Source organism: Primorskyibacter sedentarius (assembly GCF_004342065.1).
GTDB lineage: Bacteria > Pseudomonadota > Alphaproteobacteria > Rhodobacterales > Rhodobacteraceae > Primorskyibacter > Primorskyibacter sedentarius.
Genome location: NZ_SLZU01000009.1, coordinates 113,663 through 169,919, shown reverse-complemented (window position 1 = coordinate 169,919; position 56,257 = coordinate 113,663). Strand labels below are relative to the sequence as shown.

The window sequence follows — 56,257 nt, the reverse complement described above, 5'->3', positions numbered from 1 at the left end:
TTCGCGCGAGATATGGCTGCGGAACCGCCCCCAGGGGCGCGTCAGCCGGACAAACAGGTTCCCAAGAGGCGTGTCATGGTTGCCCGGAACTGCAAGAACCTGCGGCGATAGCCTGTCGATAAAGGCCCGCGCTTCGCGAAACTGGCCATGGCGCGCCCGCTGAGTCAGGTCGCCCGAGATCAGGACCAATGCCGCACCCGACCCGTTGATGAACTTCACCAACGGGTCCAGCAGCGCGGGGTTATCCCTGCCGAAATGCAGGTCCGAAATGTGAACGATCCGGGTCATTCCGGCGCAATCACACGCAGCGCGTCGTCCCGCAGACGGAAATGGAAAGGCCCGGTCATCGGAAAGGTTTCGCCATCCATCGCGATGACATGGCTGGGGCTGAGCGTTTCAATCACGATTTCACGTCCGCAGATCAGTTCGAAATCACGTTTGCTGGTCATGCCCCCGCTTGCAAGCCTCAGCGCACCCGACAAAAGCTGCATCCGGCTGCTGTCGGGCGCCAGGAACAGGGCAAACCCCCCTTCCCTGATGCAATCGCCGCCATCCAGTCCGAAATGTTCCAGTTGGAAAGCGCTGCGGGCGACGAAGGCCAGCGGCGTCTTGGCGCGCATGACCTTCCCGTCCACCGTGACCTTCATCCGCAAAGGCGAGCTGAAACTGGCAAAGGTCCGCAGCACGGACCAATGCGCCGCAAGCCGCGACCGCCCCCACCGCCTGTAGGTTCCTTCACGCTCCTTAAGCACCTGCGGATAGATCCCGAGGCTGGCATTGTTGACGAAGGTCGCGCCGTTGACCTCGCCAAGCGAAAAGCTGCGCGCGGTGCCCTTTGCGATCAGATCAATCGCCTCATCAATCTGTTCGGGGATGCCCAGGCCGCGCGCGACGAAGTTGAATGTGCCCTGCGGAATGATGCCCATGGTGCGCCCGGACCCGGCGAGTTGGCCGGCGATGCCGGAAATGGTCCCGTCTCCACCGGCGGCGACGATGGTCCGGTACCCGTCCTTCATGGCGCGGCGGCAGGTGTCGGCCAGCATATTGCCCCCCTCCATTACGCGCAGTTCGAACATGCCGGGGTAGCGGGCAAAGGCATTGTGCAATGCATCCGTCTGGGCCTCATTCTCGGCATTGCCGGACGACGCATTCAGCAGGACGCAGACCTCCGCCGGGGGCGATGCCTCCGGTACGGGGGTGTAAAACTTCTCCTGCTTTGCCACGTCTGCTCTCCTGCTCAATGCAATCATCAACGCGAGGGGCCGCTGCGGGTTCCTTTTCGGGACGCCGTTCAATAAGAGTTGATCGGCATTGGACACAGGCCGCACAGGCGGGACACAGAATATGGTCGAGTGGATCACGACAGACGGGCTGACAGATTACGAAGAGGCCGTGGCCTTCATGGAGGCGCGCGTCGCACAGATTGCCGCGGGGACTGCGGATGAGTGCATCTGGCTGCTGGAACACCCGCCGCTATATACTGCGGGCACCTCGGCAAAGCCTGCGGATCTGACCGATCCGGACCGCTTTCCGGTCTACACGTCAAAGCGCGGTGGGCAGTATACCTATCACGGCCCCGGGCAGCGGGTGGCCTATGTCATGCTGGATGTGGGCAGGCGTGGCCGCGATGTGCGCCAATTCGTCAAGACGCTGGAGGAATGGGTCATCGCCACGCTGGATGAATTCAATCTGCGCGGCCACATCCGCGACGGCCGCGTCGGCGTCTGGATCGAACGGGACGACAAGCCGCTGACCGCGACCGGCGCGAAACAGGAAGACAAGATCGCGGCGATCGGCATTCGCCTGCGCAAATGGATCAGCTTTCACGGCATCTCCATTAATGTCGAACCGGATCTGGAGCATTTCTCGGGCATCGTCCCGTGCGGGATCACCGAACACGGGGTGACAAGCCTTGTCGATCTGGGCCTGCCCGTCACGATGACCGACCTTGACGTCGCCCTGAGGCACAGTTTCGACAATGTCGTGGGCGAAATCCCGGCCCCATAACCCGCCAGCCCCGCGACCAAAAAGAAAAGGCGCATTCCGCGATGCGCCTTTTGTCTTCATTTGAAAAGTCTGGTCTTAAAGGTTGGTCAAAAAAGGTCTTGGTTGTAAATTCGCGTCGACGGAAGAATTTTCCGTCAGAGTTTCTTGCAGGAAAACACGTGCCAAAGGATGTCCTGCCGCTTGATACCCAGCCGGGCGAGCGCTTCGTCATCCAGCGCCCGAAGCCTGTCCACCTCGGCCGTCAAAGCGTCGTGGCGCTCGTCAAAGGGCGTCCGGAGCGCAACGCGCATCCCCTTCAAAGCCCGGATCAATCTTGGAAACGACGTGTTCGTTGAATACTGGCTCATGCTTATCTGAAACGACATTGCTGTTTTTCCCCCTTGACGCAGGCCCCCTGGCCCGGCCCCGAAGGTTCCTGCAGCAACCTTCGATACCCTCACGTTAGGTATTGCAGTGATTCTGTAACAGTCAGGTATTCCTGACGTTCCTCTTGTTGATGGGTAGGGATTTCCATACTCCCAGCTATGCATCGGCCTGCGACAAAATTGTTTGATCTGCGTCAAAGTCGGACATTGCCCATGGTGGCCCCGCATTCTAAAACAAGCATAGATTATCGGGGCGGGCGTTACCTTGCGCGCGCCCCTGTCACCATACCAGCAGGAGGCGAGACATGGCTGACGCCGCCGTTCACGGCCACGAACATGAAGACGAGCGCGGATTCTTTACGCGCTGGTTCATGTCCACGAACCACAAGGATATCGGGATTCTCTATCTGGTCGTTGCCGGCCTGACAGGGTTCATCTCGGTAGCTTTCACCGTCTACATGCGGCTCGAGCTCATGGATCCCGGTGTACAATACATGTGCATGGAGGGCGCGCGCCTGTTTGCCGCGGCTGCCGGGGAATGTACCCCCAACGGGCACTTGTGGAACGTGCTGATCACCGGCCACGGCATCCTGATGATGTTCTTCGTGGTGATTCCCGCCCTTTTCGGCGGCTTCGGCAACTACCTGATGCCGTTGCAGATCGGCGCGCCGGACATGGCGTTCCCGCGTCTGAACAACCTGTCCTTCTGGCTTTACGTTGCGGGCACCACGCTCGCGGTCTGCTCGGTCCTGGCACCTGGCGGCAACGGTCAGGCCGGTTCCGGGGTTGGCTGGGTGCTCTACCCGCCGCTATCCGTCCGTGAAGGCGGCATGTCCATGGACCTTGCGATCTTCGCGGTGCACGTCTCGGGTGCCTCGTCGATCCTGGGCGCGATCAACATGATCACCACCTTCCTGAACATGCGCGCACCGGGCATGACGCTCTTCAAGGTGCCGCTGTTCTCCTGGTCGATCTTCGTGACCTCTTGGCTGATCCTGCTGTCCCTGCCCGTTCTGGCCGGCGCCATCACCATGCTGCTGACCGACCGTAACTTCGGCACGACCTTCTTCGATCCAGCCGGTGGCGGCGACCCGGTCCTGTACCAGCACATCCTGTGGTTCTTCGGCCACCCAGAGGTTTACATCGTGATCCTGCCGGGCTTTGGCATCATCAGCCATGTCATCGCCACGTTCAGCCGCAAGCCGGTCTTCGGTTACCTGCCGATGGTCTGGGCCCTGATCGCGATTGGTGCACTGGGTTTCGTCGTCTGGGCGCACCACATGTACACCGTCGGCATGTCGCTGACCCAGCAGAGCTACTTCATGATGGCCACGATGGTTATCGCGGTCCCCACGGGCGTTAAGATCTTCTCGTGGATCGCGACCATGTGGGGCGGCTCGATCGAGTTCAAGACACCGATGCTCTGGGCCTTTGGCTTCCTGTTCCTGTTCACCGTTGGCGGCGTGACCGGCATCGTGCTCAGCCAGGCGGGCGTGGACCGTGCCTATCACGACACCTACTACGTTGTGGCACATTTCCACTACGTAATGAGCCTTGGCGCCGTGTTCGCGATCTTCGCGGGGATCTATTTCTACTTCCCCAAGTTCACCGGCAAGATGTACCCTGAATGGGCGGGCAAGCTGCACTTCTGGGCATTCTTCATCGGCGCGAACCTGACATTCTTCCCGCAGCACTTCCTGGGTCGTCAGGGCATGCCACGTCGCTATATCGACTACCCCGACGCCTTCTCGATGTGGAACGAAGTATCAAGCTGGGGCGCCTTCCTGTCCTTCGCATCCTTCCTGTTCTTCATCGGCGTCATGGTCTACGCGCTGCGTTCCGGTCCCAAATGCACCGAAGCGAACCCGTGGAACGAATATGCGGATACGCTGGAATGGACCCTGCCCAGCCCGCCGCCCGAGCACACGTTCGAGATTCTTCCCAAGCAGGAAGACTGGGACAAGGGCCACGCCCACTAAGGGCAAGGCACCACATCAGACAGACAAGAGGCCCCGGACATGTTCCGGGGCCTTTTTCGTTTCGAGGGTAGAGTTTTCGCTGTCATACGCGTCCCGACAAAGGGCGGCTCTGGCATCACCGCTCTGCCGTCGCGCCTCACCAGCAACCGCCTGCTGCCACCTTGAGAGGTTGCTATGACCCGTCGGCCCCCAAAACCGCACGGTGCGGCACAATGCCCATCGGCGCGCCAAGGCTTAACATCCGCTGCGAAGGCATTATCCTTTCAGACATGCCCTATGCATGGTCCGAACCCCCATCTTCCGACGCTGTGGTCGAGCTGCGCCTCTGGCCACACAATTCGCTGCCCGCCAAGGGGTTCGCGGCGTTCATTCTCGCCACGTTCACGCTGATCTGTATTCCCTTGCTTGGGCTTCTGGGAACGGTGCTCTTGTGGGGGCTTCTGCCCTTCGCGATGATCGCACTTGGCGGCATGTGGTACGCGCTGCGCCGCAACGAGGCTGACCGTAAAATCCTCGAAGTGCTGACACTTGGACGCGATCACATGCATCTGGTGCGCCATAATCCGCAGGGACCAGAGCAGGAATGGCAGTGCAACCCTTATTGGGCGAAGCTGATCATGCACCAGAAAGACGGCCCGGTCCCGCATTACGTCACCCTGTCCGGCGCCGGGCGCGAGGTTGAAATCGGCGCGTTTCTGAGCGAAGACGAAAGAAAGTCGCTTTACGCCGAGCTTTCGGACCGGATGCGGCGCATCACTCCTCCGTAGGAAACCCAATCATGGCGCAGGCCCCCGCCTCTCCGAAACTGAAACGCGCAGCCCTTTTGGCGGCGGCAGCGCTTGTCGGCCCCCGGATCGCAGGCGGCGGAGAGGCACAGGCCCCATCCGAGAAAGCTGCCTTGCGTCTTCGCGCAGAGGCCCGCGGTCACGAATGGGCCATGGCGGGCACGGTGGTTTTCCTGATCCCGCTGGTGGGGCAGCATCACGTGGGCGACTGGCAGGCCGTGCAGGAGCGGCTTCAAGTAACGCTTGCCAGCCTGACGGCGCAGGACAATCCCAACTGGCATGCGGTGATTTGCTGTCAGGACCAACCCGCCCTGCCCGACGATCCGCGCATTACCTACCTGCCCTTCGACGACCCGACGCCGGGCAATGACAAATGGCGCAAACTTGCTGCGCTCTACAACCATCTGCCAAAGCTCGGGATCCGTGCGGGCTATGCCATGAGCTTCGATGCCGATGACCTGCTGCGGCAGGGCAGCGTGGCAGAGATGCTTGACCGTCAGGCACCGGGTTACCTTGTCGAAGCGGGTTACGTCTTGGATGCGGCCACCAGCACCGTGGCGCTGGCCGACGCACCGTCGCTGACGCAGCCGCTGCGCAAACCATTCTGGAAGCTATGCGGCTCCTGCGCGGCGCTGCGTTTTGATCTGTCACTTCCGGGAACGGTGGATTTCCTGCGCGAGATGACCCAGCACGAACACCGGATGTTTCCCTACCTGGCGCGGCTTGCTGGTCAGCGGCTGAAACCACTGTCCCGACCTTCCGTTCTTTATATCCTGAACCATGGCGAGAATTTCGGCGCCCGCCGGGGGCGCGTGGGCTTCAAGACCCGCTTTGTCGCCCGTTTCCGCATCGAAGATCCGCAAGAATTGCAGGCCATCGCGCGCGATTTCCCGTCCCCGCAAGCGTAGAGGCCGCGCGCCGCGCCAACCTGACCGATCAGGCGGAAAGGCGTTTCTTCACCATCGGGCCGACCGCGCCAAAATCCATCTGACCGGTATATTTGCCCTTCAGCACCGCCATGACCCGTCCCATATCGCGGATCGAATCTGCGCCAACCTCGGCCAGGGCATCGTCCACGGCCTTTTCGACATCCTTGTCTGACAGCTTGCGCGGCAGGAATTCCTCGATCACCTCGATCTCGGCCAGTTCCCGCTCTGCCAGGTCCACCCGGCCACCCTCTTCATAGGTGCGCGCGCTTTCCTGGCGCTGCTTGACCATTTTGCCAAGAATGGCAAGCACTTCGCTGTCGGGCACCCCGTCGTCATTGCCCTCGCCCCGGGCTGCGATGTCCTTATCCTTGATCGCGGCATTGATAAGCCGCAGCGTGGAAAGCCGTGCGGTGGCCTTGTCCCGCATCGCTTGTTTCATGGCGGAATTGACCCGCGTGCGAAGTTCCATTGTCGATCCCATCCCCATGGTTGACGCGAAAGCAGAAGATAGCCAATCGCGCCACGCGACGCAACCGCCGAACGGACAGGCTAAGGCATTGAAAACAAACAATATCGCATTCTACGATATGACTTGACCCCCGCCGCAAGCCCCCGTAGGTTCGGCCAAATTCACGCCAGAGAAAGAGTCGCGCCATGGCCTCCTCGCCCCATGCAAAGCCCACCGCCTGCCTTGCGCTTGCGGATGGATCGATCTTCTACGGCCAAGGCTTTGGTGCCACGGGCGTCACGGTCGCGGAGCTGTGCTTCAACACCGCCATGACCGGATACCAGGAGATCATGACTGACCCGTCCTATGCCGGGCAGATCGTCACCTTCACCTTCCCACATGTCGGCAATGTCGGGGTGAACCCCGATGATGACGAAACCGCCGAACCCGTTGCGGCTGGCATGGTGGTGAAGTGGATGCCGACGCAGGCATCGAACTGGCGCGCCGCGCAAGAGCTGGGCGACTGGCTCTCTGCCCGCGGCCGGATCGCCATCGGCGGCGTCGACACGCGCCGCCTGACCCGCGCCATCCGCCAGCAGGGCGCGCCGCATGTGGCACTTGCCCACGATCCCGAAGGCAATTTCGATATTGGCGAGCTTGTCGCCAAGGCGCGCGCCTTTTCAGGGCTTGAAGGGCTGGATCTTGCCCGCGAAGTGACCTGCGCCCAATCCTATCGTTGGGACGAAATGCGGTGGGCCTGGCCCGATGGCTACACCCGGCAAGAGGCACCGAAGCACAAGGTTGTGGCCCTGGATTACGGTGCAAAGCGCAACATCCTGCGCTGCCTGGCCTCTGCGGGCTGCGACGTGACGGTCCTGCCTGCCACGGCCACGGCCGAGGAAGTGCTGGCCCATGAGCCTGACGGTGTCTTCCTGTCCAACGGTCCCGGTGATCCTGCGGCGACCGGCGAATATGCCGTGCCGATGATCAAGACGCTGCTGGAGAAAGACAATCTGCCGATCTTCGGCATTTGCCTTGGTCACCAGATGCTGGCGCTGGCGCTTGGCGCGCGCACGGTAAAGATGAACCACGGGCATCACGGCGCCAACCACCCGGTCAAGGACTACACCACCGGCAAGGTCGAGATCACCTCGATGAACCATGGCTTCGCCGTGGACAGCCAGACATTCCCCGACACTGTCGAGGAAACGCATGTCTCCTTGTTTGACGGGTCGAATTGCGGTCTGCGTCTGAAGGACCGTCCGGTGTTTTCCGTCCAGCATCACCCCGAAGCCAGCCCCGGCCCGCAGGACAGCTTTTACCTGTTCGAACGCTTCGCAGACTATATGTCGGCCCGATAATCCGCACTCGCTAAGGGTCTGTTAATCCGTCCTTAAGTTTCTACCCCCAAGTCTTGGGCGGTAGAAACCAGGGCGGCGACTCTGTGATGAGTGAACCAAAGCTAGACTTGTCGCGCGCGGCGTCTGCCGTACAGCGCGGTCGGCCCGGCCCATCGGGCAGCTTTTGCTTGAGGAAGGCGTGCTGGAAAGCAGCGACCTTCTCAAGGCGCTCGCTGAACAGGGGCGCAGCCGGGCCACCATGGCCCGGATTTGCGAGGCCGATGCACTGGCCGATCCGTCGCAAATCGTGGCGGCGCAGGCACGTCATTACGGCGTCATGGCGCTGGAACGCGACGATCACCCCGCTGACCCCGAGCTGAAGGATCTTCTCAGCCCGGAATTCTGCCTTGAACATCTGGTCATGCCGTGGCGCCGCATCGGGCGCACCCTGCTGATCGCGACCGCGAGGCCAGACGCGTTCGAGGCCCTGCGCCCGCAGCTGCCGGTGGATATCGGTGCGGTGAAAATGGCCGTTATTCACGAGGCGGATATACATGCAGAGATCGCCGAGCATCACGCCCCTGCCCTGATGCTTGCCGCCGAAACTCGCGTGCGCGCGGACGAAAGCTGTCGGGATCTGGGGATGATGACGCCCCGTCGTGGAATCATGGCCGGGCTATGTGGTATTGCAGCACTTGGCTTGCTTGCCGCGATGCCAGAGATTTTCTTCGCCGTTCTGGCAAGCTGGGCCATTCTTGCGCTGGTCCTCTCGACTCTGCTGAAAGGGGCGGCCTTCGTGCCGCAATTCGGGCAGCGACCTCGCAAGGTGATGGCCTCGCCACCGCAGCCATGGCCCACCGTTTCGGTCATGGTCCCGCTGTTTCACGAAGATGACATCGCTGGCACTTTGGTCAAGCGGCTGTCGCAGCTTACCTATCCGCGCGCGCTGCTGGACGTGGTATTGGTGCTGGAGGCCGAGGATGCGCGCACCCGCAAAGCCCTGATACCCGCGCTGCTGCCGCCATGGATGCGGGTGGTCGAGGTGCCCAAGGGCAGCATCACCACCAAGCCGAGGGCACTGAATTACGCGCTTGGCTTTTGCCGTGGCGAAATCATTGGCATCTATGATGCCGAGGATGCTCCTGCACCCGACCAGATCGACCGCGTGGTGGCCCATTTCAGCCGCGCCCCGCCGGATACGGCCTGCCTGCAAGGCATTCTGGACTTCTACAACCCGCGCGCCAACTGGCTGTCGCGCTGCTTTGCCATTGAATATGCAAGCTGGTTCCGCATCCTTCTACCGGGTTTTGCGCGGCTTGGCTTTGCCATCCCCTTGGGCGGCACGACGGTCTTTTTCCGCCGCAAGGCGCTGGAGGAGGTGGGCGCATGGGACGCCCATAACGTGACCGAGGATGCGTATCTGGGCTTTCGCCTCGCGCGATATGGTTACCGGACAGAGCTCTTGTCTTCTGTCACCCGGGAAGAGGCGAACAACAGGTTTTGGCCATGGGTCAAGCAACGCTCGCGCTGGCTCAAGGGCTACATGATCACATATCTTACCCATATGCGCGCACCGCGAAAGCTCTGGCAGACGCTGGGCCCATGGAAATTCACCGGATTTCAGGTGTTCTTTCTGACCACGATCAGCCAGTTCATTCTTGCACCCGTTCTCTGGGCGTTCTGGCTGGTGATGCTTGGCATGCGTCACCCGATGTCTGCATTTCTGGATGCGGCGGGGCTGCGTCAGCTGATCGGCGTCTTTCTCGTGTCCGAAGCGTTGGCGATCGTCATCGGCCTGGCAGCCGTTGCCCGGACGCGTCATCGCGGGCTTTGGGCTTGGGTCCCCACGCTGTTTTTCTATTTCATGATGGGCTGGCTTGCCGCGACCAAGGCAGCCTATGAGGTGCTCGTGCGTCCATTTTACTGGGACAAGACGGAACATGGCCATTCGCTGCCCGATGCAGGACAGGACAATTCGAAACGACAGGCGAAGCGGAAAAACATCAGTGACCTGGGCAGCGCCTTGTAGGTAACGTCTGTGGCCCCAGCGCCACGTGACAAGCCGCCTGCGCAGACCGGCATCACTCGTCGGCCAGCGCCTTGCTGTCCTGTTTCAGCCGCGTCACGAAGGCCACGGAGATATGATCGCGCAAGGCGGCATAGGCTGCTTCTTCGTCGCGCCGGGCAATCGCATCGACAATCGCCAGGTGCTCTTCCAAGGCGTTGGCGCCCCGCCCCTCCGCCGCCAGAGAGGTGGTCGCCATCAACGCCATCGACCGATAGACAAGGTCCAGTTGCTGGACCAGATACCTGTTGTGCGAGGTCAGGTGAATCTGCTTGTGAAACCGGCGGTTTGACCGCGCAAGTGCGGCCGGATCTCCCAGAAGGGCGCGATCCTCGGTGACCATATCGCGCAGCACCTGCACCTCTTCATCCGTGGCATGCCTTGCAGCCAGCCGTGCGGCCAGACCTTCCAGCTCTGTGCGCACGACATACAGCTCTGCCATCTGGTTGTGATCCAGCGAGGCCACAATCAGGCTGCGCCCGTCCCGCGCCAGCAGCGATTGCGTCTCCAGCCGCTGCAAAGCCTCCCGGATCGGTGTGCGCGACACCCCGAACCGCTCTGCAAGATCGCTTTCGACCAAACGATCGCCGGGACGGAACACGCCCACGTCGATCGCTTCGAGGATCAACGAATAGGCATCCTTCTGTGCTGGCTTGATCTGGTTCATGGCGCGGTCTGGTCCTCCCGGAATGACCGGCAGGATAGACGCTTGCCCCGCAAGCAATCAAGGCCAGCCATTGCGCGTATCAGCGCAGGCCATTAGGTATCGCCCATGACGCGCGCTTCGTTCTCTCATATCCGCCAATGGGTGTTCGACCTCGACAACACCCTGTACCCCCCTGCCGCCCGGCTGTTCGACCAGATCGAAACCCGGATGACAGACTACGTCATGTCCGCGCTTGGTGTCGAACAGGACCGCGCGAACCACCTGCGCAAGCATTACTGGGCCACTTATGGCACGACGCTGGCCGGGTTGATGCGCGAACACGATGTCGATCCGGGGCCCTACCTGACCCATGTGCATGATATCTCGCTCGACCATCTCGACGCTGATCCCTACCTTTTTGAGACGATTTCGCGCCTGCCGGGCCGCAAGATCGTCTACACGAACGGCACCGCGCCCTATGCAGCCCGCGTGCTGAAAGCGCGGGGTTTGGAGGCCGCCTTCGATGCCATCTACGGCGTTGAAGAAGCTGGATTTTTGCCGAAACCGGAAAGGGCCGCCTTTGAAAAGGTCTTTGCCACGGACGGGATCACACCGGACGCCGCCGCGATGTTCGAGGATGATCCGCGCAATCTGGCCGAACCACACGCGATGGGCATGCGCACGGTGCATGTGGCACCAGAGCGCCATGAAGCGCCGCATATCCACCACCACACTGGGGATCTTGCCGCCTTTCTTGCGCGGCTGGCATGATCGGCTGCCCGATCTGTCGCATGGATGCCATGGCTGCCGCGCACTAGGTTCACCCTGTCAAAGGAGGCGCATATGACCCATGACATCCTGATCAGTGGCGGCGGCATTGCCGGTCTGGTGGCGGCCGCCGCGTTTGGCGAGGCCGGGTTCTCGGTGCTCTGCGTCGATCCTGCCGCCCCGGTCACGGACCGCGATGCTGCGGGGTCCGACCTGCGCACCACCGCGTTTCTGCAACCTGCCAAAGACTTTCTGGACCAGATCGGTCTTTGGGACAGGCTTGCCCCCTACGCCACGCCGTTGCAGGTGATGCGGATCGTCGATGCTGGCGGTGAATATCCCGAACCAAGGGTGGTCAAGGAATTCGACGCGGCCGACATCTCCGACCAGCCGTTTGGCTGGAACTTGCCCAACTGGCTGCTGCGGCGCGAAATCCTGACCCGTCTGTCAGAGCTTGACCGCGTCGAGTTTCGCCCCGGCACCGGTGCCGCGACACTGTTTACCCGGATGGCAGAGGCGCGGGTGACACTGACCGACGGCAGCCGCATCCGGACCCGGCTGGTCATCGCGGCAGACGGGCGCGCCTCGCCCATGCGGCAGGCGGCGGGCATCGACGTTCGCACCACGCGCTTCGGTCAGAAGGCGCTGGCCTTTGCGGTCACCCATCCGATCCCGCATTGCAATGTCTCGACAGAGATCCACCGCACCGGCGGGCCGTTCACGCTCGTACCCTTGCCCGACTGGCAAGGCCGCCCCTCTTCCGCCGTGGTATGGATGGAGGAAGGCCCGAAAGCCAAGGCCCTGTCAGAGATGGATGTGCCCGATTTCGAGGCAGAGATGAGCACCCGCTCCTGCCACCTGTTCGGGCCGCTCAGCCTCGCCTCTCGCCGCACGCTCTGGCCGATTATCGCGCAGGAGGCGGAGCGCCTGACCGCTGAACGGCTGGCGCTCGTGGCCGAAGCTGCGCATGTCGTCCCGCCCATCGGGGCGCAGGGGCTGAACATGAGCCTGAGCGACATCCGCACGTTGCTGGAGCTTGCCAAAGCTGCCCCCGACACGCTGGGCGACGCAACGATGCTGGACGCGTATCACAAGGCGCGCATTGGCGATATCCGGACGCGCGTGGCCGGGATCACCCTGCTCAACCGCAGTTCGATGCTGTCGAACCCGCTGCTGCGGGACGCGCGCGCCGCCGGGCTGAATGCGATCTACGATCTGAAACCGATCCGGCAATCCCTGATGCAGCTCGGGCTTGGCGCAGGGTCAAAGTAGGCGCAGGCGGTCAACATCCCCTTGAGGGGGCGTCAGCCCCTGTCTATGTGGCAGCGCAATATAAGCGGCGCGCCCCGCGAAGGGGCGCACCTTTGGGCGGATCGTGAACAGGTCAGACCTTTGCCAGAACGGCGTCCAGCGCTGTTTCCAGCCGGGCAACCGTGGCATCCACATCGGCCAGCTTATCGAGCCCGAACAAGCCCAGACGGAAAGTCGAGAAGCCCTCAGGCTCGTCACATTGCAGCGGCACACCCGCCGCAATTTGCACGCCTTCGGCCACAAAGGCCCGGCCCGACTGGATCTCGGGCGCGTTGGTGTAGCTGACCACGACACCCGGCGCGGCAAAACCTTCTGCTGCGACAGACGCGATGCCCTTGGACGCCAACAAGGCCCGTACCTTATGGCCAAGTTCCCATTGCGCATCGCGCATCGCTTCGAATCCAAGCCGCTTTGTTTCGGCCATCGTATCGCGGAACGCGCGCAGACCGTCCGTGGGCATCGTCGCATGATACGCGTGTCCGCCATTCTCGTAGGCCTGCATGATCTGGCGCCATTTCTTCAGATCAATGGCAAAGCTGTCAGAGGTGGTCTCCGCCATCCGCGCCTCGGCCCGTTCGGACAGCATCACCAGCCCCGCGCAGGGCGTGGAGGACCAGCCCTTTTGTGGCGCCGAGATCAGCACATCGACACCGGTGGTCTTCATGTCGACCCAGATACAGCCCGACGCGATGCAATCCAGCACCATCAGCGCGCCCACCTCATGCGCGGCCTCGGCCATCTGGCGGATATAGTCATCCGGCAGGATCACGCCCGAGGATGTCTCGACATGCGGTGCGAAGACGATGTTGGGTTTGTCCGCGTGAATGCGCGCGACAACCTCTTCGATCGGCGCAGGCGCAAAGGGGGCTTGCGCCTCGTTCCCAGTCCGCCGCGCTTTCATCACCGTGGTCTCGCTCGCGATATCGGCAGCGTCGAAAATCTGGCTCCAGCGGAAGGAAAACCAGCCGTTGCGCACGACCAGAACCTTCGCGTCCTGCCCGAATTGCCGCGCCACGGCCTCCATCCCGAAGGTACCGCCGCCGGGCACCAGCGCCACGCCATCCGCGCCGTAAACCTCGCGCAGCATGTCCGAGATGTCGCGCATGACCTGCTGGAACGCCTTGGACATGTGGTTGAGAGAGCGGTCGGTGAACACGACCGAGAATTCGAGCAGCCCGTCAGGATCGACGGTATCAAGCAAAGCAGCCATCAAGACCTCCATCAGTTTGAAACAGCGCTAACGCGTCGCGCGCCCTTTGGCAAACCATCCCCGGCAGGGGCGGCTCTGTCAGCCCAGCGGGCCGGGGCGCCGTTCTTCGCTGAGCAGGACGTTTGCATCGACGCTGCCCACCCCCGGCAGGGTCATCAGCCGCCGCCGAAGCACGCGTTCGAAATCGGAAATGTCGCGGGCCACGACGCGCAAGCGATAGTCATACATGCCCAGGACATGTTCCACCGTCTGCACCTCGGGGATGGCCGAAACGGCGCGCTCGAAATCCTCAAGGCTGACGCGCCCCTTGGTGGCCAGCTTCACGCCCAGAAAAACGGTGACGCCGAAACCGAGCGCCTCCTTGTCCAGATCCAGCCGCACCCCCCGGAACACCCCGGCCTCTCGCAGGCGCTTGATTCGCCGCCAGGCGGCGGGCTGTGACAAACCAAATTGCCGCCCCAGGGCGCCCGCACTGGCATGGGCATCCTGCGCAAGCGCCCGGATCAACCCGCGATCGATCTCGTCCAGCTCGATCATAGTGGCAATGTCTCGTCGGTTTTCAGCCGCGCAACATGCATCAGCGCATCCAGATCCGAAATATGCGGCAGCGTCAGGATACGGCTGCGATAGACCTGCTGATAATGCGCCATGTCACGTGCGATGATGGACAGGCGCACATCGACCTGCCCGAGAAAAGTCTGTATCTCGATCACTTCCGGCACTTCGCGCGCAGCCTCGATGAAATCGTCAAAGGCCCGGGCCTGTGTCTTGTCCAGCGTCACGCGCAGGCTCACCTCGACAGCATAGCCCAGGGCTTGCCAGTTGATCTCTGCCCGCGCGCCCCGCAGCACGCCGCGCGTGCGCATCCTGTCCAGACGCCGTGCCAGCGTACTGGGCGTCACACCCGCCCGGTCCGCCAGATCCGAGGAGACCAGCTCCGGTGCGGCCTGAAAATGCCGCAAGATGCGCCTGTCCGTATCGTCGAGCATGAATTTTTCGTATTCTTCGATTTATGCGAATGAAACTCCCTTCATTTTTCATAAATCCGCGAAGAACGCAAACACTATCGCCGCGCAGTGGGTAATGTGCGCCTCAACGATAAACCTAGGAAGGAAGATCCATGCGCGTTTACTACGACCGCGATTGCGACATCAATCTCATCAAGGACAAGAAAGTAGCCATCCTCGGCTACGGCTCTCAGGGTCACGCCCACGCGCTGAACCTGCGCGATTCCGGCGCCAAGAACGTTGTTGTCGCCCTGCGCGACGGGTCCCCTTCTGCTGCCAAGGCCGAAGGCGAAGGCCTGAAAGTCATGGGTATCGCCGAAGCGGCAGCATGGTGCGACGTGATCATGTTCACCATGCCCGACGAATTGCAGGCCGATACCTACAAGAAATACGTCCACGACAACCTGAAAGAAGGCTCTGCCATCGCCTTCGCACACGGGCTGAACGTGCATTTCGGCCTGATCGAACCCAAGCCCGGCGTTGATGTCATCATGATGGCACCCAAGGGTCCGGGTCACACCGTGCGCGGCGAATACACCAAGGGCGGCGGCGTTCCCTGCCTCGTGGCCGTCGACAATGACGCAACCGGCAAAGCGCTGGAAATCGGTCTGTCCTACTGTTCCGCCATCGGTGGCGGTCGTTCCGGCATCATCGAAACCAACTTCCGCGAAGAGTGTGAAACCGACCTGTTCGGCGAGCAGGCTGTTCTGTGTGGCGGTCTGGTCGAGCTGATCCGCATGGGTTTCGAAACACTGGTCGAGGCCGGCTACGAGCCCGAAATGGCCTATTTCGAATGCCTGCACGAGGTGAAGCTGATCGTGGACCTGATCTACGAAGGCGGCATCGCCAACATGAACTACTCGATCTCGAACACTGCCGAGTATGGCGAGTATGTCTCCGGCCCGCGCATCCTGCCCTACGCTGAAACCAAGGCCCGCATGAAAGAGGTTCTGACCGATATTCAGACCGGCAAGTTCGTGCGTGACTTCATGCTGGAAAACGCCGTTGGCCAGCCGTCCTTCAAGGCGACGCGCCGCATCAACGACGAACACCAGATCGAAGCGACCGGCGAAAAGCTGCGCGGCATGATGCCCTGGATTTCTGCCGGCAAGATGGTCGACAAGTCCAAGAACTGATCTGCGGTTCATCCCAGATCACGCGGCAGATCCTGCCCTCCACGGACCCCGGCCACGAGCCGGGGTCTTTTCGTTTCCCGGGCTTGACCTTGGCAGGATGCCGGGGTCATGTCGCGCACGCCATTCCCTCGCAAGGCCTTTCCCATGACGCATGCCCCTGACATCACACCGAAAAGCTGGCTGATGGTCCTGACACTTGGCGTCGTCTGGGGCGCAACCTTCATGTTCATGGAAATCGCCCTGCGCGGCATGACGCCCTTCTGGCTCGCGGCGGGGCGCATCTCTTTTGCCGCCGTGCTGACCCTGACCGTCTGGCTTGCAGGCAGCCGCAAGCTGTTTCTGACGGAAAAGCGTGACTGGGGCGCGCTCTGCCTCGTTGGCATCCTGTCGACCGCTTTGCCCTTCCTTTTGCTGTCCTGGGGCATGCAATATGTCACCTCCGGCTTTGCCGGGGTCTCGATGGCGACGGTGGCCTTGATGGTGCTGCCGCTGGCGCATTTCCTTGTCCCGGGCGAGAGAATGTCGCTGCGCCGGTTCATCGGTTTCCTGATCGGTTTTGCCGGGGTGGCGGTCCTAATCGGGCCCGAAGCATTCGCCCCCAGCGGCGCTGCGATGGAACCGCTGGGCCGCCTTGCCTGCATCGGAGTCGCGGCCTGCTACGCGGTCAGTTCTATCGCGATGCGGCGATTGCCCCCGGTTGATCCGATTGGCCTTGCGGCAGTGCCGATGCTGATCGGCGCGCTGTTCGTGATCCCGCTGGCCTGGCTGCGGGAAGGGCCACCGCCGATGCCGGATACCCAGACGCTGATCGTGATCGCCATGCTGGGTCTTGTGCCCACCGCAGGGGCCAACCTTTTGCGCGTGCTCGTCATTCGCAGCGCGGGCCCCGTGTTCATGAGCCTGACAAACTATATCGTCCCGCTATGTTCGGTCTTTCTGGGCGCGCTGGTTCTGGGCGAGCCGTTGCACAGCTCTTTGCTGGTGGCGCTTATCCTGATCCTCGCGGGCGTGGCCCTCAGCCAATATGGCGCATTGCGCAGGCTGTTCGGCCGCGACCAGTAGCCGCCGGTAACCGGCAAATCTCCATCGCCGTACGATGCCCGGCAAGAGGCCAGCCTCTCCCGCTCCCCCAGTGTTTTCAGCACCATGAGACCGGTGAAAGGCTGCGCCCCGTCAGTTCAGACTGCGGCCTCTACGGAGGCTACAACGTCATCGACCACACGCGTCAACAGGGCCTCGTCCTCGCATTCGGCCATGACCCGGATCAGGGGCTCGGTCCCCGACTTGCGGATCAGCAATCGACCCCGCCCTTTCAGATCAGCCTCGGCCGATGCAATGGCCTGCTGAACGGCAAGGGTTTCCAACGGGGTCTGACCGGCCGCGAAACGTACGTTTTTCAGCATTTGCGGAACGGGCTCGAAATTCTGCGCCAACTCGCTGGCTCGTTTGCCGGATTTCACCATAGCAGCAAGGAATTGCAGCCCGGCCATCAGCCCGTCGCCGGTTGTGGCATAGTCGGTCATCACGATATGGCCCGATTGTTCGCCGCCCAGGTTCCAGCCACCGCGCCGCATCGCCTCGACAACATAGCGGTCGCCCACTGCGGTACGTTCCAGCCGCAGCCCGCGGGTGTCCAAAAACCGTTCAAGGCCGAGGTTCGACATAACGGTGGCCACCAGCACGCCATCGCGCAGCCGCTGTTCTTCGGCCCAGCGGGCAGCCATCAGCGCCATGATCTGATCGCCATCGGCGACGGCGCCAGTCTCATCAATGATCATCACCCGGTCGGCATCGCCATCAAGGCAGATCCCCACATCCGCGCCATGGGCCACGACCGTTTCCGATGCGGTCCGTGGTTTGGTCGACCCGCAATCAAGGTTGATATTCTTGCCGTTGGGCGACACGCCCACCGGGATGACCTCTGCCCCCAATTCCCACAAGACCTCTGGCGCGGCGCGATAGGCGGCACCATTGGCGCAGTCCACGACCACTTTCATGCGATCAAGGGAAACGCCCTGCGGGAAGGTCGATTTCACCCGCTCCTGATACCGGAACCGGCCATCGTCGATCCGCCGCGCGCGGCCGATTTCATCCGCCGGGGCCACATCGACGCCAGAGGCCACCATCGCCTCGATCTCGGCCTCGGCCTCGTCCGACAGTTTGAACCCGTCAGGTCCAAAGAACTTGATGCCATTATCCTCGCTGGGATTGTGGCTTGCGGAAATCATGATCCCCAGATCCGCCCGCATCGAAGGTGTCAGCAGCCCGACAGCCGGCGTGGGCACAGGCCCCAGCAGCAACACGCTCATACCCGTAGAGGTCAGCCCGGCCGTCAGCGCGTTTTCGAACATATAACCCGACAGGCGCGTGTCCTTGCCGATCACCACGCGGTGAACGCCGCCCTTGTCACGCCTGAAATACCGCCCCGCCGCCGCCCCGATGGCGAGTGCCATATCGGCCGTCATGGGATGGCTGTTCGCCCTGCCCCGCACACCGTCCGTGCCAAAGAGTTTACGTCCCATACTGCTCTCCCTCTTCTATCGCGGACCAAAGCGCCAATGCCTGTCGCGTCTCGTCCACGTCATGTATCCGCAGGATCTGCACGCCCTGCGCCGCCCCTGCCAGCGCCACTGCGACAGAACCCGCAATGCGTTGGTCTGCCCGCGTGGTGCCGCTGATGGTGCCGATAAATCGTTTTCGCGATGCCCCGAGGAGGATCGCGCAACCAAGACCGTGAAACAGCGAAATACCGTTCAGGATTACAAGGTTATGGGCCTGTGTCTTGCCAAATCCGATGCCGGGATCGACGACGATCCGCCCCTTGGGCACACCAAGCGCCGTCAGGCGTGACACCCGTTCGGCAAGAAAATCGTAGACATCCAGCAAGACATTTTCATATCTCGGATCGTTCTGCATGACCTCCGGATCGCCCTGGCTATGCATGACACAAACCGCGCGCCCGGAGGAGGCGACATATGCCGCCATATCGGGATCGAAATCCAGCCCCGAAACGTCGTTGATCAGCGCAGCCCCCGATGCCACAGCGCGTTCCGCCACGGCGGCCTTGCGCGTGTCGATGGACACGGGCGGCGCAGAGTGCTGTGTCAGCAGGTCGATGACAGGGGCGGTACGGCGGATTTCTTCGTCTGTCGGCACAGGTTTGGCACCGGGGCGGGTGGATTCGCCACCAATATCGATCAGATCCGCTCCTGCTTCCTGCATCGCGCGGGCATGGGCGATGGCGGCATCGAACCCGTCATGTCTGCCGCCATCCGAGAAACTGTCAGGCGTGACGTTGAGAATGCCCATCAGGCGGGGCCGATCAAGGGTCAGCCCGGCAACGGGCGGGCGCGGCGCCGAAATGGCGTCCCGCCAGCGTTGGGGGATATCAGCCAGCTTCACGCGCACCCGGTCTGCGCCGCGCGTGATCCGTTCGGCCTCGGTAAACCAGTACGGCCCGCCCGCGACGTCCAGGGCATCTTGCGGGCGCGGCCCGTCGCGACGCGGGAGAGGTCGGAAATATTCACTCATTGGCATTGAATGCGTCAGGCCGGCCCGCTTGGCAAGGGGTCAGAGAAGCTCTGCCGCCTCGGCGAATGCGCGCAGCGGCACGGGCGCCTCGGTGGGCGGTGTTTCGCCGATCACCAGCAGCTCACTGGCCGTCAGCTGACCAGCGAACCACGCCGCAAGGCCCACCGCGTCACCCGGCTGCGATGCCGGTCCTTCGACCGCGTCCAGCACGATCTTGGACGGCGCCCAGACGCAGATCTGCCCGTTCTTCATGGCCCAGTCGAGCTCTGTCCGGGTTTCAACCACGACGCAGCGATGGTCCCGCCCCGCCAGAACCCAGCCATTCTGCTCGATAGCCAAAAGATCAATGCGTCGCTGCGCAAGTGGCGCGTCCGCGGTCGGGCCGGGCTGATCCGGCGCCCCGACACAGAAGATCAGCGGCGTGCCGGTCGCTTGCAGCGTGTCGATCACCCTGGAGAGAGCCGGGTCAGATATGGCCGGGTTCGACAGATACACCACGCGCGGATGCGGCGCCTCGTCCGGCAGGGGGCGTTTGGGCGGATTGTCACGCCGGGCTCGCACGATTTCCACGCCAAGCGCGCCGGGCCCCCGGTCGAGCTTTTCGATCCGAACAAAAACGCGGATGGCCTGGGGTTCCAGAAGAATACGCTCTGCAATGCGTTCTGCCAGCGTCTCCAGCAGGTTCAGACGTTCGGCGGCCAGCTCATGCGCGATGGCTTCGGTGACGCGATCATATGACAGGATGCGATCGACATCGTCATCCACATCGCCGGTCAGCGCCTGGACCTCGACCACAACGTTGAAACAAATCCGCTGCGTCGTGCCCCTTTCGGCCTGAAACGCCCCGATCTCGACCTCTGCAATATGATCACGCAGGGAGATCCGGTCGAGCGGGTCATGACCAGAGGTCGCCTCGGCCCGTTCCTGGGGATGGGCAAAGGCAAGGCGAACTTCGTTGGACATGCGCTACGGGCTCCGGGATGGCAAAACGTTCCGCCACAATAGCAAAGGCGCCCGGCGCGCGCGATGGGCCGGGCGGCGTATCAGCTTCCGAAAACGGCAGCCGACCTCTGTCAGTTGCTCGAAAGACGTGTCGGACGGCGATAAAAATGATGCACGCCGATCGTGGCGGTGCGGGCAAGCTTGCGCGCCCAGCTCGGGCTGACAGCCGAGGTGTGGTAGAAGGTGGCGCCATCGGTCAGCTTGCGCGGTGCGCCATCCAGCATCGCCTTCGCGATCTTGCCGACACGGCGGAAGGCTGCGGGCTCGCCGATATGTTCGGCCAGACCATCACAGGTATAGGTGAACTGGCAGGCAAACTTGCGCCCGGTCCCCTGCTTGATGACGCCGCAGACGGAGTCAGGATAACGCGGGCTGTCCACTCGGTTCATGATCACTTCTGCCACGGCGAACTGACCTTTGACCGTCTCGCCGCGTGCTTCGAAGTAAAGCGCCTCTGCAAGGCACCGCCACTGCGCGCCCCCGTCACCGGCAGGCTGCTTGGACAGCCAGTCGCTGCTGTAGCTGACATTGGAGATTGCGGCGGAATTCTGCGGCTCGTCCGCGGTCACAAGGTTCAGGCGGGTCGCAACCTCGGGTCTGGGGGTGACCATCCATTTCAGCCGGGCGCGGTTGACCCCTTCAAGGCTGCTTTTTTCCAGGCGGATGAGCTCGTGAGTCGGGTCGGAGCGAAGCTCGGCAAAAACCGGTTGAGTCGTCAGCAGGACAGCAGTAAAGGCAACGGCAAGGCGGCGAAACATCGTTCAGATCCTCAGATTTGGCAGCAGGCTTTCGCGGGCACTGCCGCGATCAACCGGGGCCTGACTAAAGAATTTCGGCTAAACCGTCCAGTTTGGGGCCAGAAATCAGCGAATTTCCGCCCGATGCTAACAATCATGCCTGACGAAGCCATTTGAAACGCTATTGTTTCAACTTCAGCTTGTCCCTGATTGCCAATTGTGCCGCAGCGAGTCGCGCGACCGGAACCCGGAACGGCGAACAGCTGACATAGTCGACACCGACTTGCCGGCAATAGGCAATCGATTCGGGGTTGCCGCCGTGTTCTCCGCAGATCGACAGGGTGATGTCGGGGCGTGCCTTACGTCCACGCTCCACTCCCAGGCTGAGAAGTTCGCCCACACCTTCGGTATCCAGCAGGTGGAACGGATCCTCCAGAAAGACCCCCTGGTGAACATATTCCGACATGAACCGCCCGGCGTCGTCCCGCGAAAGGCCATAGGTCATCTGGGTCAGGTCGTTCGTGCCGAAGGACAGGAATTGGGCATGCGCGGCGATATCGGCGGCGCGCAGACAGGCGCGCGGCGTCTCGACCATGACGCCCAGACGATAGTCGAACTCGGTCTGCCGCTCGGCCTTCACCGCTGCGGCCACGGCATCGATGCGCTTGCGCACCAGCTCGACCTCGCGGCTGGCAGAAACGAGCGGGATCATGACCTCGGGCACCACCGGATCGCCGTCGCGGCTGGCCTCGATCGTCGCCTCAAAGATGGCACGCACCTGCATGTCATAGATCTCAGGCACCGTGATGCCCAACCGGACACCCCGCATCCCCAACATCGGGTTGTATTCGCCCATCGCCTCGACCCGCCGGGTCACATCGCTGACCGGAAGATCCAGCGACTCGGCAAGATCACGCAGGCCCGCGCGGTCAGAGGGCAGGAATTCATGCAAGGGCGGGTCGAACAGGCGGATGCAGACGGGCTGGCCCTGCATGATCCGGAAGAGCTCGGTGAAGTCGTCGCGCTGCATCGGCAGAAGCTGCTGCAAGGCCGAGCGGCGGTCGTCAGGCGCGTCGGCAAAGATCATCTCGCGCATCACCGTCAGCCGGTCAGCCTCAAAAAACATGTGTTCCGTGCGGCAAAGCCCGATGCCCTGCGCGTCGAAGTTCCGGGCGGTCTTGGCATCTGCGGGCGTATCTGCATTGGCGCGGATACCGATATCGCGCTCTGCATCGGCCCAGGCCATGAACGTCTTGAAATTCTCGCCAAGCTCCGCCTCGACCATGGGCGGCGCCCCTGCCAGCACCTCGCCATTGGTGCCGTCTATGGTGATCACGTCGCCTTCGCGGAAGGTGCGCCCATCTTCGGCCGTAAGCACACCCCGTCGGATCTGGAACCGCATCCGCGCAGCCCCCACGACACAAGGCAGCCCAATGCCGCGCCCGATCACGGCGGCATGGCTAGTGATGCCACCCCGTTCGGTCAGGACGGCGCTGGCGGCATGCATGCCGCGAATATCCTCGGGCGAGGTTTCGCGGCGCACCAGGACGCAGGCCTCGCCACGCGCGGCGCTGGCCTGCGCGGCATTGGCCGAAAAGACGATCTTGCCCGTGGCCGCCCCCGGGCTTGCATTGATGCCGCGCCCCAGCCGGTCCCGCGCCGCTGCGATATCGACCTGCCGGTGCAGCAATTCGCTCAACGCGCGCGGTTCGACCCGCATCAGGGCTTCCTGACGCGTGATGATCCCGTCATTGGCCAGCCGGACCGCGATCCGCAACGCCGCCCTGGCCGAGCGGCGCACCCGCACCCCGTCAAGGATGTAGAGCGCGCCATTGTCGATGGTGAACTCGATCTGCATCTCTTCGCGCAGCTTTTCGCGCATCAGGGCGGCGTGCCGCTTCAGCGCGTCGAACGCCTCTGGCGCAAGCTCTTCCAGCGATGCGCCGCGGGCGTCACGCTCCAGATAGATCGCCTCCGGCTCTGACAGGGCCTCGCGCCCCTGGCTTTGGCTCAGATAGCGGCCGGTGATTTGCGGCAGGCCGGTGTCTGAATTGACCAGCTGCAACACGCCAGAGCCGCATTCCGCCTGCCCCACGCCAAGCGCCATTTCCTGCACGACAAGGCCCAACCCGGCATCGACCGGCGCGCCTTTGGCCTCTCGCAAAAGCCGCGCCGTCGTCCCCCCCCAGGCCCGCGCCATGGAGCGCAGAACTTCGGCAAGCTGCACGGCAGTTGATTGCGGAAAGGCTTCCTCTGCCTCGTCCTCATAGGCGGCAAGCGCCTGCTCCAGCCGGTCGGGCCCATATCCTTCGAGATCGTCAAACAGATCCGGATCAAGCCGCGCCACATGCGCCGCATAGGCAAGGATGAACCGTTTATAAAGCCGCGCAGCCCCCACCGGCCCGATCTTTTCGGACAGGTCCGCAAAGCGCGCGTCGTTCATGCCGATATTCAGCATCGCACCCGGCCCGCCCCAATCGGGATCTTCCGAGGATGGCCGGACGCATAGCAAGGCGTCCTCGGGAAATTCGGCAAGGATGGTTTCGATATCCGGCATGGACCCCTGCGCGATGCCCTGAACCGTATCAAATGACAACGCCACAGTGCGCGGCACCGGCAGGTCCAGCCGCACAAGCCGCTGAAGGCACTTGGCACGACCACCATGTGTCGGGGCCGAGACCGGAGCAGTCGGTGTCACCAGGGTGACATCTGGATCGGGGTTATGCACGTGCAGCATCCTTAGTGTGTGCTGCGCAGCATACGCCGCCAGCGTCCCTTGCCAAGTCCCGCGATCCGTGCAGCCCGCTCAGCCCTCGATAGAGGTAAGGTCAGCGACGCCAAGACAGATCTGCCGGATCCGGCTGAGCAGGTTCAGACGATTGCGGCGCAACACCTCGTTCTCGTCATTGACCTGCACCGCCTCGAAGAACGCATCGATAGGCCCACGCAGCGCCGCCATCGCCTCCATCGCGGAGGCGAAATCCTCTTGTTTCATGGCCGGGGCAATGCGCGCCTCTGCCGCGTCCAGGGCAGCAAACAGGGCCTTTTCCTCGGCACTTTCGGCGAATTTCACATCCGCACCAAAGGAGTATTCGACCCCGTCCTTCTCCTCGGCCTGGGCCAGGATGTTGTTCGCGCGCTTGAAGCCCTGCACAAGGTTTTCGCCGTCATCAGTGCCAAGCACGTCCGACAGCGCCCGCGCCCGCTTGACCAGCAGCGTCAGGTCATCCTTGCCGACGTTGGCATCATCAGGCGCATGTTCATTCCGGCTGAGGCAGGCATCAATCACGTCATGGCGGATGCCTTCATCCCGCAGGTGGATTTTCAGACGGTCATGCACGAAGGACAGCAAGTCTTCCGACAGGTCGGAATCGTGATTGGTGATCTTCTCGATCCAGGCCGGGGCGCTGGCCTTGGCACGCTCGACGACCGTGCGCACGGCCGACCCGAACACGCCATGTTTGGCGATTTCGGCAAGCAATTCGTCACGCAGTTCGGCGGCATCCGCCTTTGCATCGATCTGGTGGCGCAGCACCTGCGCGTCGATCAGGCGATCCAGATGCAGGCGCAGATCATTCACCAGCACAAGACGGATCACACCAAGAGCGGCCCGGCGCAGCGCGAACGGGTCCTTGGAACCGGTGGGCTTTTCGTCAATCGCCCAGAACCCGGTCAGCGTGTCCAGCTTGTCAGCCAGTGCCACGGCGACAGAGATCGGCGCGGTGGGCACATCGTCGGACGGGCCGAGGGGCGAGTAATGCTCTGCACAGGCGGCGGCCACAGCGTCGTCATGGCCAGCGGCGCGGGCGTAATAAGTCCCCATCACGCCCTGCAATTCAGGGAATTCATAAACCATTTCCGATGCCAGATCGGCCTTGGCAATCCGCGCGGCCTCTTCGGCGAGATCCGGTTTCGCCCCGACAAATGGCGCAATCTCGCGCGCCAAGGCGGCGATGCGGTTGATCCGCTCGGCCTGGCTTCCCAGTTTGGCATGGAAGGTTACGTCGGCCAGACGGTCCGTCCAGGCCTTCATCCCCTGCCGGTCTACCGTGCGCAGGTCATTTTCCCAGAAGAATTTCGCATCTGCCAGCCGCGCCGACAACACCTTTTGGTTGCCCGCAAGGATGGTCGCGCCGTGATCGGCAGTTTCGCGATTGGCGACGGTCACGAAACGTTCGATCCGGCCAGTCTGCGGCGCGCGGACGGAAAAGAATTTCTGGTGCTCTTTCATCGATGTCTGAAGCACTTCGGGCGGCAGGCCAAGAAACGCCTCATCGATCTCGCCCATCAGCACGACGGGCCATTCAACCAGCCCCGCAACCTCTGCCAGCAAACCGCGATCCTCGACCACTTCCAACCCGGAGGCGAAGGCCATGTTGGTGGCTTCCTGCCAGATCGTCTCGGCACGCTCGGACGGGTTCAGGATCACCTTGGCGCGCTTCAGCTTTGCCTCGTAATCCTCGAAGGAGGTTACAGAAAACGCGTCGGGCGCCATGAAACGATGCCCTTCGGTAGTGTCACCCGCGACGATCCCGTCAATCTCCAGCGGGACAGTCTGGGCCCCGGCCTCATCGGTCAGGATACACAGGATACGGTGCAGGGGCCGGACCCAGCGCAGGCTGCCAGAGCCCCAGCGCATCGATTTGGGCCATGGGAAGTTGCGGATCACGGTTTCCAGCACGTCCGCCACGATGTCAGGCGCCTCGCGGCCGGGCTTTTCCACCACGGCAAAGAAGAATGTCCCCTTCTTTTCCTCACGGCTTTCAAGCTGATCCCGGCTGAGCCCTGCGCCGCGCAAGAACCCCTCGATGGCCTTTTCCGGCGCATCGACCCGCGGCCCGCGACGTTCTTCGCGCAAGGTGGGCGAGCGTTCCGAGAGCCCTTCGACGGCGAGCGTCAGACGGCGCGGCGTGGCAAAGGCAGCCGCACCGGCATAGGTCAGCCCCGCCTCGACCAACCCATCGGTCACGCGCGACTTGAGATCCTCTGCGGCGCGCGCCTGCATGCGCGCCGGGATTTCTTCGGAAAACAGCTCGATCAGAAGATCCGGCATCGGTGATTACCTCACGTCCTCGCCCCTGCCCGCGGCAGGGAACCTCTTTGCGGCGTTGGATAGCGACAAGGCTGGCGAGGGTCCAGTGCAACCGCCGAAAATTGCGCCAACATTCAGACGCAGCCCGCCCTGACCCATCAACGCGCCCGCGCTCAGAACCCGCGCGGCGGGCAGCTATCGTCGACCGGGCTGCCATCATAGGCCTTTTCGCCACAGTCGTTGACCTCGTGCCAGACAAACCCGCGCCCGTCTTCCATGACAGCCACGACACGGTCGATACCGTATTCCAGATTGCGCTGTCCAAGAAACGCCAGCGCGCTGCCATCGGCCAGCGCATCGCCGATTTCTTCGGCATCAAAACAGTCAAACCAACCGGGGGCCACGCGGGGGGCGGCGTCCTCATAGGCCGTGAACGTGGCGCTCAGCTCGGCCAGATCTTGGGTGGTGGTGAAACAGGCGCGGTAACGGATAGGAGAGCTGTCCGCGTCAATCGCCCGGAAGTCCCCATAGGCAATCGCAGCCGGTTCACCCGTCGCCGTCTCGATCAGCACGACATCATCGGTGCCGTTCGGCTCTACCTCTGTGTAGAAGCCGTAAACTTGAAAGTAATACATGGCGGCACCCGCTGCGAGCGCCGACACAAGGATGACAATGGCAAGAAAACGTCCCATCAATTGCCCCATTTCGGATTTTCAAACAGGATGATCATCCGCCTTCTACCTACAGCGCGCGCACGCCAGCCGCGCGAAATCAGATGGTTGCTGACCTCTGGTAAGGTGCTGTCCTGACGCGCGCCGCGTTCGAAACCGACATCCGCCGTGATGTATTGAAAGCAGTCCAGTATACCTTTGGCACCGTCCAGGATTTCCGGCTCTGCCCCTTTGGCCTCAAGTTTCAGCAACCGGTAAGGGCGCCGTTCGAGAACGCTGTCCAGACGGATCGCGGGCACCTCTGTCGTGCTGTCATAGTCTTCCATCGGCAGGAGCGACGCCTCCGCGCCAGCGGCCTTGCGGTAAAGCGTCACTGCATCCGCATCAGCGTTCCAGACCGCCGCCTGACGGGCCCGCGCGGTCAGACCGGTGGCATTTGCCAAGTTGCGGCTGAGCGCCCTGAACTCGCGCGGCGCGGGCTCAAAGCAGGTCAGGTCGAACGGCATGTTGAACGTCTGCAACGCCTGCGCAAAATCCCCGACATTCGCGCCGATTTCCACGATGTGGTCGCCCGGGGCGAAGGGGACAAGATCCAGCAGGAAGGCTTCGCGCACCGCGATGGCGTGCGCATCCGGCCCGGGCTCCGCCTCGAAATGACGGTCCTCGGCGGGGGGCATTCGACCAGCGGGGGTCGTGCCGGTTTCGGCCACCGCATCGCGCGGCGACAGGTCGCGCAGCAGGCGCAGATATCCGTTCGAGATCCTGCCAGTGCGCCGATTGATGCGATCTCCGGCGCGGCGGAGCATCAGGCTCATGCGCGACTCGAGTTGCATCTCAGACCGTGGCCGCATCAGTTTGCACAAACGCGTCGGCACAGCGCTTTGCCAATGTGCGGACCCGTCCGATATAGGCCTGCCGTTCGGTCACCGAAATCACGCCGCGCGCATCCAGCAGGTTGAACAGATGGCTCGCCTTGATGCATTGATCATAGGCGGGGTGGGCCATGATGATGCGGCGCCCTGTCTTGGGGTCGACATCTTCCTGATCCAGGATCGCCTCGCATTCCGCCTCTGCCTCTTCGAAATGACGCTGCAGCACTTCGGTATTGGCGATATCGAAGTTCCAGCGGCTGTATTCCTGCTCTGTCTGTCGGAAAACGTCGCCATAGCTTAGCGGGATCGGCGCATCCGGGTCGTTGAACGGCATGTCCATGACATGGTCAACACCCAGCACATACATGGCGAGCCGCTCCAGACCGTATGTCAGCTCTCCGGAGACGGGAGAGCAATCATGCCCGCCCACCTGTTGAAAATAGGTGAACTGGCTGACTTCCATACCGTCGCACCAGACTTCCCAGCCCAGCCCCCAGGCGCCCAGCGTCGGGCTTTCCCAGTCATCCTCGACAAAGCGGATGTCGTGCATCGCCATGTCGATGCCAATCGCTTCCAGCGACCCGAGGTATAGCGCCTGCAGGTCCGGCGGAGAGGGTTTGATCAACACCTGGTACTGGTAATAATGCTGCAGACGGTTGGGGTTTTCGCCATAGCGCCCATCGGTCGGACGGCGCGAGGGCTGCACATAGGCGGCGGCCCAGGGACGGGCGCCCAGGGCGCGCAGCGTCGTGGCCGGGTGGAACGTGCCGGCACCAACCTCCATATCATAGGGTTGCAGCATTGCGCAGCCCTTGCTGGCCCAGTAGCTCTGAAGCCGCAGGATGATTTCCTGAAAACTGCGCGGTTTGGCTGAGCTTGCGTGCATGACCTGCCCTCTTGATGATCTGCGGCCTTCCTATGCCCCACCAAGTCAAGCGTCAATCACGGGGCTGACCATAATTTGTAGTGCGCTCGCCGTTCCTTTTGGTAAAACTGCGCAAAACGACGACGACAAAGAGCAGGGATCCACCATACGCATGCCAAGGTTCATCATTACGCTCGTCGCCGCCTTGTTCATGACGCAGGCGGCGATTGCACAGGACGTCGCCTATATCCAGATCGAGGCGCAGCCCAGCCTTGCCCGTGCAGAAGAGCGCGCCCGCGATTACGCGACCGTTCTGAACGACGTCAACGGATTTGCGCTTGGCCGCGGCTGGTACGGCGTGGCCCTTGGCCCCTACCCGCGCTCCGATGCCGAGGCGCTGCTGCGCCAGCTTCGCTCCAACGGGCAGGTGCCGCGCGATTCCTATATCGAGGAGCCGAATGAATACGGGCGCCAGTTCTGGCCCATCGGCGCGGCGCTGAACGCACAGTCGCCGCAACCTGTTGCAATCCCTGAAATCACAGCCCCCGAGACCGCCCAACCAGCTGTTGAGGCGCCCGCGCCTACCGTGGCAGAGCCGGACGAGACCCCGCGCCAGGCCCGCGCAAGCGAGGCGCAGCTCAGCCCCTCCGAACGCGAAGAATTGCAGGTCGCGCTGAAATGGGCCGGTGTCTATCGTGGCGCAATCGACGGCGCCTTTGGCCGTGGCACGCGCGGGTCGATGGCCGAATGGCAGCGCAACAACGGTTTCGAGGCAACAGGCATCCTGACAACAGCGCAACGCGCCGAGCTTCTGCGCCAGTATAACGCGATTCTCGACGGTATGGGGATGCAGCAAGTCACAGAGGCCAAGGCCGGGATCAGCATGCAATTGCCGATGGGGATCGTGGCCTTCGACCATTACGAGGCCCCTTTCGTCCATTACACGCCCACAACCGATCTGGACGCGCGGGTCATCCTGATTTCCCAGCCCGGCGACCGCGAAACGCTTTATGGTCTCTACGAGATCATGCAGACGCTGGAGATTGTGCCACTCGACGGCCCCCGCGAACGGCTGCGCAACAGCTTTGTTCTGACAGGCAGCAACAGCCGGATCACCAGCCATACAGAGGCCCGGCTGATCAACGGCGCGATCAAGGGCTTCACCCTTGTCTGGCCGGCGGGGGATGAAGAACGCCGCCTGCGCGTTCTGGACAAGATGAAAGCCTCCTTCGAGACGACGGCAGCCGTTCTTGATCCTGCGGAGATCAAGGATGACGGCCAGACGATCGATCTGGTTGCCGGTCTGAACGTGCGCAGGCCCAAACTGTCGCGCTCGGGCTTCTACATCAGCCGTGACGGGTCCGTCGTGACCACGATCCATGTTGTCGAGGCATGTTCGCGCATCACGCTGGACGGCGAACACGAGGCGACGGTGATTGCCTCCGATCCCGACCTTGGCGTCGCGGTCCTGCGGCCCGCATCGCGGCTTGTGCCGATCTCTGTCGCGTCGTTCCGGCAGGGTCAGCCCCGGCTGCAATCAGAGGTCGCAATTTCCGGCTACAGCTTTGGCGGGGTGCTCAGCGCGCCGACCCTGACCTTCGGGACGCTGCAGGATCTGCGCGGCCTGTCAGGCGATGACCGTCTGGACAGGCTGGCCGTCAACGCCCATCCCGGCGACGCGGGCGGGCCGGTCTTCGATACCGGTGGCGCTGTGCTGGGCATGTTGCTGCCGCGCGAGAATGGCGACAAGCAATTGCCGGGCGAGGTCAGCTTTTCTACCGATGCCGCATCGCTGAGCGATTTTCTGGACAAGGCGGGCGTGAAGGTCGAAGCGGCGAACGGCACCGCCTCCATGGCGCCCGAGGATTTGACGCAACTGGCAAACGGCATGACCGTACTGGTCAGCTGCTGGGAATAAGACGCGCCATCTGATCGCCCTAAAATTGCATCCCGCCCGCCCCACGGCCGTTTCAGGGCGTCTGTTTCCTTTTATTTGCCGGATGCGGCCCCGATTTGTGATCCTTTCGTGACACTCGGCGGATGACCCTCTAAGACGGGGCTCAAGAACTGACCCGGGATTCGGAGCCTCCTGCCTTGTCCAAGCTCATGCCCCCTGCGCATCCATTCGACGATGACAAACTTCACGAAGAATGTGGCATCTTCGGCGTCGTCGGCGTAACCGATGCCGCGAATTTCGTCGCCCTCGGTCTGCACGCCCTGCAGCACCGCGGACAGGAGGCAGGCGGCATCGTCAGCCACGACGCGGAACAGGGCTTCAACTCTGCCAGACGTTTCGGCTACGTGCGCGACAATTTCACATCGCAATCGCTGATGAAGACGCTGCCCGGCCCGCTGGCCATCGGCCATGTGCGCTATTCTACCGCCGGATCGAAAGGCCCGACGCAGATCCGCGACGTGCAACCTTTCTTCGGCGAATTTTCGATGGGTGGCGCCGCGATTGCGCATAACGGCAATATCACCAATGCCGACGCCCTGCGCCGCGAGCTGATCGAACGCGGATCGATTTTCCAAAGCTCCAGCGACAGCGAATGCATCATTCACCTGATGGCGCGGTCCCTGCAGCGCAACATCCCCGAGCGGATGGAAGACGCCCTGCGCCGTGTCGAAGGCGCGTTTTCCGTCGTGGCGATGACCCGCACCAAACTGATCGGTGTGCGCGATCCGCTGGGCGTGCGTCCGCTCGTGCTGGGCAAGATCGGCGATGGCTGGTGCCTCAGCTCTGAAACCTGCGCGCTGGATATCATCGGCGCCGAATTCGTCCGAGAGATCGATCCGGGCGAAATGGTGGTCATCACGGCCGACGGCGTCGAAAGCGTTCGCCCCTTCCGCCCGCGCAAGCCGCGTTTCTGCATCTTCGAACATGTCTATTTCAGCCGCCCCGATTCGATCCTCGGTGGCCGGTCCGTCTATGAAACCCGCCGTCAGATCGGTGTGGAACTGGCCCGAGAGGCGCCAGTGGATGCAGATCTTGTCTGCCCGGTGCCCGACAGTGGAACCCCGGCAGCCATCGGTTTCAGCCAGGAATCAGGCATTCCCTACGCGATGGGCATCATCCGCAACCAGTATATGGGCCGGACTTTCATCGAACCGACAGAGCAGATCCGCAACATGGGTGTGCGTCTGAAACTGAACGTGAACCGCGCGCTGATCAAAGGCAAACGGGTGATCCTGGTGGACGATTCGGTTGTGCGTGGCACCACCAGCCGCAAAATCAAGGAGATGATCCTTGATGCCGGCGCGGCAGAGGTCCATTTCCGCATCGCCTCGCCCCCCACCGCCTGGCCCTGTTTCTACGGTGTGGACACGCCGCAACGCGAAAAGCTTCTGGCCGCCACCATGTCCGAGGACGAGATGCGCGATCACCTTCAGGTCGACTCGCTGCGTTTCATCTCGCTGGACGGGCTTTATCGTGCTGTTGGCGAAGATAAGGGGCGCAATCCATCGCAGCCGCAATATTGCGACGCCTGCTTCTCGGGCGAATATCCGGTCGAACCCTCGGACATGATCGAGAAGGGTTTCAGGCTGAAAGCGGCCGAATAGCCACCCCACCTCAGGAATGCCTGCCTGCATTTGACGCAACGCTACCGCGAGCAATCGGCCCCGTCTGCAACAATCGCGCAGGTTTTCGCCGGTCGACAGGTGCGGATCGGCAAGGTTGCGCTGCGCCGCAGCGTCGCCCCTTTTCAGCGCAGCGCGCCCACCATAGATGCATGCGGTCCGCCCCCGCCAGTCGGGGACGGTATACGCAAGACCGGAGCACCGCCAATGGCGCAGAACACCACGACCAGCCAGGACTATGTTGCCGACACGGCCACAGTCACCACGAAGGGCGTCAGCCGAAGCGAACTTGTGCTTCTCGGCACGTTCGGTTCGCAAGACGCGCCATCGGCGCTGGTGCGTCTGCCCGGCGGCAAGGTCCAGACGGTTACCGTCGGGGACACTGTCAACGGCGGCAAGGTGCTGGCCATCGCCACGGCCGAGCTGACGCTTGCGCGCAATGGCACAGCGCAGCGGCTGCAAATGCCCTGACCGGGGGCTTGCATGCGTTACGACGGCGATGTCTTCGCACCGAATGATACGCTTGCGGCAACCGATCCCTTGACCTCGGCCCGGTTTCGATGAAAACGCAAGCCATGGAACAGAAAATCGCCCTTATCACCGGTGCCTCCCGCGGGCTTGGCGCCGCCCTCGCCGAGGCTCTCTGCGAGACCCACCACGTCGTTGCCGTCGCGCGCACCACTGGCGCGCTCGAAGAGCTTGACGACCGCATTCAGGCCAAGGGCGGCAAAGCCACGCTGGCCCCGATGGATATCACCAATTCGGATGCCATGGCACAGCTCTGCCGCTCAATTTTTGATCGCTGGGGCGCCGGGCGCGAAACGATGGCAGGCACGCTCTCTCTCTGGGCACATACGGCCGTCCATGCCGCGCCGCTGTCGCCTGCATCGCATATGGACACCAAGGACTGGGAGAAATCCGTGGCGGCCAATGTCACGGTGATGGGCACGCTGATCCCCTTCATCGCGCCGCTCCTTGGCTCTGACGGCAAGGCGCTGTTTTTTGACGACCCGCAGGCGGGGCGCAAATTCTTCGGTGCCTACGGCGCGACGAAAGCGGCGCAGATCGCGCTGGCGCGCTCCTGGCAGGCGGAAACCCTCAATACCGGGCCAAATATCCACGTGCTGACGCCGCGCCCGATGCCGACCGCGACCCGCGCCAGGTTCTTTCCGGGCGAGGATCGCAGCCCCCTGACCGCCCCCGCCGCCGAGGCAAAGCGCCTTCTGGCCGAGATCGCCTGACACCCCGCCACCGCGGCAAAAACGCTGCGAAACGCCTGCACCCAAAGGCAGCGTATACGCACCGGGACAGCGCGCCCTTGGGCGCGCGCGCCTTGCGAGGGCAGCAGGGTGGGTGGGCGGGCGCTGTCCGAACAAGGCGTTCCACCGCTTGCCCCGCGCCGCCCCCTCTACTATTGAGTGCCAAGGGCACCAAGGGGCAAGGCATGCGCATTCTCATCACAAATGACGACGGCATCAACGCGCCCGGGCTGAAAGTCCTGCACGACATCGCCACTTCGCTTGCCGGCCCGGATGGCGAAGTGTGGACCGTGGCACCCGCCTTTGAACAATCCGGCGTCGGGCATTGCATCAGCTACACCCACCCTTTCATGGTCATCCAGATGGAAGAGCGCCGCTTCGCCGCCGAGGGCAGCCCCGCCGATTGCGTGCTTGCCGGTCTGCACGAGGTGATGAAGGATGCCCGCCCCGACCTCGTGCTCTCGGGCGTCAACCGGGGCAACAACTCGGCCGAGAACACGCTTTATTCCGGCACAATCGGCGGCGCGCTCGAAGCTTCCCTGCAAGGGCTGCCAGCCATTGCGCTGTCGCAATATTACGGACCAGAGAACAACGCGCTCGACAATCCGTTCGAAGCGGCCGCCGCCCATGGCACAGAAACCGTGCGACGCATCCTTGACGCGACACTGCCACAGCCGGACGAGGGCTATCAGACCTTCTACAACGTCAATTTCCCGCCCGTTCCAGCCGCGGATGTCAGGGGAACGCGCATCGCACCGCAGGGCTTGCGGCGCAACACCTCCTTCTCGGTAGAGCCGCATGACAGCCCCTCGGGCCGCCGGTTTCTCTGGATCAAGGGCGGCGATCAGCGCGCACCAACGCAGCCCGACACCGATGCGGCCGTCAACCTTGACGGCTACATCTCGATCACGCCGATGCGGGCGGACCTAACGGCGCATGACCTTGTCGACCCGTTGAGAGACGCCTTCGCATGACCGCAGGTGCGACCCAGAAGATGCAGTTCCTCTATGCGCTCCGGTCCAAAGGCGTGACCAACTCCCGGGTCTTGACGGCGATGGAGAAAATCGACCGTGCGCCTTTCATCAAGGGCTACTTTGCCGAACGCGCCTATGAGGACATGCCGCTACCCATTGCCTGCGGGCAGACCATCAGCCAGCCCTCAGTGGTTGGCCTGATGACGCAGGCGCTCGACCCCGGGCCGCGCGACAAGGTGCTGGAAATCGGCACCGGCTCGGGCTACCAGGCCGCGATCCTCAGCCAGCTTGCACGGCGGGTCTACACGATCGACCGGCACAGGCGGCTGGTACACGAGGCACGCGCGGTGTTCGAGAAACTCGCCCTTGCCAATATCACCACCCTGACCGCTGATGGCAGCTTTGGTTTGCCTGATCAGGCGCCATTTGACCGGATTCTGGTCACTGCCGCGGCCGAAGACCCGCCCGGACCGCTCTTGGCGCAGCTTAAGATTGGCGGTATCATGGTGCTACCGGTAGGTCAGTCCGATGCGGTGCAGAACCTGATCAAGGTGACGCGCAGCGAGGATGGGTATGACTATGAAGAACTGCGCACCGTCCGGTTTGTGCCGCTGGTCGAAGGTCTGGGCAAGGACAGCTGACCAGCCCGTGAGTGAAATGCCATGACGCCTCGGTTCAACAAGGGGCGCATTGAGGATATCGAGATGACGCTTCAAGCGACCCGACGCTTCCCCACCACTGCCGTGCTTGTCGGCAGCGCCCTTTTGCTCACCACCGCCTGTGAAAGGCCGCTGGATCTGGACCTTCGTGGCCGGCTGGGCAGCAGCTTCGACACGTCGCAGGCGGCGCAATCCGTCGTTGCCACGCGTCCCCGCCCGGATGACCGTGGGATCATTTCCTATCCGAATTACCAGGTTGCCGTGGCCCGGCGGGGTGACACGCTGCAGACGCTCGCAGCCCGCATCGGCCTGCCCGCAGACGAGCTGGCCCGCCACAATGGCATCCAGCCGGACGATAGCCTGCGCAGTGGCGAGGTGATCGCCCTGCCCCGCCGCGTGGCCGAACCGTCGCCCGCCACGGGGGCGACGTCCTCCGGCCCGATCCAACCCGCCAGCGATGTCACGGTGACAGAGCTTGCAAGTGCCGCGATTGACAGCGCCCCGGCCACGCCCGCCAGTTCTACCGCAGCCCCCGCCGTCCAGACCGGGCTGGAGCCGATCCGCCACAAGGTTGTGCGCGGCGAGACGGCCTTTACCATCTCGCGCCTCTACGGCGTGTCGGTACGGGCGCTTTCGGAATGGAACGGGCTCGACAAGGAATTCACCATCCGCGAAGGGCAGTACCTTCTGATCCCACCGGTCACCCAGACATCAAGCACCGTCCGAACCACGGCAGCAGCCAGCAGCCAGACCGCCGCCAGCACGGAGCCTCCCGGCGTGGGCAGCCCAACGCCGACGCCCCCCAGCGCGTCGAAACCGCTGCCTGCGGTCACGCCTGCCGCGGCCTCTGCGCCACAGCCCAAGCCCGCCTCGCCCAACCTTGCCGCCGAGACGACAAAACCGTCGAGCAGCGCCAAGATGGCAATGCCGGTCAACGGCACGATCATCCGGGAATATTCCAAGGGCCGGAACGAAGGCATCGACATTGCCGCAAGCAGCGGCACGGCCGTCAAGGCTGCGGCCAGCGGCAAGGTGGCCGCGATCACCAAGGATGAAAACAACATCCCGATTGTCGTGGTAAAACATCCTGACAACGTGATGACGGTCTATATCCGCGTCGATGACATCAGCGTGGCCAAGGGCGACAATGTCAGTCGCGGGCAGACGATCGGCAAGATCGGCTCTGGCGACCCGGCCTATGTGCATTTCGAAGTGCGCGAAGGCTTTGACAGCGTGGACCCAACCGGCTACCTGCGCTGACCCGGCTGCGCGCCTCTGGCCAAGGGGGGCCAGGGTGCCAGCGGGGCGTGCGTCAACCTGCTTTTGCCGCTCTGACAGGGCGCGGCGGTGCCGGGGTCAGGCGTTTGCCACGCCGCGCCTGCCAGCAAGGTCAGTGAAATATTGCCATGCGACGCGGCCCGAACGGGCACCACGCGTTGCCTGCCATTCGATGGCCTCGGCGCGCAGCGTCTCGTCGTCAATCTCCACGCCATAGGCGTCACAGTAGCCACGGATCATTTGCAGGTACTCGTCCTGGCTGCAGGGGTGAAAACCCAACCACAGGCCGAACCGGTCAGACAGCGACACTTTTTCCTCGACCGCCTCGGACGGGTTGATCGCAGAAGAGCGCTCGTTCTCGATCATGTCACGCGGCATCAGGTGGCGGCGGTTGGAGGTGGCGTAGAACACCACATTGTCCGGTCGCCCTTCGATCCCGCCATCCAGAACCGCCTTGAGCGATTTGTAATGCTGGTCGTCATGGCTGAATGACAGGTCGTCACAAAACAAAAGAAAACGGTGGTCCGACCCGCGCAGCATCGCCAGAAGCCGCCCGACAGTCGGCAGATCCTCGCGCTGCAGTTCCACGATCTTCAGCGGCAGGCCTTGCGCCAGAACGGCAGCATGCACCGCTTTCACAAGGCTGGACTTGCCCATGCCGCGCGCACCCCAGAGAAGCGCGTTATTCGCAGGCAGGCCACGCGAGAATTGCAGCGTGTTAGCCAGCAACGTGTCGCGCGACCGATCCACCCCGATCAGCAGGGACAGATCCACCCGGCTGACCTGCGGCACCGGCTGCAACCGGTCCGGGGCCACGTGCCAGACAAAGGCGTCGGCCTCGTCGAAATCGGGGGCCTGCGACGGCGCCGGAGACATCCGCTCCAGCGCCTCGGCGATGCGTTCAAACGAACGGGACTTGCTCATTCTTCGTCGAATTCCTTCATCAGAGGATCTTCGTCCTCATCATCGTAATAGCCTTCGGCGCGCAGACGGGCTTCGCGCTTTCTCTCGACCCGGCGCACCAGCCAGATTGACACCTCGTAAAGGCCGTAGACGACCACGAACAGGATCACTTGCGTGATCACGTCAGGCGGGGTGACAAGTGCGGCCAGCACCAGAATGGCGACCACGGCGTATTTGCGCACATTGCCCAGCCCTTCGGCAGAAACGAGCCCCGCCTTGCCCATGAGCGTCAGCAGGACCGGCAGTTGGAAGCACAGGCCAAACGCCACGATGAACTTGATCGTAAGGCTGAGATATTCCTGCGCCGAGCCCTGGAAGGCGATCCCGGCCGTGGCGTTGGTGACGTCCTCGTTCAGCACCGATCCCGGTTGCTGGAAGCCAAGGAAGAAATCGAATGCCAGCGGCGTGACCACGTAGAATGCGAAGGACGCGCCAAGAAAGAACATGAAGGGCGAGGCGATCAGGAAAGGCAGGAAGGCCCCCTGCTCTGACTTGTAAAGGCCCGGCGCCACGAACCGCCACATCTGGTAGGAAATATAGGGGAAGGACAGGATCAGCCCCCCCAGCAACGAGATCGAGATCGCGACGAAGAAACCCTCTTGCAGCTTGATCAGGATCAGCCCGCAATCGGCTGTGCCACGCGCGGCCATCGCGTCGCATAACGGATGGGTCAGGAAGTTGAAGATCGGGTTCCAGACCGTGAAACAGATCACCATGCCGATGATGAAGGCAAAGGCCGAATGCATCAGGCGGGTGCGCAGCTCTGCCAGATGTTCGATCAACGGGGCGGAGCTGTCCTCGATCTCGTCATGGTCGGCGCTAGTCATGCATCACCTGCGGTTTTGTCTGGCGCGGGGGCGCTTGTTTCGACCTTGGCAAGATCCGCCTCGGCTGCCTCGGCAGCTTTCAGCGCCTCTGCGGCCTCCTTGGCCTTGCGCTCGGCCGCCTTGCGCGCGGTCGATGCCTTGATCTTGCGTGCGGCTTCGGCGCGTTCCTCGGCCAGCTTGCCGGTCTCGCTTTCGGGGTCAAGGTTAAGGTCGGTCACGGAGCGGGCCGCGTCCTTGACGCCGTCCAGCGCGCTGCCCAGCGGGTTTGTCGCGGTCCGTATCGTCGACTGGATATCCTTCACGCCGGATTCATCCGCCGCCTGTTCCATCGCACGGCTGAATTCACGGGCCATACCCCGCGCCTTGCCTGCAAAACGCCCGATATTGCGAAACAGGACCGGCAATTCCTTCGGTCCCACCACGATCAGCGCGACGACCCCGATGACCAGCATCTCGGTCCAGCCCATTCCGAACATGGATCAGACCTTGTCTTTGCTGTCTTCCGGCGTGACGTCCTTGGCCTCTTCGGCACGCTCGTCATCAAGCTCTTTCGCGCCGTCGCTGACGCCTTTCTTGAAGGCCGTAATGCCCTTGCCGACTTCGCCCATCAGCGACGAGATCTTGCCGCGTCCGAAAAGCACCAGAACGACCACCGCGATCAGCAGAAGGCCAGGTAGACCGATATTGTTCAGCATTTCTATATTCTCCCGTCCGGGGACACCCGCGATCATCGCCGGGCGACCGTCAATCTCAGGCTGATTGTTTAGGGGCTCGCCCAGCCAGATAAAAGTGCCAAACCACCTTGCGAAGGCGATTTGCCGCGTGGCAGGTCGCAATTTCTGTCAGCATCTTGTCAGTTGCCAGTATTTTGACAGAATGGGGGCGTTGCAGCAATGAATTCCTCCACCGGAAAGGCGCGCATGAAACGCAGCGACAGGCTTTATGCCCTGATCGAGATTCTCAAGGATGGCAGGCTGCACCGGGCCGAGGACATGGCCAAACGCCTGCGCGTCTCTATCCGCACGATCTATCGGGACATGGATGTGCTTGCGGCCTCGGGCGTGCCCATCGAAGGGGAGCGCGGGCTGGGCTATACCGCGCGTGCCGCGATTACCCTGCCCCCGCTGAACCTGACCGAGGCAGAGCTCGAAGCGCTCCATCTGGGCCTGGCGGTGGTCGGCGAAGGGGGCGATCCATCCCTGCAGGAAGCCGCGAGAGCCTTGTCCGAGAAAATCGACGCCGTATTGCCAGCCGACCGGTCCAGCGCGCCCCAGAGTTTCGGTTTCGCCACAGGGCCTTTCGCAGATGCCGCGCGCGGGTTCCGGCATATGCCGACATTCCGTGCAGCGATCCGAGCGCGGCAGAAGCTGCGGATCAAGCAGGTGGACGCGTCGGAGCCCGAAACCGTGCGCCCCCTGAAGCTGGATTACTGGGGGCGCGTCTGGACCTGTGTCGCCTGGAACGAGGACATATCCGATTTCATGACCTGTCGCATTGACCGCATCGAGACTTTGCAGGTCTTGCCGGGGCTTTTCGTCGACGAACCGGGCAAACGGCTCAGCGATTTCGACGCCAGGGCAGACAGCCCCTAGCGCAGGGGCCTGATCGCGCCGATCAATCCGTCGCGGAGAAGACGAAACAGCGGTCGCGTCGGATGGTCAGCCAAAGGGGTTGCCCCGGCTTGGGCAGGAACACGTTCGGAACCGTCGCGCGCAGCAATGATCCGTCATGTTCCATGCGAAATTCCACAAGGCTTTCAGACCCCATGAACCGCGCCCGCTCAACAAAGCCCCGCGCGGGTGTGCCGTCACGCGGCGTGGGGTTGGGCCCGCGCCCGTCGCGATCAAAGTCGATGCCCACATGCTGCGGACGAAAGACGATATCCACCTCTGCGCCATCCGGCACACCGGGGCACAGGAACTGGCCAAAGGGGGTTTCGGTCAACGCCCCCTGCACACGGCCGCGCACCACGTTGATATCGCTGAAAAATGCGACTGCGGCCTTGTCCACGGGGGAGTTGTAGACGTTATAGGGCGCGCCCTGCTGCACGATCTGACCATCGCGCATCAATGCGATTTCATCCGCCATGCGCATCGCCTCTTCCGGCTCGTGCGTGACCAGCAGGACGGAGGCATCTTCTTCCTTGAGCAAGGCCAGCGTCTCGTCGCGGATGCCGTCCCGCAAGCGGTTGTCCAGGCCCGAAAACGGCTCGTCCATCAGCATGATGCGCGGTTTTGGCGCCAGGGCGCGCGCAAGGGCGACGCGCTGCTGTTCGCCCCCTGAAAGCTGGTGGGGATATTCATCGACGAAATGCACCAGCCCCACCCGGTCAAGCAGCGTACGCACCCGCTCGCGCTTGGCGGCGCCGCTTCCGGTCAGCCCGAAGGCCACGTTTTCACCAACGCTGAGATGCGGGAAGAGTGCGAAATCCTGAAACATCAGGCCAATGCCACGGCGTTCCGGCGGCACCCGAAAGACGGTGTCGCAGATCAGTTTGCCATCGACGAAGATCGTGCCTTCGTCCTGCATATCGACGCCAGCGATCATCCGCAGGGTCGTCGACTTACCGCAGCCGGACGGGCCCAGCAGGCAGGTCACATGACCCGGCTGGATTGAAAGGGAGACGTCGTTCACCACTGCCTTGCCGTCGTAACGGCGGATCAGGTGCCGGACTTCCAGTCGTGGGGGGGCTAGCTCGCTCACCTCTGCCTCTCGCGGAACCCGATGAAAAACATCGGAATTGGGCGGAGCGGTATCATTCCCCGCAGATCATCGCAACCCATCCACGGTGCGGCAATGAGTCGGCGGATCGAACACCGGCCGAGGCTCAAACGGATGTCACTCGCTCTGCAAAAGGTCAAAGACGGTTTCGGCGACAATCCGGCCATTGACCTGCAATTCCACCCGGTGAGGGCCGGGGTGCAGGCGAAAGGTCGTGGCATCGCCCTTCAACGGATGGTTGCGGTTCAGGACAAGGGGAGTGCCCTCCGCGAGCTTGGCCTTTTTCAGTTTAAACACCTTGCGCCCCGGCTTGCCCCCGGGCCTGTGAAAATGCAGCACATAATCGACGATGACTGGCAGATCGCGGTCGCTTGTCAGCTCTGCCTCCAGCGCCATCACACCGCCGATCGTCGCAGGAGGCGCGACCCGCAAAGCAGCCCTCACCGGCACATCCGTTCTGTAGCCGAGCAGTTCGAGGGCGCCCGCGTTGCCTTGTTTGACAAGCGTTCGCAGCGCGTGGCGAGTGATCCAGCCCATCTCGGCAGGGGTCTGGCGCCCCTCGGCCTGCCAGCGCGCCAGCCGGTCCACCACGACATCCGGCGCGAATTTTGCGATATCGTTCATATGGTTGGCGACCGATCTTGTCACATACCGGGTGGGATCTGCATAGAGTTGGTCAAGAAACCGCAGCGGCACCAACGGGTCGAGCATGATTGCCCGCGCCCAGGGCAGTTTTGGCCGCGTGCCTTCGCTGACGAGCCGCCGCACGTGGTAATTGTCGTCTTTCGCCCAATTCTCCAGCCGCGCCAGCGTCTCGTCCGGCCAGCGGTTCAGGAAGGGGCGGATGTAGAATTCCATTGAAAAGCGGCAGGTTGCAGCGCGCAGCAGGTCCAGTGCCCGGTCGCGATGATCCTCCAGCCCGTGGCGCACGGCCAAAATGCCATGCACCCCGTGGATAAACCGGCCAAAGTCGTCATCGCGCAGGTTCGGGTCAAGGATCGGCGGAAGGGACGCCTCAAGACAGTCCGCCATGTCATTGAAATCGGATGGAAGTTGCGCCTCAGCACAATCGGCCATCCAGTCCAGCCGCGCCAGCAATGTACGCTCGGCGAACCCGGCCAGAACGTCTGAAACGAACCGCTGCTCATCGAAACCCGGCACCCCGCCAGCAAGCTCCGATGCCAGATCACCGACCGTGTCTGCATTGAAAAGCTGGTCGGCGAGCGAGAAGCCCGCGCCGCCGCCCTTGCCATCTGGCCCCCGCGCCATGGATCAGAGCGTCGCGTTGGTGGCACCACCGTCCAGCAGCACGTTCTGGCCGACGATGAACCCGGCATATTGCGAGCACAGAAACGCGCAGGTCGCGCCGAATTCTTCTGGCGTGCCGTACCGTCCGGCCGGAATGGTGGCCGACCGCTTGGTGACAGCCTCTTGCAGGGTGATGCCCTCTTTCTCGGCCACGCCGGTATCCAGCGAGACTGCGCGATCCGTCGCATGAATGCCGGGCAAGAGGTTGTTCATGACAACGCCACTGCCTGCCACCTGACGCGACGTGCCCGCGACATAGCCGGTCAGACCGGCACGTGCCGAATTGGACAGGCCCAGCACCGCAATGGGTGATTTCACTGATTGCGAGGTGATGTTGACCACCCGGCCCCAGCCACGCTCCATCATGCCCGGAACCAGCGCCTTGATCAGCGCAATCGGCGTCAGCATGTTGGCGTCCAGCGCCTTGATGAAATCGTCACGCTCCCAATCGGTCCACATGCCCGGGGGCGGGCCGCCCGCGTTGTTGACCAGAATATCCACGGCACCTGCGGCTTTGAGCACCTGCGCGCGGCCCTCTTCAGAGGTGATGTCGGCAGCAACGGCCGTGACGGTGACGCCATGCGCCTCTCGTATTGCCTGCGCGGTCTCTTCCAGCGGGCCTTCGCTGCGGGCATTGATCACCAGATCGACCCCGGCCTCGGCCAGCGCCATCGCGCAGCCACGTCCCAGGCCCTTGCTTGATGCGCAGACCAGCGCGCGCTTGCCCCTGATTCCCAGATCCATGACACTCTCCCTTTGTCTTCGTCGCCAAATCCGTAACACCCGGCAAACCTCTATGCCAGCAAAACGCCCGGGACGGCCCATCGCGACCCACGCTTGCCAAGACCCCTGCCCCGACCTATACGCGCGCTCATGCTAGACGCCCTGCCCAACCGCCCCGACCTGCCCGCCGAGATTGCCCGCCGCCGGACCTTTGCGATCATCTCGCATCCCGACGCCGGCAAGACCACGCTGACTGAGAAGTTCCTGCTTTTCGGCGGGGCCATCCAGATGGCCGGACAGGTGCGTGCAAAAGGCGAGGCGCGGCGCACGCGGTCGGATTTCATGCAGATGGAAAAGGATCGCGGGATTTCCGTGTCCGCCTCTGCCATGTCGTTCGATTTCCGCGAATTCCGGTTCAACCTTGTGGACACGCCCGGCCACTCTGATTTTTCCGAAGACACGTATCGCACGCTGACGGCTGTGGATGCCGCCGTGATGGTGATTGACGGCGCCAAGGGCGTCGAAAGCCAGACGCAAAAGCTGTTCGAGGTGTGCCGCCTGCGCGATCTGCCGATCCTGACCTTCTGTAACAAGATGGACCGCGAAAGCCGCGACACGTTTGATATTATCGACGAGATTCAGGAAAACCTGGCGATCGACGTGACGCCCGCAAGCTGGCCCATCGGTGTCGGCCGCGATTTCATGGGCTGCTACGACATGCTGCGCGACCGGCTGGAGCTGATGGACCGCGCCGACCGCAACCGCGTGGCGGAATCGATAGAGATCAACGGCCTGGACGATCCCAAACTGGAAGAGCACGTGCCCGCGCATCTGCTGGAAAAGCTGCGCGAAGAGGTCGAAATGGCGCGGGAGCTGCTGCCCAAGCTCGACCCGCAATCCGTGCTCGAAGGGCATATGACGCCGATCTGGTTCGGCTCTGCGATCAACTCCTTTGGCGTCAAGGAGTTGATGGACGGGATCGGCACTTATGGGCCAGAGCCTCAGGTGCAGCGCGCTCAGCCGCGCGAGATTGCCCCCGATGAAAAGAAGGTTGCGGGCTTTGTCTTCAAGGTGCAGGCCAATATGGACCCCAAGCACCGCGACCGTGTCGCCTTTGTCCGGCTGGCCTCGGGCCATTTCATCCGCGGGATGAAGCTGACGCATGTGCGCACGAAAAAGCCTATGGCGATCTCCAACCCGGTGCTGTTCCTCGCCTCTGACCGTGAACTGGCCGAAGAGGCATGGGCCGGCGACATCATCGGCATCCCCAACCACGGCCAGCTGCGCATCGGCGACACGCTGACAGAAGGCGAGGCGATCCGCGTCACGGGCATCCCCAGCTTCGCGCCAGAGCTGTTGCAGACCTGCCGGGCGGGCGACCCGATGAAGGCCAAGCATCTGGAAAAGGCGCTGATGCAATTTGCAGAAGAAGGTGCCGCCAAGGTTTTCAAACCCGAATTCGGCTCTGGCTTCATCGTGGGTGTGGTTGGCGCGTTGCAGTTCGAGGTGCTCGCCAGCCGGATCGAGATGGAATACGGCCTGCCCGTCCGGTTCGAACCGTCGCAATTCACCTCCGCTCGCTGGGCCTCTGGCCCGAAGACCGCATTGGACAAGTTCATCGCGGCGAACAAACAGCATATCGCTCATGACAATGATGGCGACGTCGTCTACCTGACGCGGCTGCAATGGGATATCGACCGGATCGCGCGTGACTACCCCGATGTGACCCTGTCGGCCACCAAGGAAATGATGGTCTGATCCGCAGGGCAGCGCATCAACGCCACGCTTGCGCCCTGCCGCAAGGCGCGGCATCTTCGCGGCCATGAGCGAGCAGGATGACGGCACCTATCCGGGCGGTTTCCCGGCGATCCTCCGGCAGATGGAGGGGCGCCGAGACCCGTTGGGTTTCGCGAAGGGCGAGGCCTTGCCGCCGTTGGATGCCAACCTGGCCCCGCTGCTGGACCAGATCGTGCGCGACCCTGCGACGGACCCTGCGGAACAGGACGTGCCGCGCTCGTCGCATCAACGCAAGCGCCGGGAAATCCGCAGCGAGCTGGCGGGAGCCTCGGAACTCTGCGCGCTGAACGGTCTGCTGATCGCGCATCTGCGCAAGCGCGCGCAACCTGTGCATACTGCGGCCCTGTTTCACAGGCTTTGGGCGGACCATGCCGATCACCTGCTGGACCAGCTTGACCTGCGCTGGCTGGTCTCGTCGATCACGACATTCGGCGACCACGGTTTGACGGGCAGACAGCGGCAGGTTGGACAGGCGATGACTGTCCTCTTCGGCACGATGAAGCTCTACGAGACAGAGCGGCTTTATTCCGGGCTGGCACCGGGGCGCCCCTTCAAATTGACCGGCAAGTCCTCCGAAACCCTGCCGATGGAAATGGACGCCTACTCCGTCTCGTATGGCGGGCTGGACGTGAACATGCTGGGGCGACTCTGGCAGGATGCGGATCACGATGCAGTCATACGTCCGTTGGCGCATCACCTGCTTGACCAGCTTATCGCGGATGAACGAACGGTCTTTCGCCGTCTGGCGATGATGCGCCACAGGCTGGCCCGCCGTCGCCGCAAGAAGGCCGAGGCAAGGGCAGAGCGCGCCGCAGCCCCGGATCTGCCCGCGGGTCCCCTGCCCCGATGGGGGCTGGTGTCCACCGTACGCGGACCGCTTCGTCAGATCGCACGCTTTGCCGCCCATCACCTCGAACTCGGGGCCGAGCGGATTGACCTTTACCTTGATGAGCCGGACCCCGCGGTATTCGCCGCGCTGGTGCATCCCCGCCTGCACCTGACCGCATGTGATGCCGCATGGTGGGATGCTGTCGGCAAGGATCGCCCCGAGCAGCACCAATTGCGCCAGTCACATAACGCCACCCGCAGCTACCGCGAGAGCGCGCTTGATTGGCTGGGACATATTGATGTGGACGAATTCCTGCTGACGGAGGCTCCCGTTGCCTCGTCCCTGCTGGCGGCGGGGCAGGAATTTGCGCAGCTCCGCATGGCCCCGGCAGAGGTGCTCTGCTCCTCTGATGGCGCGATCCGGCGTTTCAAACTGACGCGAGAGGCGGCGGGTCAGCCTGTCTCTGTGTCCGAGGAGATCTACCCGACTTTCGGGATGCATCTGCGCGACGGTTTCATCAGTCACACGGCCGGAAAGGTCTTTGCCCGCACCGGGATCTCGGGTGCGCGCATGGGCATTCACTCGCTGAAGATCGATGGCGTTCGCCTTGCCAATTCGGGCACCCTGCCCGGCATTTACACAGGCCATCTGCACGCCCCTGACTGGGACCATTTCCACGCGCATCTGGAGTTTCGCCGCACGAAAGGCTCCTACCGCGACCGCCCCGAATCCACGCGTATGGGCATGGCACCCCTGCTTGATTTCCTGCAGGAAGAAAGCGGCGAGGCAGGGCTGCGCCAGATGTTCGACGAGCTGTGCGCCGATACGCCTGAGCTGCGCGCGCGGCTGACGAAATACAACATGCTGCTGACCCATCGTCTGGATCTTGATGCCGCCGTCGCCCGCGTCTTCCCGGACCTTCCCGATGACTGAGCCGCGCTGGGGCATTGTGTCCACCGTCAAGGCACCGCTGGAGCAGATCCTTGATTTCGCCGCCTGGCATCTGGAACTGGGCGCGCACCGGTTGTTCCTCTATCTTGACGATCCCGACCCCAAGACAACTGCCCTTCTGGGGGCTCATCCGAAAATACGCGTCACCGCCTGCGATGCCGCCTATTGGGCGAAGAAACCGCAGCGGCCCGACAAGCATCAGGCCCGCCAGTCTCTGAACGCCCGCGACGCCTTTAACCGCAAAACGCAGGTCGACTGGCTGACCCATATCGACGTTGACGAGCTGCTCTGCCCCGCCACACCGCTGGCAGAGCAGCTTGCCACCCTGCCCGCGGACTGCAGCGTTGCCCGCGTCAGGCCGGTCGAGGCTCTGGCGCCCGGCTCTGGCACGGCCCAAGGCGAGACTGTCTTCAAGGCTTTTCATATCGATCAGAAAGCGCGGCAGGCGGCCGCAGAGCGGTGCTTTCCAACCTATGGGCGCTACCTTTCGGGCGGCTTTCTCAGCCATGTCGCCGGAAAACTGATCTTTCGCACCACGCTTCGGCAACCGCAGATCAGGATCCACAACATCATCGTCGGTGATGTCCAGAACCCCGGCGAACAGCCCCTGCCCGGCACTGAACTGCTGCATCTGCATGCCAAAAGCTGGGAGGACTGGCAGCGCACCTATCGCTTTCGACTGGATCGGGGTTCTTACCGCGCGGAACTCAACCCGCAGGTCCGCACGGGCGCGGAGACACCCAACCTGCATGACCTGTTTGGTCAGATAGAGGCCAAAGAGGGCGAGCCCGGCCTTCGCGCCTTTTATTCCGAGGTCTGCACCGCCTCCGCGCCCCTGTGCCAGCGCCTGCAGGACGAAGGTTTGCTGCGACGCATCCGGTTGGACCTTGCCGCCAAACGCCAGAGCCACTTTCCCGGCGCCTGAAGCCCAAGGTGCCGCGTTTGGGTCAGCGGCACCGCGCGCAAACCCCCGAAACCTGTCCGAATTCCGGTCAATCACCCATTGTCAGGCCAGAAACCGGCTGCACAGTGTTGCTATATCGGCGAAACTGTCTACCTATTTCGCGCGAAGCTGTCGCTCAAACGCATCCGCATTGACCCCAAAGCCGCTTTTCGGGTAGATAACGCGCGTGGATCGCGCATGTGGAAAACCACTGGGCCGTACGGGCCTGATCCTCACCAGAAGTACGGGCCAGACAGTGTCCGTTATTATCGGATACAGATGACAAAATTCTCTGACCTGAACTTGAACCCCAAGGTTCTGAAAGCCGTCGAAGAGACTGGCTATGAAACACCCACCCCCATTCAGGCCGGCGCCATCCCGCCCGCTCTTGAAGGGCGTGACGTTTTGGGCATCGCCCAGACCGGCACTGGCAAGACCGCCAGCTTTACACTGCCGATGATCACGATGCTGGCCCGTGGCCGCGCCCGCGCGCGCATGCCCCGCAGCCTTGTGCTCTGCCCCACGCGGGAACTGGCAGCACAGGTTGCCGAAAACTTCGACACCTATGCCAAGCATGTAAAGCTGACCAAGGCGCTGCTGATCGGCGGCGTGTCGTTCAAGGAACAGGATGTCCTGATCGACAAGGGCGTCGACGTTCTGATCGCGACACCCGGCCGTCTGCTGGACCATTTCGAACGCGGCAAGCTGTTGCTGACTGGCGTGCAGGTCATGGTGGTGGACGAGGCGGACCGGATGCTCGACATGGGCTTTATCCCGGATATCGAGCGGATCTTCTCGCTCACGCCCTTCACCCGCCAGACGCTGTTTTTCAGCGCCACGATGGCGCCCGAGATCGAGCGTATTACCAACACCTTCCTGTCGAACCCGGCCCGGATCGAGGTTGCCCGGCAGGCAACCGCATCCGAAACGATCGAACAGGGTGTGGTCCTGTTCAAGGGGTCGCGCCGCGAACGCGAGGCCACCGAAAAACGCGCGGTCCTGCGGGCGTTGATCGAGGCTGAAGGCGAAAAATGCACCAACGCCATCGTCTTCTGCAACCGCAAGGTGGACGTTGATATCGTTGCCAAATCGCTGAAGAAATACGGGCTCGATGCCGCGCCGATCCATGGTGATCTGGACCAGTCGCAACGGACCCGCACGCTGGACGGGTTCCGGAATGGCGAGTTGAAGATTCTGGTCGCGTCTGACGTGGCCGCGCGCGGGCTTGATGTGCCTTCGGTCAGCCATGTGTTCAACTTCGACGTGCCCAGCCATGCCGAAGACTACGTGCACCGCATCGGCCGCACCGGCCGGGCAGGCCGTGACGGCAAGGCGATGATGATCTGTTCGTCGCGCGATGAAAAGAACCTCGACGCAATCGAAAAGCTGATCCAGAAGACCATCCCGCGTCTCGACAATCCGTTGAAGAAGGCCGAGGCGACCGAAGACGCCAAGGCCGAAGAGACGACGGAGAAAAAGCCGACGCGGACGCGCAGCCGCTCACGTTCGAGGTCTTCCTCGGGATCGGCGACAGAGACAGCCAAGGTGGCCGCGGTCGAAGAGAGCAAACCGGCGGCTGTCGAAGTCGTGGAAAGCGCACCGGCGGCAAGCAAGAAGAACGACCGTAGTGATGATCGGTCACGCTCCTCGCGCGGGTCTGACAAACGTCCCTCGAAACGCTCTGACAACAAGGTCGTTGGCATGGGCGATCACATGCCCAGCTTTATCGCGCTGAGCTTTGACGAGCGGCGAGCGGGCTGACTTCACGCTCGATCACGCGCTTCTCTAAAGGACGATCTCTTTCGAAGAGTCCTGCCAGTGGCTGAATGATGAGGTCGTCGCTTGCGACGATCCTCCGGCCTGTCTGATTGATCTGTTTGAGTATTTGGGCCTCGCTGACCTGCGTAGAGGCGCTTGCCGCATTGGCAGCCCAAACAGGGCGCTAAAAGCCCACGGGTTGCGACGGAGCTATATGGGTGTGTTCACGGCGTTGTTTGTTCTGCGGGCGCCCGCTCTCGCATCATTGCTTTTGACTACCACTGACGACACGCTTCCCTCGCCCGAAACGGCGCGGTGGTTGGTGGCTGAAAGCGACCCGTTGATGCGCCGGTTGGCCGCCGCGATGCCCAAGGTGGACTTCGCGGCGGCCCCGGGCCAATACCGGCCCGTTTTTCAGCTAAGCCGCGACACGACCACTGTCACTTCGGGCTTTTTGCCAACTTCGTTATTGGTGGTCTGACGCGCGATCCGGCGCAGCCCCTCTTCGAGCTTGCTGTCATTGGTCAGCGTCTTTTCACCGGCGCGCCCCAGAAACTGGCTGAGATCTGCTTCCAGAATATCAACCAAGGGTGCATTCCCGCGTCCCTGCTCCGGCAGCCCCATGATATCGCACCACGGATCGCCAAGGGGTTCATCCTCTTCATCAAGGATGACCGTGACGATCACATGCCCGTTCAGCGCCATGCGGATACGGTCGCGCACGACCCCGTCCATCGCACCGATCTGAACCGAACCGTCAAGATAGGTCCGGCCCGTCTCGATATATTCGGCCACTGTCGGCGCGTTGCCGGACAGGTCCAGCATCATGCCATTGACCGCAACGATCCCGGCGCGGCCTTTGGCTTCGGCCAGTTTGGCATGTTCGCGCAGGTGCCGGTGTTCGCCATGCATCGGGATCACCATCTGCGGATTGACGATGTCGTGCATCATCTCAAGGTCGGGCCGGTTGGCATGGCCGGACACGTGATAGAGCCCGTTGGAATCGTCGATCACGTCAACGCCCATTTCCGAGAACTGATTCATGATGCGGATGACGCCGCGCTCGTTCCCCGGAATGGTCTTGGACGAAAACAGGAAGGTATCGCCCTCTTTCAGCACCAACCCGTTATACTTGCCACGGGCCAGCTGGGCAGAGGCTGCACGGCGCTCGCCCTGGCTTCCGGTGACGAGCAGCATCACGTTTTCACGCGGCATCTGTACTGCATCTTCAGGGCCGATGACGGTGGGAAAGTTGGTCAGCACGCCGGTTTCGATCGATGCCTCAATCATCCGGCGCATCGCGCGCCCCAGCAAACATATCGACCGGCCAGCACGGTCACCGGCCTCTGCCAATGTCTTCACCCGCGCGACGTTGGACGCGAAGGTGGTCGCAACGACCATGCCGGATGCCTCCGAGACAAGCTTTTCAAGCTCGGGTCCAAGCGTGGCTTCTGACCGCCCGGCATGGGGCGAGAAGACATTGGTTGAGTCGCAGATCAGCGCCTTGACGCCGGGCTTTGAGACCTCGGCCCAAAGAGCAGGGTCAAACGCCTCGCCCACCAGCGGGGTCTGGTCCAGTTTGAAGTCACCGGTGTGGATCATCCGCCCGTCCGGGCAATCAAGAACCAAGGCAGAGCTTTCCGGGATCGAATGCGAGATCGGCAGGAAGGACACTTCGAACGGCCCCGCCTTGACCTTTTCCGGCCAGGGGCCGACGGTTTTCACCGCCTCTGCCCCGATGCCGTATTCCTCGAGCTTGCGGCGTGCAATATTCGAGGTGAAGGCACGGGCGTAGATCGGAACGCCGAGCTGTTCGTAGAAATGCCCGACAGCGCCGACGTGATCCTCATGCGCATGGGTGATGAAGATCGCCTCCAGCCGGTCGCGGCGCTCCTTGAGCCAGGTGATGTCGGGCAGGATCAGGTTTACACCGGGGGTGCTGTCCATGTCCGGGAAGGTGACGCCCAGATCCACCAGGATCAGCCGTTCCTTGTCCAGTTCTCCATAGCCGTAGACATAGGCGTTCATTCCGATTTCGCCGGCCCCGCCGAGGGGCAGGTAGATGGCGCGTTGCGCTGCCATAAGGGTTAGTCCTCGTGTTGATTGAATTTATGAATGACGGTCAGCCCGTGCATCGTGAGGGTATCGTCGACGGCATCGAACAGCTCGTCGGTCTGCTGGAATAACGGCGCCAGCCCGCCGGTCGCTATAATCTTCATCGAGCGCTGACGCTCTTCTTTGATGCGGCTGCAAATCTCGCGGACAAGGCCGACATAGCCCCAGAAAACGCCCGATTGCATGCAAGCCACGGTATTCGTGCCCACCACCTGTTGCGGTTTGGAAATGTCGACATGCGGCAGGGCGGCTGCGGCCTGGTGCAATGCCATCAGCGAAAGGTTCACGCCGGGCGCGATCACCCCGCCCACATAGGCGCCATCATCCTCGACCACGTCAAAGGTTGTGGCCGTGCCGAAATCCACGACGATCAGGTCGCCGCCAAACAGGTCATATCCCGCGACCGTATTGACCAGCCGGTCCGGGCCGACTTGCGTGCCCGCATCGACCCGCACATCCACAGGCAGCGCACATTCGGGCTTGCCCACCACAAGGGGGCGGGTGTTGAAATAGCGATCCGCCAGAACGCGCAGGTTGAACACGACGCGGGGGACTGTAGAGCTGATGATCATCTGGGTGATCTCGGCATCGATCTTCTGGAATTCCATCAGCGTCGAAAGCCAGACGTAATATTGATCTGCCGTCCGCTGGGTTTCCGTAGAGGTGCGCCAGGTTGCCACGAACTCGCTTCCATCCCAGATCGAGAAGACCGTGTTGGTGTTACCGCAATCGATCGCCAGCAGCATCCTAGCTCTCCTTGAAAAAGACATCAGCGGCGGGAATGGACACCCTGCCCTGCGACGTGATCAGAACCAGATTGCCAGCCTCGTCCACCGTGTCAAACGTTCCGGTTGTCTGGGTTGTTCCCGTGCGGGCGGTCACGACCTCGCCAAGCCGCGCTGCCCGGTCCAGCCACGCCCGCCGGATCGGGGTGAAGCCATGGGTGACGAACTGCGCCTCCAGCTTGGCATATGCCCCTGCCAGCACGTCAAGGAACGCCTCGGGCGTCACGTCCAGCCCGGTCTCGCCTTCAAGGCTGACGGGGCGCAAGGCCTGGGTTTCGACCTGCGCGGTATCCGGGGCCCTGCGAAGGTTCACGCCGGTACCAATGGTCAGATGGCGCACCCCCCCGACCTGAAAGCTTTCGAGAAGAATGCCGGCAACCTTTCCGCCATTCAACAGCACGTCATTGGGCCATTTCAATGAGAACGCATCAGCCCGACCCGTCAGCGTCACAAATGCATCAAAGAGCGCCAGGGCCGCCACGAAACTGCGCAAGGCGGTGACTTCGGGCGCATCCTCCACCCGCATGACCAGCGTCGCTGCAAGATTGCCCTCTTGATCTGCCCATGCACGGCCCCGTCGCCCCCGCCCTGCAGTCTGGCGCAGGGCGCAGATCCATTCAGGCCCCGAAAGCTCTGCCGCAATCCGGGCAGCTTCGGCATTGGTGCTGTCGACTTCCGGCAACACCCGCCGCCCATATCCGGTGGGAAAAGTCACGTTACTGCGCCCTTTGCATCATGCGCCCCAAAGACGCGGCGCCGCAGGTCCGGAAAACGAAAGCGACGCGCCAGTGGCGCGCCCCCTTCAGTAACCAGAAGATCTGTTCGGTCAGTTGACAAGCGTCGCCGCGGCGGCCGCTGCCGCTCCCTCGATGCCGAAAAGGTTCACGACCCCCAACACCATCAAAGCCGCCGACGCCATCAGAAAGCCCCAAAGGATCGGAGACTTGCCGCCATCCAGCGCCTCGTCGCTCTCTTCGCCGAAATACATGTAGAAGACAATCCGCAGGTAATAGAAGGCACCGATTACCGAGGCCACAACACCCGCAACGGCCAACCAGGCCAATCCGCCCTCATAGGCCGCGCGCAGCACGTAGAGCTTGCCGAAGAAACCCACCAGCGGCGGAACGCCTGCAAGGCTGAACATCAGGATCAGCACAGCCAGCGCCTTTGCAGGCTCTTTCTTCGAATACATGTTCAGGCTCTTGATGTCCGTCACCGGCTGTCCGTCGCGTTCCATCGACAGGATGAAGGCGAAGGTGCCGACATTCATCGTGACGTAGATCGCCATGTAGATCAGCAGCGCCTGAACCCCGAAGGCCGTTCCCGCCGCAAGACCCATCAGCGCATAACCCATATGGGCAATCGAGGAATAGGCCATCAGACGTTTGATATTCGTCTGCCCGATCGCTGCGATCGCGCCCAGGAACATCGACAGAAGCGACAGAATGGCAATGACCTGCTGCCAGTCACCGACCGCGCCGCCAAACGCATCATGCAGGACACGGGCGAACAGGCCCATCGCCGCAACCTTGGGGGCGGTGGCGAAGAAAGCGGTCACAGGTGTGGGGGAGCCTTCATAGACATCCGGCGTCCACATGTGGAACGGCACGGCAGAGACCTTGAATGCCAGACCACAGGCGATCAGGACCAGACCGAACAGCAGGCCAAGCGAGACATGGCCCTCGGTTGCGGTTTGCACGATGCCCGAGAACAGCGTGGTCCCGGCAAAGCCATAGGTCAGCGACGCACCGTAAAGCAGAAGGCCCGACGACAGCGCGCCAAGGACGAAATATTTCAGCCCGGCCTCTGTGGATTTCACGCTGTCGCGGCGGATGGCTGCAACGACGTAAAGCGCCAGCGACTGCAACTCCAGCCCCATGTAAAGCGCCATCAGGTCGCCTGCGGAGACCATCATCATCATGCCGACAACCGCGAGGGCGATCAGCAGAGGGAATTCAAATCGCAGCAGACCGCGGCGCGACAGGTATTCCTGGCTCATCACCAGCACCGCCGCTGCCGAAAGCAAGAGCGTCACCTTGGCGAACCGAGCAAAGCCGTCATCCATGAACATCCCGCCAAACGCCGATTGGGCGCCCTCGCCGCTGATGCCGATCCAGATTGCCAGCAGCGTGAACACCGCCGCCGTGACCCAGGTCAGCATGGGGGCCAGCGCATCCTTGCCGGTGTAGACCGCCCCCAGCAACGCGATCATCGCGTAGACGGACAGCAAGATTTCCGGAAGGATGATTGTGAGGTCAGCCTGTAGCATGTCCGAGATCCCTCAGTGCGACGCCACTTCGACAGCGTCCGAAGACGCGGCCAGAGCGGTGTCGTAGTTTGAAACCAGCGCCTCTACCGAGGGGCCGATGATATCTGTCACGAGGCTGGGATAGACGCCCAGCAAAAGTGTCATGGTCACGAGCGGGGCAAAGATCCACTTTTCGCGGCGGGTCATGTCGGTGATCGACTTCAGGCTTTCCTTGATGAGATCCCCAAGGACCACGCGGCGATAAAGCCACAGCGCGTAGGATGCCGACAGGATCACCCCTGCCGTTGCGACCGCGGCCACCCAGGTATTCACCTGGAAGATGCCCATCAGTGTCAGGAATTCGCCGACAAAGCCGGATGTGCCCGGCAGGCCCACATTGGCCATCGTGAAGAACATGAAGATCAGCGCATAGGACGGCATCCGGTTCACCAGCCCGCCATAGGCGTCGATATCGCGGGTGTGCATCCGGTCATAGATCACGCCGACACACAGAAAGAGCGCACCAGAGATGAAGCCGTGGCTGAGCATCTGGAAGATCGCACCGTCCACGCCCTGTTGGTTCGCGGCAAAGATGCCCATCGTCACATAGCCCATATGGGCGACCGACGAATAGGCGATCAGCTTTTTCATGTCTTCCTGCACCAGCGCAACAAGGCTGGTGTAGACGATGGCAATCGCGCTCATCCACAGGATCAGCGGGGTCAGCACATCGGCGCCTACCGGGAACATCGGCAGGCTGAACCGCAGGAAGCCGTAGCCGCCCATTTTCAGCAGGATCGCCGCCAGCACGACAGACCCGGCCGTCGGAGCCTGCACGTGCGCATCCGGCAGCCAGGTATGAACCGGCCACATCGGCATTTTCACCGCGAAGCTGGCAAAGAAGGCCAGGAACATCAGCGTTTGCATGCCACCAACGACATGGATGCCAAGGATCGAAAAGCTCCCCGACGAGAATTGATGCGTCATCAATGTCGGGATGTCGGTCGTTCCCGCCTCAGAGAACATTGCCACCATGGCAACCAGCATCAGCACAGAGCCGAGGAAAGTATACAGGAAGAACTTGAAGCTCGCGTAGATGCGTTCCTTGCCACCCCAGATCCCGATGATCAGGAACATCGGGATCAGGCCTGCCTCGAAGAAGACATAGAACAGGACCAGATCCAGCGCCATGAACACGCCAAGCATCAGCGTTTCCAGCAACAGGAAGGCGATCATGTATTCCTTGACGCGGACCTGCACATTCCAGCTGGCCGCGATGGTCAGTGGCATCATGAAGGTCGTCAGCAGCACGAACAGAACGGAAATCCCGTCGACGCCCATCTTGTACTTCAGGCCCAGCAGCCAGGCACCCTCTTCCACCATCTGAAAGCCGGTATTTGCGGGGTCGAACTGCACCAGGATGAACAGCGAGATCAGGAAGGTTGCCCCCGTCGCGAACAAAGCCAGCCATTTGGCATTGCGGTTCGCCGCCTCATCGCCGCCACGCAGGAACACGGCAAGGATCAGCGCTGCCAGTGCGGGCAGGAAGGTGACAATCGAAAGCAGGTTGTCCATCAGTGCGCTCCTCCGCTGAGCGACATCCAGGTGATGAAGATCGCAACCCCGATCACCATGGCGAAGGCATAGGTAAAGATATAGCCGGTCTGCGCGCGGCCCGCGAGCCGTGTGAAGAATGGTACGATGCCCATCGCGATCCCGTTGATCGATCCGTCGATCACCTTGCCGTCGCCGCGTTTCCACAACAGGCGGCCAAGCGCCTTGGCAGGGCGAATGAAGATGGCGTCGTAAAGCTCGTCAAAATACCATTTGTTGA

At 62.5% G+C, this 56,257-nt stretch carries 52 protein-coding genes (2 of these 52 cut by a window edge); 22 read left to right on the top strand and 30 right to left on the bottom strand.

Annotated features, from left to right (window positions below; all coding sequences use genetic code 11):
- On the bottom strand, positions 1-288 hold the 5' end (the start) of the coding sequence (locus EDD52_RS13625; RefSeq protein WP_132245855.1) for a metallophosphoesterase family protein. It extends 519 nt beyond the left edge of the window; the window shows 288 of its 807 coding nt (coding positions 1-288); the start codon lies at positions 286-288; its stop codon lies beyond the left edge, outside the window.
- On the bottom strand, positions 285-1,223 hold the full coding sequence (locus EDD52_RS13620) for a diacylglycerol/lipid kinase family protein (RefSeq protein WP_165907546.1): 939 nt from the start codon (positions 1,221-1,223) through the stop codon (positions 285-287). Before EDD52_RS13620 ends, EDD52_RS13625 begins: the two co-directional genes overlap by 4 nt.
- 121 nt (positions 1,224-1,344) lie before the next feature.
- On the opposite strand from EDD52_RS13620, the gene lipB reads away from it, so the two are divergent.
- Positions 1,345-2,007 (top strand): lipoyl(octanoyl) transferase LipB, encoded by a 663-nt coding sequence (gene lipB, locus EDD52_RS13615; RefSeq protein WP_132245851.1) that lies wholly within the window; start codon positions 1,345-1,347, stop codon positions 2,005-2,007.
- A 134-nt stretch (positions 2,008-2,141) separates the two neighbouring features.
- Here the strand turns inward: lipB and EDD52_RS13610 are convergent, their stop codons facing one another.
- On the bottom strand, positions 2,142-2,372 hold the full coding sequence (locus tag EDD52_RS13610) for a hypothetical protein (RefSeq protein ID WP_132245849.1): 231 nt from the start codon (positions 2,370-2,372) through the stop codon (positions 2,142-2,144).
- A 305-nt stretch (positions 2,373-2,677) separates the two neighbouring features.
- Here EDD52_RS13610 and ctaD point away from each other — a divergent pair, with 305 nt between their 5' ends.
- From ctaD to EDD52_RS13595, 3 genes are all read left to right on the top strand, one after another.
- Entirely contained in the window at positions 2,678-4,351 is a 1,674-nt protein-coding gene (gene ctaD, locus EDD52_RS13605) for a cytochrome c oxidase subunit I (protein WP_132245847.1), read from the top strand.
- 269 nt (positions 4,352-4,620) lie between these two features.
- Positions 4,621-5,118: a DUF2244 domain-containing protein gene (locus tag EDD52_RS13600; protein WP_132245881.1), complete on the top strand. Its 498-nt coding sequence runs from the start codon at positions 4,621-4,623 to the stop codon at positions 5,116-5,118.
- A gap of 11 nt (positions 5,119-5,129) precedes the next feature.
- Positions 5,130-6,044 (top strand): hypothetical protein, encoded by a 915-nt coding sequence (locus tag EDD52_RS13595; protein ID WP_132245845.1) that lies wholly within the window; start codon positions 5,130-5,132, stop codon positions 6,042-6,044.
- A gap of 28 nt (positions 6,045-6,072) precedes the next feature.
- On the opposite strand, the gene EDD52_RS13590 is transcribed toward EDD52_RS13595, so the two are convergent.
- A complete protein-coding gene (locus EDD52_RS13590; RefSeq protein WP_132245843.1) occupies positions 6,073-6,534 on the bottom strand; it encodes a GatB/YqeY domain-containing protein in 462 nt (153 codons plus the stop codon).
- A 185-nt stretch (positions 6,535-6,719) separates the two neighbouring features.
- Between EDD52_RS13590 and carA the strand changes: the two genes are divergently transcribed.
- Positions 6,720-7,874: a glutamine-hydrolyzing carbamoyl-phosphate synthase small subunit gene (gene carA, locus EDD52_RS13585; RefSeq protein WP_132245841.1), complete on the top strand. Its 1,155-nt coding sequence runs from the start codon at positions 6,720-6,722 to the stop codon at positions 7,872-7,874.
- Between the two features lie 178 nt (positions 7,875-8,052).
- Positions 8,053-9,882 carry a glycosyltransferase family 2 protein gene (locus tag EDD52_RS13580; protein ID WP_243651940.1) on the top strand — a complete coding sequence of 610 codons (1,830 nt, stop codon included), beginning with the start codon at positions 8,053-8,055 and terminating at the stop codon, positions 9,880-9,882.
- Between the two features lie 52 nt (positions 9,883-9,934).
- On the opposite strand, the gene EDD52_RS13575 is transcribed toward EDD52_RS13580, so the two are convergent.
- Positions 9,935-10,585: a GntR family transcriptional regulator gene (locus EDD52_RS13575; RefSeq protein ID WP_132245837.1), complete on the bottom strand. Its 651-nt coding sequence runs from the start codon at positions 10,583-10,585 to the stop codon at positions 9,935-9,937.
- A gap of 105 nt (positions 10,586-10,690) precedes the next feature.
- On the opposite strand from EDD52_RS13575, the gene EDD52_RS13570 reads away from it, so the two are divergent.
- Together EDD52_RS13570 and EDD52_RS13565 are read left to right on the top strand one after the other, a co-directional pair.
- On the top strand, positions 10,691-11,335 hold the full coding sequence (locus EDD52_RS13570) for a pyrimidine 5'-nucleotidase (protein WP_132245835.1): 645 nt from the start codon (positions 10,691-10,693) through the stop codon (positions 11,333-11,335).
- Positions 11,336-11,407: 72 nt separating this feature from the next.
- Positions 11,408-12,604: a UbiH/UbiF family hydroxylase gene (locus EDD52_RS13565; RefSeq protein WP_132245833.1), complete on the top strand. Its 1,197-nt coding sequence runs from the start codon at positions 11,408-11,410 to the stop codon at positions 12,602-12,604.
- A gap of 112 nt (positions 12,605-12,716) precedes the next feature.
- Here the strand turns inward: EDD52_RS13565 and EDD52_RS13560 are convergent, their stop codons facing one another.
- The 3 genes from EDD52_RS13560 to EDD52_RS13550 form a co-directional block, all read right to left on the bottom strand.
- Positions 12,717-13,853 (bottom strand): aminotransferase class V-fold PLP-dependent enzyme, encoded by a 1,137-nt coding sequence (locus EDD52_RS13560; RefSeq protein ID WP_132245831.1) that lies wholly within the window; start codon positions 13,851-13,853, stop codon positions 12,717-12,719.
- A gap of 78 nt (positions 13,854-13,931) precedes the next feature.
- A complete protein-coding gene (locus EDD52_RS13555) occupies positions 13,932-14,390 on the bottom strand; it encodes an Lrp/AsnC family transcriptional regulator (RefSeq protein ID WP_132245829.1) in 459 nt (152 codons plus the stop codon).
- On the bottom strand, positions 14,387-14,842 hold the full coding sequence (locus EDD52_RS13550) for an Lrp/AsnC family transcriptional regulator (protein WP_132245827.1): 456 nt from the start codon (positions 14,840-14,842) through the stop codon (positions 14,387-14,389). The genes EDD52_RS13555 and EDD52_RS13550 overlap by 4 nt, the downstream gene beginning before the upstream one ends.
- Positions 14,843-14,973: 131 nt before the next feature.
- Here EDD52_RS13550 and ilvC point away from each other — a divergent pair, with 131 nt between their 5' ends.
- The gene (gene ilvC / locus EDD52_RS13545) at positions 14,974-15,996 is read left to right on the top strand and encodes a ketol-acid reductoisomerase (protein WP_132245825.1); all 1,023 of its coding nucleotides are present in this window, start codon (positions 14,974-14,976) and stop codon (positions 15,994-15,996) included.
- 144 nt (positions 15,997-16,140) lie between these two features.
- The gene (locus tag EDD52_RS13540) at positions 16,141-17,058 is read left to right on the top strand and encodes a DMT family transporter (RefSeq protein WP_165907548.1); all 918 of its coding nucleotides are present in this window, start codon (positions 16,141-16,143) and stop codon (positions 17,056-17,058) included.
- 116 nt (positions 17,059-17,174) lie between these two features.
- On the opposite strand, the gene glmM is transcribed toward EDD52_RS13540, so the two are convergent.
- From glmM to EDD52_RS13495, 9 genes are all read right to left on the bottom strand, one after another.
- On the bottom strand, positions 17,175-18,518 hold the full coding sequence (gene glmM, locus EDD52_RS13535; protein ID WP_132245823.1) for a phosphoglucosamine mutase: 1,344 nt from the start codon (positions 18,516-18,518) through the stop codon (positions 17,175-17,177).
- Positions 18,508-19,527: a dihydropteroate synthase gene (folP, locus tag EDD52_RS13530; RefSeq protein ID WP_132245821.1), complete on the bottom strand. Its 1,020-nt coding sequence runs from the start codon at positions 19,525-19,527 to the stop codon at positions 18,508-18,510. The genes glmM and folP overlap by 11 nt, the downstream gene beginning before the upstream one ends.
- Before the next feature lie 39 nt (positions 19,528-19,566).
- A complete protein-coding gene (locus EDD52_RS13525; protein WP_132245819.1) occupies positions 19,567-20,490 on the bottom strand; it encodes a dihydroneopterin aldolase in 924 nt (307 codons plus the stop codon).
- 110 nt (positions 20,491-20,600) lie between these two features.
- Positions 20,601-21,287, bottom strand: a complete 687-nt coding sequence (locus tag EDD52_RS13520; RefSeq protein ID WP_132245817.1) for a cell wall hydrolase — start codon at positions 21,285-21,287, stop codon at positions 20,601-20,603.
- Positions 21,288-21,447: 160 nt separating this feature from the next.
- Complete coding sequence (locus tag EDD52_RS13515) at positions 21,448-24,003, bottom strand: putative PEP-binding protein (protein WP_132245815.1); 2,556 nt, start codon at positions 24,001-24,003, stop codon at positions 21,448-21,450.
- Positions 24,004-24,072: 69 nt separating this feature from the next.
- Positions 24,073-26,319: a glycine--tRNA ligase subunit beta gene (glyS, locus tag EDD52_RS13510; RefSeq protein WP_132245813.1), complete on the bottom strand. Its 2,247-nt coding sequence runs from the start codon at positions 26,317-26,319 to the stop codon at positions 24,073-24,075.
- A 152-nt stretch (positions 26,320-26,471) separates the two neighbouring features.
- A complete protein-coding gene (locus EDD52_RS13505; RefSeq protein WP_132245811.1) occupies positions 26,472-26,990 on the bottom strand; it encodes a DUF6446 family protein in 519 nt (172 codons plus the stop codon).
- A complete protein-coding gene (locus EDD52_RS13500) occupies positions 26,990-27,784 on the bottom strand; it encodes an FkbM family methyltransferase (protein ID WP_165907545.1) in 795 nt (264 codons plus the stop codon). Before EDD52_RS13500 ends, EDD52_RS13505 begins: the two co-directional genes overlap by 1 nt.
- 19 nt (positions 27,785-27,803) lie before the next feature.
- Entirely contained in the window at positions 27,804-28,727 is a 924-nt protein-coding gene (locus EDD52_RS13495; RefSeq protein WP_132245807.1) for a glycine--tRNA ligase subunit alpha, read from the bottom strand.
- 151 nt (positions 28,728-28,878) lie between these two features.
- Here EDD52_RS13495 and EDD52_RS13490 point away from each other — a divergent pair, with 151 nt between their 5' ends.
- The 7 genes from EDD52_RS13490 to EDD52_RS13460 all read left to right on the top strand — a co-directional run bounded on the left by EDD52_RS13490 (position 28,879) and on the right by EDD52_RS13460 (position 36,437).
- Complete coding sequence (locus tag EDD52_RS13490) at positions 28,879-30,624, top strand: trypsin-like peptidase domain-containing protein (protein WP_132245805.1); 1,746 nt, start codon at positions 28,879-28,881, stop codon at positions 30,622-30,624.
- Between the two features lie 188 nt (positions 30,625-30,812).
- Positions 30,813-32,267, top strand: coding sequence for an amidophosphoribosyltransferase (purF, locus tag EDD52_RS13485; protein ID WP_132245877.1), 1,455 nt, complete (start codon positions 30,813-30,815; stop codon positions 32,265-32,267).
- A 225-nt stretch (positions 32,268-32,492) separates the two neighbouring features.
- On the top strand, positions 32,493-32,756 hold the full coding sequence (locus tag EDD52_RS13480; protein WP_243651938.1) for a type II secretion system protein N: 264 nt from the start codon (positions 32,493-32,495) through the stop codon (positions 32,754-32,756).
- A gap of 104 nt (positions 32,757-32,860) precedes the next feature.
- Positions 32,861-33,526 (top strand): SDR family NAD(P)-dependent oxidoreductase, encoded by a 666-nt coding sequence (locus EDD52_RS13475; protein WP_132245803.1) that lies wholly within the window; start codon positions 32,861-32,863, stop codon positions 33,524-33,526.
- A 203-nt stretch (positions 33,527-33,729) separates the two neighbouring features.
- On the top strand, positions 33,730-34,518 hold the full coding sequence (gene surE, locus EDD52_RS13470; RefSeq protein WP_132245801.1) for a 5'/3'-nucleotidase SurE: 789 nt from the start codon (positions 33,730-33,732) through the stop codon (positions 34,516-34,518).
- A complete protein-coding gene (locus tag EDD52_RS13465) occupies positions 34,515-35,159 on the top strand; it encodes a protein-L-isoaspartate(D-aspartate) O-methyltransferase (RefSeq protein ID WP_132245799.1) in 645 nt (214 codons plus the stop codon). Before surE ends, EDD52_RS13465 begins: the two co-directional genes overlap by 4 nt.
- Before the next feature lie 21 nt (positions 35,160-35,180).
- A complete protein-coding gene (locus tag EDD52_RS13460; protein WP_424449916.1) occupies positions 35,181-36,437 on the top strand; it encodes a LysM peptidoglycan-binding domain-containing M23 family metallopeptidase in 1,257 nt (418 codons plus the stop codon).
- 96 nt (positions 36,438-36,533) lie between these two features.
- On the opposite strand, the gene EDD52_RS13455 is transcribed toward EDD52_RS13460, so the two are convergent.
- From EDD52_RS13455 to EDD52_RS13440, 4 genes are read right to left on the bottom strand one after another with little or no spacing between them, the layout of a single operon-like run.
- A complete protein-coding gene (locus EDD52_RS13455; protein ID WP_132245797.1) occupies positions 36,534-37,379 on the bottom strand; it encodes an ATP-binding protein in 846 nt (281 codons plus the stop codon).
- Positions 37,376-38,245 (bottom strand): twin-arginine translocase subunit TatC, encoded by an 870-nt coding sequence (gene tatC / locus EDD52_RS13450; protein ID WP_132245795.1) that lies wholly within the window; start codon positions 38,243-38,245, stop codon positions 37,376-37,378. The genes EDD52_RS13455 and tatC overlap by 4 nt, the downstream gene beginning before the upstream one ends.
- The gene (gene tatB, locus EDD52_RS13445; RefSeq protein WP_132245793.1) at positions 38,242-38,721 is read right to left on the bottom strand and encodes a Sec-independent protein translocase protein TatB; all 480 of its coding nucleotides are present in this window, start codon (positions 38,719-38,721) and stop codon (positions 38,242-38,244) included. The genes tatC and tatB overlap by 4 nt, the downstream gene beginning before the upstream one ends.
- A 3-nt stretch (positions 38,722-38,724) precedes the next feature.
- Positions 38,725-38,940 (bottom strand): twin-arginine translocase TatA/TatE family subunit, encoded by a 216-nt coding sequence (locus EDD52_RS13440; protein ID WP_132245791.1) that lies wholly within the window; start codon positions 38,938-38,940, stop codon positions 38,725-38,727.
- Positions 38,941-39,165: 225 nt separating this feature from the next.
- On the opposite strand from EDD52_RS13440, the gene EDD52_RS13435 reads away from it, so the two are divergent.
- The gene (locus EDD52_RS13435) at positions 39,166-39,837 is read left to right on the top strand and encodes a helix-turn-helix transcriptional regulator (RefSeq protein ID WP_132245789.1); all 672 of its coding nucleotides are present in this window, start codon (positions 39,166-39,168) and stop codon (positions 39,835-39,837) included.
- 22 nt (positions 39,838-39,859) lie between these two features.
- Here the strand turns inward: EDD52_RS13435 and EDD52_RS13430 are convergent, their stop codons facing one another.
- The 3 genes from EDD52_RS13430 to EDD52_RS13420 all read right to left on the bottom strand — a co-directional run bounded on the left by EDD52_RS13430 (position 39,860) and on the right by EDD52_RS13420 (position 43,018).
- The gene (locus tag EDD52_RS13430; RefSeq protein ID WP_132245787.1) at positions 39,860-40,948 is read right to left on the bottom strand and encodes an ABC transporter ATP-binding protein; all 1,089 of its coding nucleotides are present in this window, start codon (positions 40,946-40,948) and stop codon (positions 39,860-39,862) included.
- A 135-nt stretch (positions 40,949-41,083) separates the two neighbouring features.
- Positions 41,084-42,235 carry a hypothetical protein gene (locus EDD52_RS13425; RefSeq protein WP_132245785.1) on the bottom strand — a complete coding sequence of 384 codons (1,152 nt, stop codon included), beginning with the start codon at positions 42,233-42,235 and terminating at the stop codon, positions 41,084-41,086.
- A 3-nt stretch (positions 42,236-42,238) separates the two neighbouring features.
- Positions 42,239-43,018 (bottom strand): SDR family oxidoreductase, encoded by a 780-nt coding sequence (locus EDD52_RS13420; RefSeq protein WP_132245783.1) that lies wholly within the window; start codon positions 43,016-43,018, stop codon positions 42,239-42,241.
- Positions 43,019-43,147: 129 nt separating this feature from the next.
- Here EDD52_RS13420 and EDD52_RS13415 point away from each other — a divergent pair, with 129 nt between their 5' ends.
- From EDD52_RS13415 to EDD52_RS13400, 4 genes are all read left to right on the top strand, one after another.
- Entirely contained in the window at positions 43,148-44,755 is a 1,608-nt protein-coding gene (locus EDD52_RS13415) for a peptide chain release factor 3 (protein ID WP_132245781.1), read from the top strand.
- Positions 44,756-44,819: 64 nt separating this feature from the next.
- Positions 44,820-46,556 (top strand): glycosyltransferase family 2 protein, encoded by a 1,737-nt coding sequence (locus EDD52_RS13410; RefSeq protein ID WP_132245779.1) that lies wholly within the window; start codon positions 44,820-44,822, stop codon positions 46,554-46,556.
- Positions 46,549-47,499, top strand: coding sequence for a glycosyltransferase family 2 protein (locus tag EDD52_RS13405; protein ID WP_132245777.1), 951 nt, complete (start codon positions 46,549-46,551; stop codon positions 47,497-47,499). The genes EDD52_RS13410 and EDD52_RS13405 overlap by 8 nt, the downstream gene beginning before the upstream one ends.
- 297 nt (positions 47,500-47,796) lie before the next feature.
- A complete protein-coding gene (locus EDD52_RS13400) occupies positions 47,797-49,278 on the top strand; it encodes a DEAD/DEAH box helicase (RefSeq protein ID WP_132245775.1) in 1,482 nt (493 codons plus the stop codon).
- 411 nt (positions 49,279-49,689) lie between these two features.
- Here the strand turns inward: EDD52_RS13400 and EDD52_RS13395 are convergent, their stop codons facing one another.
- The 6 genes from EDD52_RS13395 to nuoL form a co-directional block, all read right to left on the bottom strand.
- Positions 49,690-51,357, bottom strand: coding sequence for a ribonuclease J (locus tag EDD52_RS13395; protein WP_132245773.1), 1,668 nt, complete (start codon positions 51,355-51,357; stop codon positions 49,690-49,692).
- A gap of 5 nt (positions 51,358-51,362) precedes the next feature.
- Positions 51,363-52,136, bottom strand: a complete 774-nt coding sequence (locus EDD52_RS13390) for a type III pantothenate kinase (protein ID WP_132245771.1) — start codon at positions 52,134-52,136, stop codon at positions 51,363-51,365.
- A gap of 1 nt (position 52,137) precedes the next feature.
- Positions 52,138-52,890 carry a biotin--[acetyl-CoA-carboxylase] ligase gene (locus tag EDD52_RS13385; RefSeq protein ID WP_132245769.1) on the bottom strand — a complete coding sequence of 251 codons (753 nt, stop codon included), beginning with the start codon at positions 52,888-52,890 and terminating at the stop codon, positions 52,138-52,140.
- A gap of 111 nt (positions 52,891-53,001) precedes the next feature.
- Entirely contained in the window at positions 53,002-54,444 is a 1,443-nt protein-coding gene (gene nuoN / locus EDD52_RS13380) for an NADH-quinone oxidoreductase subunit NuoN (protein ID WP_132245767.1), read from the bottom strand.
- Positions 54,445-54,456: 12 nt separating this feature from the next.
- A complete protein-coding gene (locus EDD52_RS13375; RefSeq protein WP_132245765.1) occupies positions 54,457-55,998 on the bottom strand; it encodes an NADH-quinone oxidoreductase subunit M in 1,542 nt (513 codons plus the stop codon).
- Positions 55,998-56,257, bottom strand: the end of a protein-coding gene (gene nuoL, locus EDD52_RS13370) for an NADH-quinone oxidoreductase subunit L (RefSeq protein WP_132245763.1). Its footprint extends 1,912 nt past the window's final position; only the last 260 of its 2,172 coding nucleotides appear in the window; the start codon falls outside the window, past its right edge — the gene reads right to left on this strand; the stop codon is at positions 55,998-56,000. Before nuoL ends, EDD52_RS13375 begins: the two co-directional genes overlap by 1 nt.

What these genes read in the sequence shown, in the direction of transcription:
- lipB (WP_132245851.1), top strand. Translation starts at nt 1,345, where the DNA reads ATGGTCGAGTGGATCACGACAGACGGGCTGACAGATTACGAAGAGGCC.
- EDD52_RS13610 (WP_132245849.1), bottom strand. Translation starts at nt 2,372, where the DNA reads ATGTCGTTTCAGATAAGCATGAGCCAGTATTCAACGAACACGTCGTTT.
- ctaD (WP_132245847.1), top strand. Translation starts at nt 2,678, where the DNA reads ATGGCTGACGCCGCCGTTCACGGCCACGAACATGAAGACGAGCGCGGA.
- EDD52_RS13600 (WP_132245881.1), top strand. Translation starts at nt 4,621, where the DNA reads ATGCCCTATGCATGGTCCGAACCCCCATCTTCCGACGCTGTGGTCGAG.
- EDD52_RS13595 (WP_132245845.1), top strand. Translation starts at nt 5,130, where the DNA reads ATGGCGCAGGCCCCCGCCTCTCCGAAACTGAAACGCGCAGCCCTTTTG.
- EDD52_RS13590 (WP_132245843.1), bottom strand. Translation starts at nt 6,534, where the DNA reads ATGGAACTTCGCACGCGGGTCAATTCCGCCATGAAACAAGCGATGCGG.
- carA (WP_132245841.1), top strand. Translation starts at nt 6,720, where the DNA reads ATGGCCTCCTCGCCCCATGCAAAGCCCACCGCCTGCCTTGCGCTTGCG.
- EDD52_RS13575 (WP_132245837.1), bottom strand. Translation starts at nt 10,585, where the DNA reads ATGAACCAGATCAAGCCAGCACAGAAGGATGCCTATTCGTTGATCCTC.
- EDD52_RS13570 (WP_132245835.1), top strand. Translation starts at nt 10,691, where the DNA reads ATGACGCGCGCTTCGTTCTCTCATATCCGCCAATGGGTGTTCGACCTC.
- EDD52_RS13565 (WP_132245833.1), top strand. Translation starts at nt 11,408, where the DNA reads ATGACCCATGACATCCTGATCAGTGGCGGCGGCATTGCCGGTCTGGTG.
- EDD52_RS13560 (WP_132245831.1), bottom strand. Translation starts at nt 13,853, where the DNA reads ATGGCTGCTTTGCTTGATACCGTCGATCCTGACGGGCTGCTCGAATTC.
- EDD52_RS13555 (WP_132245829.1), bottom strand. Translation starts at nt 14,390, where the DNA reads ATGATCGAGCTGGACGAGATCGATCGCGGGTTGATCCGGGCGCTTGCG.
- EDD52_RS13550 (WP_132245827.1), bottom strand. Translation starts at nt 14,842, where the DNA reads ATGCTCGACGATACGGACAGGCGCATCTTGCGGCATTTTCAGGCCGCA.
- ilvC (WP_132245825.1), top strand. Translation starts at nt 14,974, where the DNA reads ATGCGCGTTTACTACGACCGCGATTGCGACATCAATCTCATCAAGGAC.
- EDD52_RS13540 (WP_165907548.1), top strand. Translation starts at nt 16,141, where the DNA reads ATGACGCATGCCCCTGACATCACACCGAAAAGCTGGCTGATGGTCCTG.
- glmM (WP_132245823.1), bottom strand. Translation starts at nt 18,518, where the DNA reads ATGGGACGTAAACTCTTTGGCACGGACGGTGTGCGGGGCAGGGCGAAC.
- folP (WP_132245821.1), bottom strand. Translation starts at nt 19,527, where the DNA reads ATGAGTGAATATTTCCGACCTCTCCCGCGTCGCGACGGGCCGCGCCCG.
- EDD52_RS13525 (WP_132245819.1), bottom strand. Translation starts at nt 20,490, where the DNA reads ATGTCCAACGAAGTTCGCCTTGCCTTTGCCCATCCCCAGGAACGGGCC.
- EDD52_RS13520 (WP_132245817.1), bottom strand. Translation starts at nt 21,287, where the DNA reads ATGTTTCGCCGCCTTGCCGTTGCCTTTACTGCTGTCCTGCTGACGACT.
- EDD52_RS13515 (WP_132245815.1), bottom strand. Translation starts at nt 24,003, where the DNA reads ATGCTGCACGTGCATAACCCCGATCCAGATGTCACCCTGGTGACACCG.
- glyS (WP_132245813.1), bottom strand. Translation starts at nt 26,319, where the DNA reads ATGCCGGATCTTCTGATCGAGCTGTTTTCCGAAGAAATCCCGGCGCGC.
- EDD52_RS13505 (WP_132245811.1), bottom strand. Translation starts at nt 26,990, where the DNA reads ATGGGACGTTTTCTTGCCATTGTCATCCTTGTGTCGGCGCTCGCAGCG.
- EDD52_RS13500 (WP_165907545.1), bottom strand. Translation starts at nt 27,784, where the DNA reads ATGAGCCTGATGCTCCGCCGCGCCGGAGATCGCATCAATCGGCGCACT.
- EDD52_RS13495 (WP_132245807.1), bottom strand. Translation starts at nt 28,727, where the DNA reads ATGCACGCAAGCTCAGCCAAACCGCGCAGTTTTCAGGAAATCATCCTG.
- EDD52_RS13490 (WP_132245805.1), top strand. Translation starts at nt 28,879, where the DNA reads ATGCCAAGGTTCATCATTACGCTCGTCGCCGCCTTGTTCATGACGCAG.
- purF (WP_132245877.1), top strand. Translation starts at nt 30,813, where the DNA reads ATGCCCCCTGCGCATCCATTCGACGATGACAAACTTCACGAAGAATGT.
- EDD52_RS13480 (WP_243651938.1), top strand. Translation starts at nt 32,493, where the DNA reads ATGGCGCAGAACACCACGACCAGCCAGGACTATGTTGCCGACACGGCC.
- EDD52_RS13475 (WP_132245803.1), top strand. Translation starts at nt 32,861, where the DNA reads ATGGAACAGAAAATCGCCCTTATCACCGGTGCCTCCCGCGGGCTTGGC.
- surE (WP_132245801.1), top strand. Translation starts at nt 33,730, where the DNA reads ATGCGCATTCTCATCACAAATGACGACGGCATCAACGCGCCCGGGCTG.
- EDD52_RS13465 (WP_132245799.1), top strand. Translation starts at nt 34,515, where the DNA reads ATGACCGCAGGTGCGACCCAGAAGATGCAGTTCCTCTATGCGCTCCGG.
- EDD52_RS13460 (WP_424449916.1), top strand. Translation starts at nt 35,181, where the DNA reads ATGACGCCTCGGTTCAACAAGGGGCGCATTGAGGATATCGAGATGACG.
- EDD52_RS13455 (WP_132245797.1), bottom strand. Translation starts at nt 37,379, where the DNA reads ATGAGCAAGTCCCGTTCGTTTGAACGCATCGCCGAGGCGCTGGAGCGG.
- tatC (WP_132245795.1), bottom strand. Translation starts at nt 38,245, where the DNA reads ATGACTAGCGCCGACCATGACGAGATCGAGGACAGCTCCGCCCCGTTG.
- tatB (WP_132245793.1), bottom strand. Translation starts at nt 38,721, where the DNA reads ATGTTCGGAATGGGCTGGACCGAGATGCTGGTCATCGGGGTCGTCGCG.
- EDD52_RS13440 (WP_132245791.1), bottom strand. Translation starts at nt 38,940, where the DNA reads ATGCTGAACAATATCGGTCTACCTGGCCTTCTGCTGATCGCGGTGGTC.
- EDD52_RS13435 (WP_132245789.1), top strand. Translation starts at nt 39,166, where the DNA reads ATGAAACGCAGCGACAGGCTTTATGCCCTGATCGAGATTCTCAAGGAT.
- EDD52_RS13425 (WP_132245785.1), bottom strand. Translation starts at nt 42,235, where the DNA reads ATGGCGCGGGGGCCAGATGGCAAGGGCGGCGGCGCGGGCTTCTCGCTC.
- EDD52_RS13420 (WP_132245783.1), bottom strand. Translation starts at nt 43,018, where the DNA reads ATGGATCTGGGAATCAGGGGCAAGCGCGCGCTGGTCTGCGCATCAAGC.
- EDD52_RS13415 (WP_132245781.1), top strand. Translation starts at nt 43,148, where the DNA reads ATGCTAGACGCCCTGCCCAACCGCCCCGACCTGCCCGCCGAGATTGCC.
- EDD52_RS13410 (WP_132245779.1), top strand. Translation starts at nt 44,820, where the DNA reads ATGAGCGAGCAGGATGACGGCACCTATCCGGGCGGTTTCCCGGCGATC.
- EDD52_RS13405 (WP_132245777.1), top strand. Translation starts at nt 46,549, where the DNA reads ATGACTGAGCCGCGCTGGGGCATTGTGTCCACCGTCAAGGCACCGCTG.
- EDD52_RS13400 (WP_132245775.1), top strand. Translation starts at nt 47,797, where the DNA reads ATGACAAAATTCTCTGACCTGAACTTGAACCCCAAGGTTCTGAAAGCC.
- EDD52_RS13395 (WP_132245773.1), bottom strand. Translation starts at nt 51,357, where the DNA reads ATGGCAGCGCAACGCGCCATCTACCTGCCCCTCGGCGGGGCCGGCGAA.
- EDD52_RS13390 (WP_132245771.1), bottom strand. Translation starts at nt 52,136, where the DNA reads ATGCTGCTGGCGATCGATTGCGGTAACACCAACACGGTCTTCTCGATC.
- nuoN (WP_132245767.1), bottom strand. Translation starts at nt 54,444, where the DNA reads ATGCTACAGGCTGACCTCACAATCATCCTTCCGGAAATCTTGCTGTCC.
- EDD52_RS13375 (WP_132245765.1), bottom strand. Translation starts at nt 55,998, where the DNA reads ATGGACAACCTGCTTTCGATTGTCACCTTCCTGCCCGCACTGGCAGCG.